Below are 56,683 nucleotides of genomic sequence, written 5' to 3'. Positions count from 1 at the left end.
AGACCGGCCTCGTCGAGGGCTGCGAGGAGGATCACGAACGCTTCGCGACTGACACAGTGCACCGCGACGGCACGACCGGCCGCGTGAACGCGGCGAATGGAGCAGACGAGGTCGTCGATGTCGGGGAGAGCCGAGTCGGCGATGACGATCTTGTACGGACCGACAGTGCAGTGCGGTTCGCTGGGACGGAAGCCGCTGGGGGCGCCGAGCAGGTGCAGACGTTGGGGAATCGCGCGGGTGGCGTGCGCATCCATCAGGGCCTCGACCGTGCTCGGTGGGAGATCGGGTGTCGCGTCGGTGACACCGGTGATGCCGTATCGCGCGAGTTCCGCACCGATCGAGTCCAATTCGGGTGCAGTGGTCGCGGGGAGACGTTCGCGCAGCCACGTGTCGGCTCGCCATATCCGTCCGGTGGGGTGGCCGGCGTCGTTGCGTTCGACGCCGGGATGATCGGCCGTGTCGAGTCGCGCGAGTCGAGCGGCCACGGAATTCAGTATCCACAGGGCGCCACTGCGATGCTGGATGCGCACGGGCCGCGTGCTCTGCAGACGATCCAGGATCTCGGAATCGAGCATTCCGGCGACGGATTCGAAGTATCCGACGCCGCGGATCCACCCATCGCCCGGAGCAGAGGCGAGGGTGCGCGCGAGGTCGTCGGACGAGGTGACGTCGGGCGGTCCGCAGCGCACAGAGACGCGATCGGCGGCCAGGGCATGCAGGTGGATGTGATGATCGTGGAGGCCGGGGATCAGTGCGCACCCGTTGCCGTCGACGATCTCGCACCGCTCGGATGCCTCCAGTTCCTTTCCGACCTGCGCGACCGCACCTGCGCGCAGGAGCACGTCGAGTCCGGTACGACCGTCGATCTCGACGTTGCGCAGGATGAGATCGGTCATCGTATACCCAACTCGGACAGTACCTTCGACGTATCTCGGCCGGATTCGGCGATCTCACCCACCGGTTCACGACGTTCCGGTTCCGTCAGCGCGACCGTGCCGGACGGTGCATCGACCCACCAACGCCCGGCCCGCTCGTACACAGGTGGACGCGGGTCGCTGCCGAGCGTGGACGACACCAGCGCCGACATCGAGATGTCCCACAGCACTCCACTGCTGTCAGCGGGATGCGACAACGCGAGCGCTGCGGCGTGGAGGCCGGTGAGGGGGTCGGCCAGGGCGTCGCCGACGAACATGGGGCCGTGCGCGTCGTGAGCGATCAACCCCGCTGAGGCCGCGATGTCGTCGCCGAAACCTATGCGGAAACAATCGCGGCCGTGCGCGGTGATCGACGCCCACGTGCCGCCGTTCGCGACGAAACGGTGGGCGTCGAGGCCGAATCCCGCGAGTGCCCGCGGCCGGGACGCTTCGATGACGATGTCGGCTGCCGCCACCAGGTTCGTGAGTTCCCGGCGCTGGGTTGCGTCGTCGGGGTCGAGCACCACCGACTCGTGACCACCGTGCAGCAGGCGGTAGAACTCGGCGTTGCCGAAGCGCGCTCCGTCCGGCCGTGTCGGAGTCTCGACCTTGATCACGCGGGCACCGGCAAGGCCGAGAATGTGTGCACACAGCGGACCTGCCCACAGTGAGCTGAAATCGACGACCAGCAACCCGTCGACCGAACGCGGAACGAGGGGCCGCGGTGTTGTCGTGGGAACCGCAGAGACCGGTCCTGCAGCGATGCCGAGCGGTTCCGCCAGTTCGAGAAGGTCGTGGCCGGTGTGCTCTGCCAGCCACTCGGTGACCGCGGGCCAGGGATCCTCGCCCACGTCGGTACCGACCAGTGCGCCGAGGAGCAGCGGATCGTCGGGGCGTGCGCAGGAGATTGCGGCCCAACCGTCGGCGGTGGGCAGCAATCTGCACGAGCCGCCGACCGAGATCGCACCTGCCCGCCGGTGTCCGGTGAACGCGGCCCGCTCGGACAACAGCCGCGCTCCGTCGAGCTGTACCGCTCCGCCGGTCGCAGACCGGATCCGAGCCGACAGTTCGTGGGCGACGGTTGCGGCACGTCCGGGTGGGATCAGCGGGGGGCCGTCGGGCCTGCCGGTCAGGCAAGCGATTCCGCTTTCTGCCCAGTCGCGTACCGAGTCCGCGGACGGGGATTCGAACACGCCCGTGATGCTACATTGCCGGAATGAGCAGGCGGCGAGCACGAGGGCAGAACTGATGGGCGCGAACACGATTTCTGCCGTGGAGCTTGCAGACGGGATCGCCGATACGCCGATTCTCGGTGATGGTGGCGCGGTCGCTCACCCGCTCCTGGTGGTCGATCTGGACGACGTGCCCGACTCGGTGATCGAGCGTGCTGCTGAGCAGGCGTGGAGGAGCGAACACCTACTCGTCGGCAGATTCACGGGTGGTTCGATCGATGACACGGCATTGGCGCCCCTACTCGAGTCCCTCGATCTGACCTATTCGGTGGGGCCCGATCCGCGGTCGTCGACTGTCGTCGGCACGGATGATCTCGGCGCGAGCCTGTCGGCGTTCGACACCGCTGTCGCGCAGAATCCGCACGCTTCGCTGGTCGTGCGGCATGTGCTCCGAGCCGCCGACACCGTGGGGGTGGCTGCCGCGATCGACGTCGAGTCGCTCGGGTACTCGACGTTGCAGGGTGGCCCCGAGTTCCTGCGGTGGCTCGACGAGCGTGGACCGCGCCCACTTCCGCCGCCGGCCCCCGCAGATCCGGTCCTCGTCGCGCGCGTCGGCGACACACTGCGGATCACGCTCAACCGGCCCGAGCGTCGCAACGCCTACGGGACCCAGTTGCGTGACGCGCTCGTCGAGGCGTTGCGCCTCGCCGAGCTCGACGACAGCATCGAGCGTGTCGTGGTGGACGGTGCGGGCCCGTCGTTCTGCGCAGGGGGAGACCTCGACGAATTCGGACGCACTCCTGACACCGCCACCGCACATCTGATCCGCACTCGCGGTGGTGCGGGACGCTTGGTCGCGCGGCTTGCGGATCGGATCGAAGTGCGGGTGCACGGGCACTGTGTCGGTGCGGGGATCGAGATCCCGGCTTTCGCGAGCCGGGTGGTTGCGGCTCGGGGAACGGTGTTCCGCCTTCCCGAGGTGTCGATGGGTCTGATCCCGGGAGCCGGGGGGACGGCGAGCATTCCACGACGGATCGGCAGGTGGAGAGCAATGCACCTGTTCGTCACCGCGTGTGCTCTCGATGCCGGGCGCGCGCTCGCATGGGGATTGATCGACGAGGTCTCGGAGCTCGGATGATGTCGATGCAATGGATGAATGCTCAAGAAATCGTTGTCATCGATCGCTTATAGTGTAAAGATTGTCATAGATTTTATCTGGGGTACTCGGACCGGGAACCCGGGGGAGTTCTGACGGCGGAGGTTCATCGATGGGACGGGCAGGGCTACGGCCGCAGAAAACGGCGATGCTGGTGGCGCAGCGGATCGTTCAGGATATCAATCGGCGAGGGAACAAGGTCGGTGATCGACTGCCGCCGGAGCGCGTCATGCTCGATGAATACGACGTCGGCCGGGGCACCCTGCGCGAGTCCCTGCGGTTTCTCGAGTTGCAGGGTGTGATTGCACTGAAACCGGGGCCGGGAGGTGGGCCGATCGTCCAGCAACCGGACAGTGAAGGTCTTGCGACCTCGATCACGCTCCTGTTGCAGTTCGAGAACGCGCCGTTCCGAACCATCGTCGAGGCGCGGACGGCGCTGGAGCCGATGATGGCCAAGCTCGCCGCCGAGCGGATCAACGAGCAGCAGTTGGCCGATCTGAAGTACTCGGTCGAGCACATGCGCGAAAACCTCGACGACGGTGAGATCTTCCTCGAGATGAGCCGCGTGTTCCACGACACCGTGGCGAAGGGGTCGGGAAATGCCCTGTTCGGCTATCTCATTCACGCATTGCTCGACATGCTGGACGGATCGGCGATGGGGATGGAGTACTCGGAACGGCACCGCCGCGCCACACTCGACATCCACGAGAAGATCTACCATGCTGTCGCCGACCGCGACCCGGAGGCCGCGCTCATTGCGATGGAAGAGCACATTGCAGGCATCTGGCGTTACGAGGAGAAGCACTACCCGGATGCACTCGAAACACCGATAGCGTGGGGTGCCGTCACCTGACGGGCCCACATCCCTGACCCGACCCGTAGCGGCGAGGCGACCACGGTTGCCTCGCCGCTGCTGTCGTTCCGTGAGTCGCGGTGTCCAGTGACCTGGGTCATGAACAAGTGTTGACAATGGAACTAATCATGCGCATGATAGTCGTGATTTGCATCACCGATGCGTGAGCGTGCTACGCACCCCAAGAGACGGAGCAGCGCATGACCCCTTTCCGCACCACTCGCTCGAGGACGCTCTGCGGCTCGACCGCCGCCCTGGCACTCGCCGCAACGCTTGTTGCGGGATGCGCCGAATCGGCCTCGGCCTCCGGTGGCGGAGGCGGCGACGGCGTCGAATACGGCGCCACCAAAGACGACTACATCGCGGCGTTCGAGGATGTCGATCCGATCCAGCTCTACACTCAATCCCCCGCCCCGAAGGACTCGGCGACCGGCGTACCGGTCGAGAAATACCTCGACCGGATCACCGAGTGGTCCGGCGGCAAGATCACCTTCGACGTCGCCTACTCGAATGCAGTCGCACCTCCCGCAGAGATCGACAATGCGCTGATGGACGGCCGGCTCGACCTCGGACACGTGATCCCGCAGTACGAACCGTCGGAGTATCCCGCGACGGCCGCCCTGATCGACTCGAGCTTCGTCTCGCTCCAGACGCCGGTGCTCGGACCGCTGCAATCGAATGCCTGGGCCAACGAAGTGGCATTCGAGACTCCGGAACTCGTCGCGGAGTACGAGGACAAAGGCATGAAGCTGCTGCTGCCAGCGTACAATTCCGGTTCCAACGGGCTGTTCTGTGCCACCGAGCGGCGAGATCTCGCGTCCACCAGGGGCGCTCAGGTCACCGCTTCCGGTCTTTCGATCAATGCCGAAGTCGCGTCGCTCGGCGCAACGCCGGTGTCGATCGCATACACCGAACTGTTCGAGGCGCTCGAACGCGGCATCGCCGACTGCTCAGTCACCTCCTTCACCGTCGGAATGCTCGGCGGCTTCCTCGGACAGACGCCGCAGGTGGTGATCGATCCGGAGGCAGGCGTCGCGGTCGGCTGGGGTGGTATAGCCATGAGTGCCGAAGCGTGGGAAGAGCTTCCGCTTGTCGCGCAGCAGCTGATCTGGGACAGCCTCATCGTGTACGTCGAGTCGAACATCGAAGACAAGATTCTGCCCAACACGGCAGACGGGATGAAAGCGGTCCTCGCCGCAAACGGTACCGTCGGCCCCTACGCCGAAGACGCCCGTGCCGCACTCGCAGCCGAGAACGAGCGGCTCCTCGGCGCGCAGCGGACCAACGCGGCATTCGAGGACGGCGACGCGTTCGTCGACCGCATCGAGTCGTCGGCCGACAAGTGGGCATCCACGCTGGCCGATCTGTACGACGATGTCCCCTACGACGAGTTCGCTACGTGGTACAGCCCGGAGGTGCTCGATCTCGAGGACTACAGCGCGAAGGTCTACGAGGAGATCTTCCTGCCACACCGCCCGTCCTGACCACAACCGGAGGAAATGAATGACGCACGCAACGGGCTGCCCCGTCAGCCACACCGACTACACTAAAGAGTCCGAAATCTACGGCCACTACGCAACTCTCGACGCAGAGCGTGAGGCCGCACGGTTCCACTTCAACGACACCACCGAACGTGGTTTCTGGATGCTCACGCGCTACGAGGATGTTCTCGCGGGTTTCCAGAATCACAGGAACTGGACGACTGCGGTTCGTACGGCGTTGTTCCCCGAGAGCAGGATTCCGTTGCTTCCCCAGGACCTCAACGGGGAAGAGCACCAGAAGTTTCGTCGCATCATCAATCCGTTCTTCGCGCCCGCTGCGGTTCGACGTATGGAGGAACTGGCGCATACCCGCTGTGTGGAACTGCTCGAGGAGCTCGCCCCCAAGGGGCACTGCAACTTCGTGGCAGAGTTTGCCATCCGGTACCCGACCGATCTCTTCCTGGTGCTGATGGGCCTGCCGGTCGAAGACGGCGACTTCTTCCTGCCGTGGACCGAAGAGATGTTCAACTGCATGCTCCAGGGCGATCTCGACGGTGCCGAGGTTCCGAGGCAGAAGATCCTGGACTACTTCACCGTGGCCATCGAGCAGCGACGCAAGAATCCGCGGGATCCCGCCGAGGATATGGTCACCCGCCTGGTCCAAGCCGAGCTCGATGGTGAACTCCTCTCGCACGACACAATTCTCACCACCTGTATGTCCATCATGCTTGCCGGCCTCGACACCACCCGGTCGGCACTCGGATACATCTTCACGCACCTTGCGACCCACGAAGACGATCGCCGGATACTGGTCGAGGAACCTGAGTCGACGCGCGACGCGGTCGAGGAGTTCATCCGGTTGTATCCGCTGGTGATCCAGGCAGGGCGCGAGGTGCAGGAGAGCTGCGAATTCGAGGGCATCGACATGGCAGCGAAGGACGTGATCTGGCTCGGAATCGGCTCGGCGAACAGAGATCCCCGAAAGTATGACGACCCGGACACCTTCGTCCTCGGTAGGCCGGGGATCAACCAGCACCTCGCATTCGGTGCGGGGCCGCACCGCTGCCTCGGAATGCACTTGGCACGTCTCGAACTCGCTGTCGTGCTCGAGGAGTGGCACAAGTTGATCCCGGAGTATCGAATCAAGGACGGTGCCGAGTTGGTCGAACGTGGGTCCCAATTGACCCTGAAGGAACTCGAACTGGAATGGGAGGTCTGACATGGCGGCGATATCCGGACCGGCGATGTCGATCACGCGTGAGAAGTGCATGGGACACGGGCGTTGCTACTCTGTCGCACCCGATCTGCTGAGTGATGACGAAGAGGGTTTCGTCGCGCAGGCAGGCGACGAGTTCTCCGTCCCGGAGGAGCTGGCCGGTCAGGCCGAGGCGTCGGTGGACGCGTGCCCGGAGCACGCGATCACCTTCACCCGCTGAGTATTTCGTCTAGTGTTCGCGCGGCCAGCCGCGGGCGAGATCGGTACCGACATGGACATCGATCGCCAGCGACTCGAATCGCGCGTCACCCACCTCGGTCCGGATCACGGCGGAGTACGTTCCCCAGCCGAGACCGGACCCGTGGGCGGCGCGTGCTGTGTACCCGAAGTAGCAGTCGAGTTGGACAAGACCCGTCGAGATGGAGCGGACTTCCGGCTGACACACGAAATGCCGCTTCTCGGAGGGATCGGTGCCGCCGGCCGTCCGGAAGAAGCCTCCGATCTCGTCGTGGCCACGGAACGTACCGAGACGCGTGACGAGCGCACCGTCGTCGGCGAAAAGCAATGCCAGCTTCTCCGGCGCCGGAGCGTCGAGCTGCGCAGCATAGCGGTGCATCAAACCGGCTGCGGCGCGTTCGGATTCGAGTGCTGCCACTCGGCCGGCGAGCTGCTCGATGGTGGCCTGCAGATGGGATTCGGTGGACACGGGTTCTCTCCTCCTGATCGATGGTGGCTCGACTATAGGGTGTGCCGGACGAATCCGTGAGCAATGAAATATGTTGGGTACGAAGAGAACGGATGCGACGGTTGACGGAATCGACGAACATCGGAAGGTTCGAGGGCCGGGTCGCGGTCGTAACCGGCGGAGCGAGCGGGATCGGTGAAGCCGTGGTGCAGGCGCTGCACTCGGAGGGTGCCTGCGTCATCGTGGCCGATGTGCAGGAAGCCGGCCGTGCCCTTGCGGCGGAGCTCGGTGAGCGTGCCCGGTTCGTGCGCACCGACGTCACCGTCGAGTCGGATGTCGCGGCAGCCGTGGATCTCGCCGTCGAGCACTTCGGCCGACTCGACGTGATGTTCAACAACGCGGGTGTGATGGGCGCACTGGGACCGATCGACCGGACGCCGATGGACGCGGCCGACGTCACGCTCGCGGTGAACCTTCGCGGAGTGCTGTGTGGATTCAAACATGCTGCGCGCGTGATGAAACCGCAGGGATCGGGTGTCATCATCTCGACATCGAGCCCCGCCGGAGTTCTCGGAGGCGTCGGACCACACGTGTACAGCGCGGCGAAAGCTGCCGTCGTGGGTCTGTCGAAGTCGGTGGCAGCTGAGTTGCGGCCGTTCGGAATACGGGTCAACACCGTGATTCCCGGAGCCGTGGTCTCGCCAATGACCGCTGCCGTCGTGGCAGACGGCGCCGACGACCTCGCAGGTGCCGACACGGCACTCGGCAGCAACGCCCTGATGGACCGCGCGCTCACACCGGAGGACGTCGCTGCCGGCGTGCTCTTCCTGGCGAGTGACGAGGCCGCTTACGTCACCGGAGTGACGTTCCCGGTCGATGCCGGGATGACGGGTATCGCGGGCCGTTCGCCGTACACCAGTGGCCGGTATGAGCAACCCGTGACGTTGCTGGAAGCCGGACGTACCGCGTAGCGGAGGCCCGGCCCTGATGGAGATGCCGTCGACGCAGGTCGATGCAGTCGACAGCGAGACGTAGCCGGCAGGAACCACAGCCGGCAGAGAAGGGAAGAAGTACATGCTGACAGGTAAGCGGACGCTGGTCACCGGAGCAGCCCAGGGCATGGGCCGCGACATCGCGCTGGAGTACGCCAGGCGCGGCGCCGAGTTCGTCGGTGTCGCCGACCTCAACGGTGACGGCGCGAAGGATGTCGCCGCCGAAATCGAAGCGATGGGTGTCGCAGCCGTTGCGATCACGGTGGACCTTGCGGACAGTTCCGCCATCTCCGGCATGATCGACACCGTCGTGTCCGCGGCCGGCGGTCTCGACACACTCGTGAACAACGCCGGTGTCATGGAGAATGCCTTCACCGAGAACACGGCCTTCGAAGAGCTACCCGAGGACGTCTGGGACAAGGTCTACGCGATCAACGTCAAATCGGTCTGGCTGGCAACGAAATGCGCGGCACCGCACCTACGCGCTTCGGGTCGCGGGCCGTCGGTGATCAATGCCGCATCCGTCGCCGGAATGGTCGGTTACGTCAGCACCGCGTACCCGTCGAGCAAGGCCGCGGTCATCCAGCTCACCCGCACCTCCGCCATCGCACTGTCTCCGGAGGTCCGCGTCAACGCCTTCGCACCGGGTTCCATCGAGACCCCGATGAGCCGTGCCTTCCTCGACGCTGCAGAATCCGACGAGGCCCGCGAAACCAGGAAACGGGGGATGGTCGGAGCCCACCTCATCCCCCGTTTCGGCACCGGCGACGAGATCGCAAAGGTCGCCGCATTCCTCGCATCCGACGATTCGTCGTTCCTCACCGGGATCGTCGTCCCCGTCGACGGCGGTACGACGGCCTGGCGTGGACTGCGCGGATGAACGCGACAGCTTCTGCCGCGGCGATCGTGGGGGCCGGTGAATCGCAGTTCGGCCGGTCCCTGGACCGTCCCATCGCGAAACTCGTCCTCGACGCGTGCCGCAATGCGCTCGACGATGCGGGGCTGACCGCCTCGGACATCGACGGGGTGGTCGCGGCAGGTGCGTACCCCGGGCCCGATGAAGTGTCGGTCGCGCTCGGCGTCGAACGCAGGTACACGGCAGCTCCCGGAATTCCCGCGGGGGCAGGACCCCTTGCCGCAGTCGAGACCGCGCGTGCAGCAGTGGAATCGGGGCGTTCGAACACCGTCCTCGTCTACTACGGTTACGCAGGGTCGAAGCCCGGAGGCCCCTACGGCTTCCACGCGCAGGACCCGGTGAAGGCGAGCCTGGAAATGCCCTTCGGCTGGTATGGGCAACCGGTGTATTTCGCTGCGTGGGCACAACGCTACTGCCACACATACGGGATCGAACAGGACGCGCTCGGATCGATTGCCGTCTCGAACCGCGTCTGGGCGACGATGACGCCGAACGCGCAGCGTCCGAAGCCGCTCAGTGAGGATGATTATCTGGCCTCACCCATGATCGCGTCGCCGCTGCGGGCCGCAGATTGTTGTCTGATCTCCGACGGTGCCGGTGCACTCGTCGTCACGACGAACGAACGAGCACGCGACCTCGAGGGGACACCCGTCGTCGTGGCGGGATCGTCGACGGTGGCGGTGGGCCCGTCGATGACCTCGTATTTCACCCAGGCGGCGGACATGTGCTCGTTCGGTTCTGCCGTGTCCGGACCACGGGCATTCGCGGATGCCGGACTCACCCCCGCAGATATCGATGTCGCCGAGATCTACGACTGCTTCTCCATCTCGCAAGCCATCCAGATGGAGGACCTCGGACTCTGCGGTCGTGGCGAAGCGGTGGAGTTCCACCGTGCCGGGCACACGCGGCCTGGCGGCTCGCTCCCGGTCAACACCCACGGCGGCCACCTCGCGTACGCCTACATCCCCGGGATCGTCCACGTGATCGAGGCCGTACGCCAGGTGCGGGGCGTGCGCGGGCAGGCGCAGGTGCCCGATGTCGCGACCGCACTGGTCGCTGCGCTGGCAGGCGGCGAACACACGACGTTGATCTTGACGAAGGACCGGTGAGGAACGTGACCGAGAATGAACCTTCCACCGACACGTCCGGGATCGTCACAGCATCGGTACCGGATTTCGCACCACTGACCGATGTTCCCGAACTGGCACCGTTCTGGGACGGAGTGAGCCGCGGAGAACTCGTGTTTCCGCGGTGTCGCGCATGCCGGCGCTGGCATTGGTACCCCGGACCGGGCTGCCCGTGCGGTCACGACGACGAATTCGAGTGGTCGGGTGTCGCGGGCAGAGGAGTGATCTACTCGTTCACCACCGTGCACCGCGCGTTCCTGCCGTCGGGATCCACCGCGCCGTACACCGTGGCACTCGTGGAGTTCGAGGACGCGCCAGGTGTACGCCTCGTGACCGACCTCATCGGAGACGGCGCGGACACACCACGGATCGGTGACCGGGTGGTCCTGTCTCCGACGGTCTTCGATACCCACACCTTGCCGACCTTCGCGCTCGAGCGTGACCGGCCGGAACGAGAAAGGCACTCGCGATGAGACTCTCACTGCGCTATGACATGCGAGCACCGGCGATCGGCGCTCCGGCCGTCGACCTCTACCAGGCCGCGGTCGAGCAGGCCGGCTGGGCTGATTCGCTCGGGTTCGAGACCGTGTACATCGCTGAGCACCACGGCGCCGAAGACGGCTACTGTGCCTCCCCGATGATCCTGGGCGCCGCGATGCTCGGGCGCACCGAGCGGATCCACGTCCATTTCTCGGCGCTCGTGGCGGTGTTGCATCATCCGTTGCGGCTCGCCGAGGACCTCGCGACCCTCGACCTCGTCGGTGGCGGCGGTCGCGTCGAGATGACGATGGGGATCGGCTACCGGCCCGACGAATTCGAGATGTTCGACGTGCCGATGAAGCGACGTGTCCGCATTCTCGAAGAGGTCGTCGAGACCCTCGACAAAGCCTGGACCGGTGAACAATTCGAGTTCCGCGGGAAGACGGTACGGGTGCGTCCCACGCCCGTCGGCCCATCACGCCCCCCGATCTACATCGGCGGCTCGGCCGATGCGTCCGCGGCGCGTGCAGCGCGTCTCGGCGACAACTACATGCCAGCCGGGTCGGAGAAGGAGCGGCTGTACGAGTTGTACGACACCGAGCGGACGAAGCTGGGACTTCCGATTCCACCGCGTCCCGCGCCGGCCGGCCCGTTGTTCCTGCACGTGACCAACGATCCCGACGGCGATTGGGAACTGCTCGCACCGCACCTGATGTACACGACCAACATGAATGCGCAGTGGGCGAAGGAGCGCGGTGTCGGGACGACCGGGTACACACACGTCGAGACCGTGGAAGACCTGAAGAAGCAGCCGCAGTTCGTGGTGCTCACCCCCGAGCAGTGCGTGGAGTTCGCACGGGAACGGGGCGATGATTCGGAACTCATGTTTCAGCCGCTGATGGGTGGACTCCCACCCGAAATCGGTTGGCGGAGCCTCGAACTGTTTGCCTCCGAGGTCCTTCCCGAACTCGAGAAGTCAGGCCTCCGGGGCTCGGCCGAGTCGCGGCTGGGCCCGATCTCGGAACAATCGGCGGGAACGATCAGGAAATGAGGGAGTCGATCATGAGGTTTCGATCGGTTGCGTGTGCGGTCGCGGGTATCACCGCGAGCGCAACGGTATTGACGGCCTGTGCCGAATCGGGTGGTGCCGGCGGGCAGGGCGGTGGTGCCGGTGTCGAGTACGGGGCGAGTATCGAGGAGTATCAGGAGGCGTTCGAATCTGTCGACCCGATCGTGATCCACACCCAGTCTCCCGCGGCGAAGGGCGCATCGGGCGGTCAGCATATCGAGAAGTACGCCGAAGCCGTGTCCGAATGGTCGGGCGGCAAGATCACATTCGACATGGTCTATTCGAACGGTGTGGCCTCGCCGACCGAAGCGGACAACGCGGTGCAGGACGGCCGGCTCGACCTGGCCCAGGTCATGGGTGCGTATGAACCGCAGGAGTACCCGGTCACCTTCGCCCTCAACAACGCGAGTGTCCTGTCGGACAACAGCGTGGTCGTGGGGAGCCTGTCATCGAACGCGTGGCCGGTCGATGTGGCCTTCTCGACACCGGAGTTCATCTCCGAATACGAGGAACAGGACCTGAAACTTCTCATACCGTCGTTCAACTCGGGTTCGATCGCACTGATCTGCGCGCAGGCCCGAAATGATCTGGCCGAGTTGAAAGGTCAGTCGATTGCGTCCGGCTCGGCGACGCTCGGTACCCAGGTCTCCGCGCTCGGAGGCAACCCTGTGTCGATCGGATATACCGAGTACTACGAGAGTTTGCAGCGCGGGGTCGCGGCGTGCGCGGCCACCACCCTCACCGCGGGCATGATCGCGGGCATCATGGAGGTTGCGCCGCACATCACGATCGATCCCGAGGCGGGATTCGTGAACACCTCGGGTGCGCTGGCGATGAACGCCGATGTGTGGGAGGACCTTCCGCTGGTCGCGCAGCAACTGATGTGGGATCGTCTCGACGTCTTCGTCGAGGGCAGTATGAACAAGATCTGGGAAGGTACGGTCGACGCATCTGCGACCATCGCTCAATTCGGAGGGGCGGCCGAGCCGTTCGCTGATGATGCCCGTGACGCGTTGACCGCGAAGAACGAAGAGATCGTGGACGGGCTCGCGGAGACGGCCCCGGGCGGCGACGAGTTTGTTCGGCGAGTGCGGGATTCTGCTGCGGAGTGGAAGACGACAGTGACTGATCTGGGTTACGAGAACACCGTGGACTACACCGGATTTGCCGAGTGGTACAGCCCCGAGAAGCTCGACACGACGGCATTCGTCGACGAGCTCTTCGCCGAGGTGTTGCTCGAGCATCGCCCTTCCTGAACAGCACGCAATGAGCCGTGAACGACATGTTTGCAACAATTAGTTGACAACATGACGTTCACGGCTCACGCTGTATGTATGACAGAGAATGAATTCACTCCACCGAACCCCGGTCGGGAACGTGCCCACCGCGAGTACGCCGGTCTGTTCCGAATCGCCGAACGCCACGGGGTCACAGCGGAACAGCGTGCACGCCAGTCTCATCCGGAGATGCTCGACCCGCTGGGCGCGATCCGCATCGTCGCCGCGCTCGCCGGCGGCGTCCACCAGCCGGGTCCTGAAGAACCCGACGTGGACGCCGCCGACGTCACGGCTGCTCTCGGTCTGATCCCGAAGGCCAGAGCGGAGATGGACCAGCTGGAGGCGCTGGTCCTCCGAATTGCCCGTGAACGCGGGATGACCTGGCAGGACATCGCGTTCGGGCTCGGCCTTGGAAGTACCCAGGCTGCCCGTCAGCGTTACGAACGACTGCTGAAGCGCACTGACTCCTGACCGGGCGATCAGGGGGTGTAGGGATCCGCGCGCCTGATCGGGGGCGCGGTCTTCCAGTCGGGCATTCCTAGCTCCGGAGTCCCCACGACGGCCTTGCCACCCGACAAGTGGGTCCACTGGGCGTGGTTGAGCTGATGAATCGTGAAGCAGGCGTCGAGTGCGTTGGAGAAGCCCATCGCATCCTGGCTCTGGTTGACCGACTCCTTCACGAGCAACGCCGCCATCGTGGGCACCTGGGCGATGCGACGGGCGAACTCCAGGGTCCGCTCCGTCAGGTCGTCCGCCGGGAACACCTTGCTTACCATGCCGAGAGCGCGGGCGTCCTCCGCGTCGAGGCTGTCGCCGGTGAGGAGCAGTTCCTTGGCCTTGCGCGGGCCGAATTCCCAAGGATGACCGAAGTATTCGACCCCGCACATGCCGAGTCGTGTGGCAACGACGTCGGCGAATTGGGTGCCTTCCGCTGCGACGATGAGATCGCAGGCCCACGTGAGCATCAGCGCCGCGGAAAAGACGTTTCCGTGCACCTCGGCGATGGTGATCTTGCGGAGATCGCGCCAGCGACGGGTGTTCTCGTAGAAGTAGTGCCATTCCTGATGGAAGCGCGACTCGACGGCGTCCTTGGTGCCGCCTGTGCAAGTGTACGACCAGTGCTGGTCGGGGCCGGGGTTGCGTTCGGCCTGGTAGTCCGGGCTGCCGAGATCGTGCCCGGAGGAGAAGACCGGGCCGTTGCCGGCGAGGATCACCACGCGCACGTCGTCGTCGGCCTCGGCCCGCAGGAATGCGGCGGTGAGTTCGACGAGGAGCCCGCGGTTCTGGGCGTTGCGGTATTTGACGCGGTCGAGCACGATGCGGACGATGGTGCCGTCGTCGTGGGTCTCGTACTGCAGGTATTTGTATTCGGTGGTGGCCCGGGGGTCAGTGGTCACGGGGGAGAGTCCTTCCTGGAACAGGCTCAGACGGCCTGCGGTGATGTGGAGACGAGTGCGCGTGCCTGGTCGAGCAGGGCCTGGGACACGCTGTGGAAGTGCTTCCCGAGTGCCTCGTCGACCTTGCCTGCACATGCGCGGGCATGTGTGCCCTCGAGGATGATGGCGAGGCGGTAGCAGGCCAGTACCTGATACCAGTCGAATCCGGTCATGTCGCGGCCGCTCTCCTCGCCGTATCGTGCGATGAGCTCGTTGCGGGACGGCAGGCCGTCGAGCCGGCGGGCCAGCCCCTTCGTGCGAGGCTCGTTCGGGTCGGGCCAGGTGGCCAGCAGGTGTCCGAGATCGAGCAGCGGATCGCCGATCGCGGCGAGCTCCCAGTCGACGACCGCGGCGACGTCGGGACTGTCGTGCCGGAACATGACGTTGCCGAAGTGGAAGTCGCCGTGAATGACGCCCTTGTTCCACTCGGTGGGGCGGTGCGCGTCGAGCCATGCGCCGAGTTCGTCGATTCCGTCGAGATCGGGTCCGGGCCAGCCGTCGAGTTCGTGGTACGAATCGAGTTGCTTGCGCCAGCGTCCGACCTGCCGGTCGATCCAGCCGTCGGCGCGATCGACCTGCGTCTGCCCAAGCGCTGTGGGATCGACGCGGCCGAGCGCGGCGGCGGCGTCGACCATGGCCAGCCCCATCGCGTGCTGTAGGTCCGCCGACGACGCGTGTGGCTCGGGCACCTCGGTGGTGGCGGTGAAGCCGCTGATCGCGTCCATGACGAAGAAGGTGAAACCCATGATCTCGGGGTGGTCGCATGCCGCAACGAGGCGCGGGTGGGGGACGTCGGTGTCTGCGAGTGCGGTGAGGATCCGCGCTTCCCGGCGCATGGTCTCGTCGCTGTTGCTGCGTTTGTGCAGCGGCGGCCTGCGGAACACGTACTCGTGGCCGTCCCTGACGAAGCGGACCAGGATGTTCTGGGTTCCGCCGGTCAGTGCGACGACATCGGTGATCGGTCCGGTGCCGACACCTTTGCTGTCGAGCCAGGACGTCAATGCCGCGATATCCACCATGTCGGTGTCCGCCGTCTCGCCGTCCACCATGTCCCGATCGCTCATCGGGTTCACCTCGTGTCTTCGATCGTGTTCCCCGGGCGGTGCCTGTTGTACTTCGAACGTGCCATGGGTCCGCCCGCGGAATCGGATGTACTTGTGGGTGACCGGGGCCACTCTCACGGCACTCTACACATTCGTGCAAACCATTGTCATGATTAGCTTCACATTCAGGCGCATGATTGTTAGAGTCCGAGGACGGCGCCCGGTTGCTGCGACAGCGGACCGGTTGGCAGCGAATCGTTCTCCTTCAGGTGGTGCAATGGGTATCGAAATGGTTCTCGACATGGCGACCTCGGTCGTTCCGGACCGCGTGGCGATCGGCCGCCGCGAGTCGGGGCTGACCTACGCCAGGCTTGACGAAATCGCATCGGGTGGCGCGACGGTCCTGAAGGAACGCGGGGCAGCGCACCTGGTGTTCGTGGGAGTCAACGGGCCCATCCTGCCCGTCCTCACGTTCGCGTCGGCGAAGGCGGGCATCCCGATCGCGCCCCTGAACTACCGGCTCGCGACCGAACAGCTTCGCGACCTCGTCGCACAGCTCGAAAGGCCGTTGATCGTCGCCGATCCGGCCTACAAGGACAAGCTCGAAGGCGCAGCGGGGCACCTGCTGACCACCGACGAGTTCTTCGACGCCGCACGGGCCGCCGGGCCATCCGATCACCTGCCGGCCGACGACGACGCCACCGCGGTCGTCCTGTTCACCTCCGGCACCACCTCCGCCCCCAAAGGTGTGTTGCTCCGCCACCACCACCTGACGTCGTATCTGTTCAACACCGTCGAATTCGGCTCTGCCGGTGAGGAACAGGCAACACTGATCAGTACACCGCCCTACCACATCGCCGGGATGGGCGCGGTGCTGAGCAACATCTACGCCGGGCGTCGCATGGTGTACCTGCCCGATTTCACCCCGCAGCACTGGCTCGATCTCGTCCGCGAGGAGGCGGTCACGAGCGCGATGGTGGTGCCCACGATGCTCGCCCGCGTCGTCGACCACCTCGGCGGGGAATCCGCGGGCGCTCCGAAGCTGGCGTCGCTCGCATACGGTGGAGCGCGGATGGCGCAGCCCGTTCTCGAACGCGCCCTCGTTGCTTTCCCGGACACCGGTTTCGTCAACGCCTACGGCCTCACCGAGACCAGTTCGACGATCGCGGTGCTCGGACCCGATGACCACCGCGAGGCACTCGCAGATCCCGCACTGCGCCATCGGCTGTCCTCCGTCGGGCGGATCGTGCCCGGCATGGAGGCGCAGATCCGTGCGGAAGACGACACCACAGTGCTCGCCGACGGCGACACCGGGCTGCTGTGGGTCCGCGGGGCGCAGGTCAGCGGCGAATACATGGGCAAGGGCTCGGTGCTCGACGCCGACGGCTGGTTCCCCACCCGCGACCGTGCCCGGATCGAGGACGAGTTCCTGTTCATCGGCGGTCGCGCAGACGACACGATCATCCGCGGTGGCGAGAACATCGCTCCTGCCGAGATCGAAGACGTCCTGGTTCGCCATGACGACGTCCGCGAGGTCGCCGTGATCGGCGTCCCGGACGACGAATGGGGCGAACGCATCTGCGCCGTCATCGTGCCCGTCGACGACACCCATGCCGAGCCGGAAGCGGTGCGCGCCTGGTGCCGCGAGCGACTGCGCGGATCCCGCACACCGGACGACGTCGTGTTCGTCGATGAACTGCCCAAGACCGCCACCGGCAAGCTCGTGCGTCGTGATCTGGTCACACAGGTCACTGCCGAATCCGCCTGAGAGCGAGGGTCCGTGTCTTCCATCCCCAGCCGCCAGTGGGTGCTCCGATCCCGGCCGACGGGCCGCCCGAGCGCATCCGATGTCGAACTCGTCGACGTCGCCGTAGGCTCGCCCGAGCCGGGTTTCGTCCGAGTGCAGAATCTCGTGATGTCGGTCGAGCCGTACATGCGCGGCAGGATCGGCGGTGAGGCCACCTATGCCGAGCCGTATCCGCTGGACGAGCCGATGCTCGCCCCCACGATCGGTCGCGTCACCGCGTCGGCCGACGAGTCGATCCCCGCCGGCACCCTCGTGAAGCACGAGTACGGTTGGCGCGAGCACGCATTGGTGCCGGCGAGTGAATGCACCGTGCTTTTGCACGACGACCTCGCGCCCGCCGACCATCTCGGCCCCATGGGCATCCCCGGAATGACGGCGTGGGTGGGGTGCGAGCGAATCGCCCGCATCGAGTCGGGCGACGTGGTGTTCGTGTCGTCGGCGGCCGGTGCAGTCGGGTCCACCGTGGTGCAGATCGCAAAACTGCGGGGTGCCACGGTGATCGGTAGCGCGGGTAGCCCGGAGAAGGTCGAGTTGGTCCGCAGGCTCGGCGCCGATGCCGCATTCGACTACCACGACGGTTCGGTCAAGGACCTGCTCCGCGCCGCGATGGCAGAGGTGGGAGCGACCGGACTCGACGTCTACTTCGACAACGTCGGAGGCGAGCACCTCGAGGCTGCTGTCCGGGTGATCAACGACCACGCGCGGATCGCGCTGTGCGGGATGATCAGCATCTACAACTCCGCGACCCCGCAGCCGGGCCCGAACAACCTCATCAAACTCGTCTGGCGCCGCGCCCGGATGGAGGGATTCCTGCTCCGCGACCACCTCGACGCGCGGGAAGAATTCGAGAACCGGATGGCCGAGTGGCTTCACATCGGCGCGGTCCGCCCCGTGCAGACGGAGTTCGGGGGCGGTATCGAGGGCGCGTGGGACGCGTTTCTCGGCATGCTCGACGGCACCGCGACCGGCAAAGCCGTCGTGCCGCTCACTGGCAATCACGTCGAGAAAGACTGCAAGACCAGCGAATCCGGCGGGACGATCTCGCCCGACAAGGAGGCAACACGATGACCGACCAGACACTGCCGTCGGCTGCTCAGGCACTGCCACTGCAAGGCAAGGTCGCGCTCGTCACCGGCGGAAGCCGCGGCCTCGGCCGGGAAATGGTGCTCGCATTCGCGAAAGCCGGCGCAGACACCGTCATCGTCAGCCGCAAGATCGACAGCTGCGAGAAGCTCGCCTCCGAAGTTGCCGAAACCACCGGACGCAAGGCACTTCCGGTCGCATGCCATGTCGGCGACTGGGACGCACAGGAAGCCCTCGTCGAGCAGGTGTACGCGGAATTCGGCCGCGTCGACATCCTCGTCAACAACGCGGGCATGTCGCCACTCTACGATTCGCTCGGCAGCATCACGGAAGCGTTGTTCGACAAGGTCTTCGACGTCAATCTCAAGGGAGCATTCCGGCTGACGACGCTGATCGCCCCGCGCATGGTCGAGGCCGGCGGCGGTTCGGTGATCAATATCAGTTCCATCGCCTCGGAGCGGCCCACGCCGAGCGACCTCCCGTACGCGGCGGCGAAGGCCGGACTGAACATCATCACCAAGGGCTTCGCGCAGGAGTACGGGCCGACGGTGCGCGTCAACGCGATCATGGCAGGACCGTTCCTGACCGATATCAGCAAGTCGTGGGACATGGACGTCGTGGCGGAGAAGTTCAAGACACTTCCGCTTCAGCGCGCCGGTAACCCCGACGAGATCATCGGCGCCGCGCTCTACCTCGCGGGTCCCGGCTCCACGTACACCAGCGGCGCGATCATCCCGGTCGACGGCGGCCGCACCGCGATGCGCTGAGCCGTACACGCCGAATACTTTTCGAGAAAGGAACGTGCATGAGCTGGGGTTTCGAGACAGATCCCGAGTACCAGAAGGTCCTCGACTGGGCCGAGGACTTCGTGAAGAACGAGGTCGAGCCCATCGACAAGGTCATCACCCACGCGTGGGACCTGAAGGACCCGCTGCGTCAGAAACTGATCCCGCCGCTGCAGGACAAGGTGCGGGAGAAGGGCCTGTGGGCGACGCACCTCGGACCGGATCTCGGCGGCCAGGGATTCGGGCAGCTCAAACTTGCTCTGCTCAACGAGATCGTCGGGCGCACCCACTCGGGCCCCATCGTGTTCGGTGCGCAGGCACCGGACTCGGGCAACACCGAGATCCTCGCCCACTACGGGACACCCGAACTCAAAGAGCGGTATCTCGAGCCGCTGATCAACAACGAGATCGTCTCGTGCTACGCGATGACCGAACCTCAGGGCGGGTCGAATCCCGTCGAGTTCGAGACCACGGCCGTCCTCGACGGTGACGAATGGGTCATCAACGGCGAGAAGTGGTTCGGCAGCAACGCGCGCTTCGCGTCGTTCTACATCATCATGGCGGTCACCGACCCCGACGCCGAGCCGCACAAGCGCCTGTCGCAGTTCATCGTGCCGGCCGACACCCCTGGGCTCGAGATCGTCCGGAACACCGGGGTGTGGGGTCACGATTACGAGGTCGGCACCCACGCCTACACACGGTGGACCGATGTCCGGATCCCGAAGGACCACATCCTCGGTGGGGTCGGGCAGGGGTTCGAGGTCGCGCAGACCCGTCTCGGCGGCGGTCGCATCCACCACGCGATGCGCACGGTCGGACTGGTGCAGGCGTCGCTCGACATGATGCTCGAGCGCGCCGTGTCGCGTACGACGCGCGGCAAGCGTCTCGGCGATCAGCAGATGGTGCAGGAGATGATCGCCGATTCGTGGCTGCAGATCGAGCAGTTCCGCCTGCTGGTGCTGCGCACCGCATGGCGGATCGATCACTACAAGGAATACAAGAAGGTCATCAAGGACATCGCCGCGGTCAAGGCCGCGATGCCGAAGGTGTTGCTCGACGTCACCTCCCGCGCGGTCCAGCTGCACGGTTCGCTGGGTGTGTCGAAGGAACTTCCGTTGGGTAAGTGGCTGTTCGAGAGCTACCACATGGGTCTGGCCGACGGCGCCACCGAGATCCACAAGGTGGGTCTTGCCCGTCAGTTGCTGCGCGACGCCACGCCGCATGACGGTCTGTTCCCCAGCTACCACCTGCCCGGGCTCGAGGAACACGCGCGGCGCAAGTTCGCGGCGCAACTGGCGGGTCTCGAAGACTGAAGCAGTGGTTCGAGCAAGGGGACCGGGACCCGTGGTTCCGGCCCCCTGCTCGTGTGCTCTGTCAGTGGTCTGCCGAGATGACGAACGCGGTCGACCCTGCCAGTCCGTTGGACACGGTGACGACGGACCGCTTCGCGTCGGGAATCTGACGCTCTCCGGCCCGGCCGGTCACCTGATAGGCCGCTTCGGTGAGCTGTGTCATGCCGTGCAGCCGACCCTCGGCCAGGCACCCGCCGCCGGTGTTGAGCGGCAGCGTCCCGGTGGGGCGGGCATTCCCCTCGTCGATGAAGGACGCGGCTTCTCCTCGTCCACAGAATCCCAGACCTTCGAGCCAGGTGTACGTGAAAATCGAGAATCCGTCGTACAACTGGGCGATGTCGATGTCGTCGCGGTTGATCCCGGCAGCGGTCCAGAGTCGCTCACCCGTCGTTTCCGACCCGGCGATGATGTCTTCGTAAGTCATGGGTACACCGGTGACGCCGATGTGGTTGCTCGCGGCGTAGCCCGAGATCAACGCGGGAGGATTGCGTAGGTCGCGGGCGCGGTCGGCGCGGGTGAGGACCATGGCGACGGCGCCGTCGACGGGTAGGTCGCAGTCCAGCATGGTGATGGGATCGGCGATCATGCGTGACGACAGGTACTCGTCCGTCGTCAGGGTCTTGCCTCGGAAGAACGCATTCGGGTTCAGGTGTGCGCGTTCGCGATTGTCGACAATGAAGCGCGCGAACGATTCTCGTGTCGCACCGGCGAGGTCGAGGTAGCGGCGCGCGACGGTCGCAGCCCAGCCCGCAGGCATCGAGAAGCCGTACGGCGCGAAGAACTGGTCTTTGCCGCCGGCTCGCGCGGACGTGAAGTTCGAGTACCGTCCCTGCGGCATGTGCAGTGCGCGATAGAGGACGACGTGCGTGCAGGTGCCTGCGACGAGTGCGTTGATCGCGTCGATGGCGGCGTGGGTGACCATCGGCATGGTGTTGCCGAGCCATGAGAGGTTGTCGCGGATTCTCAGCGCTCCGGCGAGGTGTCCCGGAGTGACGACATCGATGCCGTCCTGGTTACCCTTGTCGCCACCGTACACCGGCATTGTCGGGGTGGTCGCGAGGCCGTCGACGTCGGCTCGGGTCAGACCGGCATCGGTGAGTGCTGCGTCCGTGGCCTCGACCGTCAGCGACAACAGGTTGCGCGGGTTGCGTCGAATGAGTTCGGTGTAGCCGATTCCGGCTATCGCGACCTGATCGCGGTACTCCCACATGATCAGCTGCTCCTGTGTCGGGTCTCGGGCGAGACACGGAATTGCGGCACGACATCGCCGGGCGCCAGTTCTTCGAAGGTCACTTCCAGAGGGAGCCCGATCGACAGATCGGCAGGGTCGGCGTCCACAAGATTGGTGGTGATCAGCAGGTTCTCCTGCTCCTCGAGTTCTGCGACGGCGACGATGTACGGCAAGTGTCCGGCGAAGCCGGGTGCCGGTGCGTCGTGCATGACGGTGTAGGAGTAGAGCTTCGCTCGGCCCGATACGTCTTTCCAGGACAGCTCGGCGGTGCCGCATACGGGGCAGAAGCCCAGCGGGAGGTGCTGGTAGCGGGCGCACGAATCGCAACGCTGCACCGTCAGGCGGTGTTCTCGCGCGGCGTCCCAGAAAGGGGCTGTGGTCTCGTCTGCCAGAGGTAACGGCCTGCGTGGGGTTTCGGCTGCAGCGTCAGTTGGGGGCATCGGTCCTCGCTCGACATTGACATCTATTGCGAATAATGGTGATCATCTATTGTGATTCTGTGACGCCGGTCTCGGCCTCGTCAAGTTTCACCCTCTGCGAGGAGGGATAGGCCGTCGCTAACAGGATTTTAGGCAAATCATTCGCATGAAAGCTTGACTCTCCCGCAATCTAGGCGAATGATATGACCCGAGAGTGATGTAGGTCACGACAGGCAGGCGAAAATCATGGCGCACCGCAGTGTTGAGTCCGACGTCAGGGTCGACGATGTCGACTCCGGACGAGTCGGCGACGCACTCGCCGCGCTTGTCCAGCTACTCACCACATGACCTTCGGGCGTCACTTCACGCCGCCCCACCCCCTCATACCAGCGGAGTTGACATGAGCGCATCCCCGAGCGCTTCCAGCAAGCCGAGCAGTCGGTTACTGCTGCTCATCGAGATACCTGCAGTCATCGTGCTTTTCGTGATGATGATCCATGTGACGGCGAACGCGCTCATGCGAGCGTTCGCGTCGTCGCCCATCCCGAACACGCTCGAGATCACCCAGTACATCTACGTCCCGATCATCGCCCTGCTCGGCTTCATGGCGGCGCAGGCCAGGGGGGAGCACATCGTCGCGGACCTCGTGGCTCACTACTTCCCCACGCGGGTCAGACGAGCGGTGCTGTTCTTCGGGTACATGCTCGGTGTCGTGGTGTTCTTCGGATTCGCATGGTTCGGCCTCGAAGAAGCTCTCCACTCGCGAGACATCGGAAAGACCGCGGGCGTGTCGACCGTCGTGGCATGGCCCGTGTACTTCCTCGTTCCCATCGCCTTCGGCGTCCTGTGTGTGCAGTTCGCCTTCGCGGGCGTGCGTGCCCTCCGCGGCGGGGAGGATTCGGTCGACGCGACCGACGCCGAGGTAGCCCGCATCACCGACGAGATCGATGAAGAAAACGGTGTGTCCGCCACTGCCGCAACTGCGCCGAATTCGGAGAGCAAATGACTACCACTACCACCGCAGAAGTTCGGGACCCGAATCCCACCCCGCCGGTTGTCGGCCCCAGCAACAAGTTTTCGACCCGTTCATGGGTGTTGTTCGGTGCCTTGATGGTGCTGCTACTGGGGTCGACTGCCGCGATATTCATGCCGCTGACGCCGGTCGCGATCGGCTGCGCGTCGATCGTGATGATGATTACGCTGCTGTGCCTGCGGGTTCCGGTGGCATTGACCATGATCGTCCCGTCGTTCGCAGGGCTCTACGCGATGCGTGGCGAGCGGACGGTGACGAGTGCGCTCACGTCACTTCCCTACGACGAGGTGGCGAGCTGGACCCTCAGCGTCGTGCCGATGTTCGTGCTCATGGGTCTGTTGCTGTGGCGCTCCGGCATGACCGATTCGCTCTATACCGCTGCCCGACAGTGGTTGGGCTGGCTTCCGGGCGGCCTGGCGGTCGGCACGAACATCGCCGGCTCCGGACTGGCTGCGGTCAGTGGGTCCACGACCGGGACGACCTATGCTCTCGGCCGCATCGGAATCCCCGAGATGCTCAAGGCCGGATACGACCGACGACTTGCGGTCGGTGCGGTGTTGGTCGCCGGTCTGCCCGGCCAGCTGATCCCGCCGAGTATCCTGCTCGTCCTGTACGCGGGCATCGCCGAGGTTCCGGTCGGTAAGGCGCTGCTCGCCGGTATCGGCCCCGGAATCCTCGTCTCGATCATGTTCACGGTGGCGATCATCCTGATTGCCGTCTTCGCCAAGGACGTTGCGGGGACGAAGGAAAGCCGCATCGAGGCGTCGAGCGTCTCATGGAGTACCCGGTTCAAGAGCCTCGTGTCCATCTGGCCGATTCCGGTCCTGGTGGCGGTGATCATCGGTGGAATGTTCTCGGGCCTCTTCACCGCCACCGAGGCCGGCGCGGTCGCCGCACTCTGCTCGGTCGGCGTGGTCTTCATCTGGAGGCGCAAGACCGGCGGCGCGAGTCGCGCGCTCCTCGACGGTTCCATCGGTACCGTCTCGACGGTCGGTGCGGTCTTCCTCCTGCTGGTCGGTGTCGAGGCGCTCTCCCGGATGATGACGTTGACCGGCATCAGCAACGGGTTCGCCGATCTGATCACCGATATGAACCTCGGGCGGGTCGAGTTCCTCCTGCTGATGATGGTGGTCTACCTGATCCTCGGCGCCTTTATGGATCCGCTGCCGATGATGGTGCTCACCGTGCCGATCCTGATCCCGACGCTCGAGAGTCTCGACATCTCGATGCTGTGGTTCGGTGCCTTCGTCGTGTTCATGGGTGAGCTCGCGATCCTCTCGCCGCCGGTCGGCATCCTGGCGATGATCGTCCACTCGATCGTCAAGGATCCGAAGGTGAACCTGGGCAAGGATATTCCGCTCAAGGACGTATTCGTCGCCGCTGCGTGGTTCCTGCCGATGGCCATCGTGGTCGTCCTGATCCTGATCTTCTTCCCGGAGATCTCGACGTTCCTGCCCGACCGTTCCAGCGGCGGCTGAGGGCAGTCGTAACACTGGGTGTGTCGACGCCCTCGCATACGGTGGCCTCGAGGGGCGCCGTCGCGGGGGCGTCGTCATCGGGTTCTGAGCCGGGTCATCGGGTTCTGAGTCGGTTCGGAAAGCGCGACCCGAGAACGCTTGCCCTAATCTATGAACATCATTATAGTGAACTAAGTAACGTTCACCCGGGGCGTAGGCGCATACTCGTCTCCCCGAACCCATCACACGGCGAAGGAGTGGACATGAGTGCACAGAACACCGAGGGAACCGAAGCCTCGAACGGCAACCGTCTGCGTTGCAACAACTGCGGCTCAGAAGCAATTGTCACCAAGGCCGGTGGCTCGTCGCTGAACTGCTGCGGCGCACCCCTCGAGGTCACGTTCGGTCGATAGCCGACCGGACCACGTTGCCATCACCACATCCCAGGAGTTCACATGAACGAGGTCGGTAAGCGCTACACGTGCGCCACCTGCGAAACCCAGATCATCTGCGTCAAGAAGGGCGAGGGGCAATTCGCCTGCCACGGCGCTCCCATGGAGCTCGTCACGGCGAAGCCTCTGCCCTCGTCCGACTAGGACTACTCGATCCTGTCTGTTCGGCGGACACCGACGTCCAATGGACACCGACGAAACCCTGGCTGCGTACGGCGCGGCATCGTGTGAGAAGAAGGAGCGCGCAATGGCTGGTCCACTCGACGGACTCGTAGTGATCGATGCGAGCTGGGGCATGCCGGCTGCCGTTTCGACGATGATGCTGGCAGACTACGGTGCCCGCGTCATCAAGGTCGAGCGTCCGGGCGGGGGTCCCGACGCTGGAGCGAACATCCGCAAGTCGACCGACCGCGGCAAGTGGAGTGTCGAGGCGGATCCGCACACCGACGAGGGACGCGCGATCATCCGCGGTCTCGTGGCGAACGCCGATGTGCTCGTCGAGTCGTTCGGTGTGGGTAAAGCCGACGCACTGGGGCTCGGCTACGACGAGCTGCACGCGCAGTTCCCCGAACTCGTCTACGTGTCGGTGACCGGATACGGCAACGTCGGTCCCCACGCCGAGCGGCCCGGCTACGAGGCTCTGCTCAATGCCCGTCTCGGGCAGATGGCCGAGCAGGAGGGTCACCGCGACGGGCCCATCTTCATGGGTCACCCGACCGTCTCCTACGGCACCGCGTTCATCACCACGATCGGCATCCTGTCGGCGTTGCGCGCGCGGAAGATCAACGGCGCCGGCCAGAAACTTGACACCTCCCTGCTCGATGGCATGCTCGCGATCGCGTCGATGAACTGGTGGTGGAACGAGAAGGACATCTCCTACCTCGCTCGCAGCGGCACCCAGAAGGGCTTCGGCAACAAGCGTCTGATCACCGATCCCTTCCAGTGCGCCGACGGCAAGTGGCTCGTCGTCCATACCGGGGGCCCCGGTGCATACAAGCGGACGATGGACATCCTCGGGTTCGGTGACCGCACACAGACGATCGACGGTCCCGAAATGGCCGTACCGCTCGACGAGGTCGAACTCGACATCGCGCGCAACCAGGTTCCCCAGGCATTCAAGCAGCGCAACAGGGACGAATGGCTCGAAATGCTGCACGCGGACGACATCGCTGCGCTGCCACTCAACCATCCCGAAGACATCTTTGCCGACGACCAGGTTCAGTTCGCGGGCGTGCCGATCGAACTGCCCGACGAGGACTACGGCACGATCCAGCAGGTCGGCCCGGTGATCCGCTTCGAGAAATCGAAGCCTGCGACCCCGGTGCCCGCGCCGAAGGTCGGTGAGCACAACTCCCGCACGGACGAGATCGCTCGCTCCGATGTCTGGGCACCCCTGCCGGACAACTCCGAGAAGGTGACGCGCCCGCTGCAGGGTGTGAAGATCCTCGACTTCAGCTCCTACTTCGCCACCGGATTCGGTGCACGTCTGCTGTCCGACCTCGGTGCCGAGGTCATCAAGATCGAGCCGCTCATCGGCGATCAGATGCGCCCGCTCGGCGACCTGTTCGAAGGCGCCAACCGCGGCAAGCGCAACATTGCCTTGGATCTGCGGAAGCCCGAGGGACAGGAGATCGCGCACCGTCTCGTTGCAGAAGCCGACGTGGTGATGCACAACTACCGACCCGGTAAAGCAGAGAAGATCGGCCTCGGCTACGAGACGCTGAAGGCGATCAATCCCGACGTCATCTACGCGTACCTTCCCGGATTCGGTTCGGCCGGACCGAAGTCGAGCCTCAAGTCGTTCGCGCCGATGGTGTCCGGCATGGTCGGCCTCAACTTCGAAGGATCGGGCAGGGGCAATCTTCCGATCCGCCGTGTCATCGGCAACGAAGATCTGTACAACGGATTCCTCGGCGCAGTCACGGTATTGTTGGCCCTCAATCACCGCCTCAACACAGGGGAGACGCAATCCGTCGAGAGCCCGCAGCTGCACTCGAGCTTGTTCGTCGTCAGTGAGCACTCCGCGACACTCGACGGGAAAGCGATTCCCGCACACGAACTCGATGCAGACCAGACCGGATGGTCGCCGCTCTACCGGTTGTACCGCACGAATGACGGGTGGATCGCGATCGCAGTGTTCGGCAACGCGGCTTTCGTGCGCCTCGTCGAGGCGCTCGGCCGCCCGGAACTGGCCACGGACGCGCGTTTCACGACGCATACCGACCGCTCGGCGAATGCCGATGCGCTCGCGGAGACCCTGACCGATCTGTTCGCCGGCCTGGACAGCGAGAGCGCCTTCAAACTCCTCGACAACAACTCGGTGCCCGTCGAGATCCCCCTCGACTACCCGATCATGCCCGAACTGCTCTGGGAGGAATGGGCTCTCGACTCGAATCGGGTCGTCGAGCATCATCACCCCGAGTACGGCTGGTGCCGTGAGGTCGGCATGGTCATGCACCTGTCCGACACCCCCGGCGCGTTCAAGGGGGGTGCGCCGGCGCTCGGTGAGCACTCGCGCGAGATCCTCACCGAGCTCGGCTACACCTCCGACGAGGTGACCTCACTCATGGCGTCCGTGTGTGCACTGCCGTCCGATCAAGCACTGCCCACGGCAGCAGCGAAGGAAGACTGACCATGGACATCACGTATCCGCCGGAAGCGGAGCAGTACCGCGCATCGCTCCGTGAACTTCTCGAATCGAATCTGCCGGACGACTGGAAGGGGATCGGCGCCCTCCCCGGAGTCGAGCAGGAGGAGTTCCTGAAGTCGTGGCGCAAAGTCCTGTCCGACAACGATCTGCTCGCGGTGTCCCTGCCCCGTGAATACGGCGGCGGCGGACTGTCCGACATCGAGCAGGTCGTGCTCAACGAGGAATTGATGCGCCTCGGAGTTCCGGAAGGCACCGAGAACGACACGCTCGGTATCAAGCTGCTGTGCAACACACTGGCTGTGCTCGGCACCGAGGAGCAGAAGGAATACTTCATTCCGAAGACCCTCTCCGGCGAAATCAGCTGGTGCCAAGGGTATTCGGAGCCTGAGGCAGGATCCGATCTGGCGGGCATGCGAACGCGTGCCGTGCTCGACGGCGACGAATGGGTCATCAACGGCCAGAAGACGTGGACCTCCGCGGGCAGCAGCGCGAACTGGATCTTCGCGATCTGCCGTACAGATCCGACGGCCGTCAAGCACAAGGGCCTGTCGTTCTTGCTGGTCCCGATGGACCAACCCGGCGTCGAGGTACGACCGATCCTCAACGCCGCAGGTTATGTCGCGTTCAACGAGGTGTTCTTCACTGACGCACGCACAGACGCGGCAAATGTGCTCGGCGAGGTCAACGGAGGCTGGCACACGGCCAACACGCTCCTCGGATTCGAACGTGGAGTGCGCGCGACGACCGACGCGGTGCGTTTCGGACGCGAGGTCGACCGGCTCATCGAACTCGCCCGCGAGCGAGGACTCACCACCGATCCACACATCCGTCAGGAACTCACGTGGTGCTGGCAGCGGGTGCAGACGATGCGCTTCCGCGGTTACCGTGCGCTTACGAAGCTGCTCGAAGGCGGGCGCCCCGGTACTGACGGCTCGTTCTCCAAGATCTACTGGGCCGAGTTCTTCCAGCGCTACACCGAGGTCGGACTCGAAATCCTGGGACTCGAAGCGTTGACACCGGAAGGGCAGGGGAACAACGGCATTCTGGTCACCCCTGCGCCCGGAACCGAGAACTCCTCGCGCTGCTGGAACGACATCGCTCTCTACGCGCGCGCGGCGACGATCTACGGCGGTAGCTCGCAGATTCAGCGCAACATCATCGGCGAGCAACTGCTGGGTCTCCCCAAGGAGCCGAGGCTCGACAGCGGCCCGTTCCAGGACATCGGGCGACGCAAGACTGCCTGATCCGAGATCTCCGCCGATCTACGGCAGAACGGAACTATCGTGTACTTCGAATTCAACGAGGACCAAGAAGAATTCCGCGGGTCCTTGCGCAAACTCCTGTCGGAACGTGCACCGCTCACCAGGGTGCGCCAGGTGGCCGAAACCCGCGGATACGATTCGTCGACCTGGCAGTTGCTCGCCTCCGATATGGGGGTGCCGGGTATCCACGTCCCCGAAGAGCTGGGAGGGAGCGGCTTCAGTCTTCTCGAAACATGCGTGGTGGTACAAGAACTCGGACGCGCACTGACACCGGTACCCGTGATCACGACGATCGGTGCAATGGAGGCCATCCGGGGGCTGGGTTCCGCGGCGCAGCAGGAGGAGCTGGTTCCGGGGCTGGCGTCCGGCGAGACCATCGGCACGTTGGCGTTGTCGAGCAACCGCGACCTCGAGGTGGACGGTGCGGCCGTGCGCGCGTCGGCCGAAGGCGATACGCACACACTCACAGGGCGTGTGGACTATGTGGCATTCGGGCACACCGCTGATCTGCTGGTCGTGCCTGCAGTGACCCCGTCCGGCAACGAGATCGGGTTGTACGTGGTGGCCGCTACTGCGTCCGGTGTGACGATCGAATCGCGTGAGACTCTCGACCTGACGCGCCCCCTCGCGTCCGTGCAACTCGCCGGTGCCCCCGCTCGATTGCTGGGCTCCGATCACGCGGCAATCGTCCGTGTCGTCGACCTCGTTCGAATCCTGCTGGCCAACGAGGCCATCGGGTCTTCGAAGGCCATCCTCGACATGGCGGTCGACTACGCGAAGCAGCGCGTGCAGTTCAATCGGCCCATCGGATCGTTCCAGGCGATCAAACACAAGTGCGCCGACATGGCGATCGCGATCGACTCGGCGGAGGCCACGGTCATGTTCGCGTCGATGTCCGCGGCGGGCGAGTCGAAAGACTTCAGGCTCGCCGCGCTGATGGCGAAGGCGCAGGGTTCGGAGTGCCTCACACTGTGTGCATCCCAGAACATTCAGGTCCACGGTGGCATCGGATTCACGTGGGAAGCCGATCCGCATCTGTACTTCCGTCGAGCGAAATCGATCGAGCCGCTGTTCGGAAGCAAGGTGCACCACAACGACATGCTGGCCGATCTGGTCGGAATCTGAGGGGAGCGGGAGATGACCACAACGATACCGACCACAACGATGCGCCGCCTCGAAGGCGACGTTGCGCTGGTGACGGGGGGCGGTTCCGGAATCGGGGCGGCCTCGGCGATCCGGCTCGCGCAGGAAGGTGCCGCGATCGCGGTCGTCGACGTCAATGTCGACAATGCGGAGGTCACTGCCTCGCAGATTCGTGAGGCGGGCGGTACGGCCGTCGCGTTTGCCGCGGACGTCCGTGACGACAAGGCGATGGACGAGATCGTGGCGGCCGTCGTGTCACAGCTCGGGGAGATCAGCGTGGTCTTCACCGCGGCAGGCGTCAGCGGTGCGCGTCTGGACAGTCATGAAGTCACACGTGACGATTGGTACGGGGTTCTCGACATCAATCTGTCCGGCACGTTCTTCACCGTTCGCAGTGCGCTGCCCTCGCTGCTGCGCCGGGGCGGTGGCTCCGTTGTGACCTGCGGGTCGACGTCGTCGTTCATCGCGACGCAAGGCGGCCTCGCGCCGTATCGCGCGTCGAAGGGCGGGGTGAAGATGCTGACGCAGACGCTCGCTGTCGAGTACGCGCCGCAGGGTATCCGGGTGAACAGCGTCTGCCCCGGGGCTGTCCGTACCAACCTCAGTGCCAATACCGCGGCCATCGTGCCGACGACCGGCACGGTGAAGAATCCTTCGAAGCCGCTGAGCGTTCCTCTCGGACGGTACGGCGAGGCTGAGGAAATCGCTTCGGTAGTAGCGTTTCTCGCGTCACCGGATGCGTCGTACGTGACGGGTCAGGCCATTCTCGTCGACGGCGGGGTCACGGCAGAATGAGGCCTTGACATCTCCTTAATTCAGTCGCATGATTAACACCATAACCGTGAGGGTGATCACTCCGAGTGGAGTATCCGAGAAGGTCGGTATCACCGGATCTTGCGGTCGATCCTGACGAAGGAGTTCCGAAGTGGTCACATTCTCCCGGGCACGCCTGCTGCCTCGCGCCGGCGTCCTCGTGACGGCAGGAGCGTTGCTGCTCGCCGGGTGCGCTGAAACCTCATCCGGTGGCGGTGACACCAACGGAGGCGGTGAGGGTGTCGCGTTCGGTGCGACGATGGAGGAATACCAGGCGGCATTCGCAGACGTGGACCCCATTGTGTTGCACACACAGTCGCCCAGCACGCAGGGATCCACCGGCGGCGCGTTCATCGACGCCTACACCTCGGCCGTCGAGGAATGGTCAGACGGCAAGATCACATTCGACATTGCCTACTCCGACGCGATCGCCAAGTCCACCGAGATCGACAACGCCATCGTCGACGGCCGACTCGATATCGGACAGGTCCTCGCTGTGTACGAACCGCAGGAGTTCCCGGCGACATCTGCTCTGCTCGACGCCAGCGTGCTGTCCGACCAGAGCGTTGTCACCGGCGTTCTCCAGTCGAATGCGTGGCCGGCGGACGTCGCCCTGAACACCCCCGAGATCGTCTCCGAGTTCGAAGACAAGGGCATGAAGCTGATGCTTCCCGCCTATAACGCCGGTATGAACGCGCTGTTCTGCTCCGACAAGCGCGTCGCGCTTCCCGATTACCAGGGTCGCAGCATTTCTGTCGGCAGCACCGCAGGTAACCAGCAGGTCTCCGCTCTCGGTGCGACCCCGACGTCCGTTGCCTACACCGAGGCTTACGAGGCATTGCAGCGCGGTGTCATCGACTGCTCGATGCTCAGCCCCGCGGCTGCCCAGATCGGCGGCATCCTCGAAGTTGCACCGCAGACGGTGATCGACCCGGAAGCCGGCCTCGCAGTGCCGAGCGGCAACATGGCGATGAACCTCGATGTGTGGGAATCGCTTCCGCTCGTGGCGCAGCAGCTCATGTGGGATCGCCTCGACGCGTTCATGACCGGCAGCATCGAGGGCAAGATCTGGCCCGTCACCGTCGATTCCGTCAAGGACATCCAGCAGTACGGCGGATCCATCGAGCCGTTCGCCGACGACGCGCGTACCGCGGTGCAGGATGCGAACAACAAGATCGTCGACGCGATCGCGGGTAACAGCGGTCTGAGTGACGGCGCCGGATTCGTCACGTCGGTGCGTGAGAGCGCCGACAAGTGGAGCCAGACCATCACTGAGCTCGGCTACACCAACGAAACCGACTACAACGGCTTCGCCACCTGGTACACGCCAGGCAAGATCGACATCGCCCCGTACATCGAGCGGGTCTACGAGGAGATCTACCTGCCTCATCGCCCGTCCTGACATTCGCCGACCACGTTCCGGAGGAGTTGCCCCCCTGCGCCTCCTCCGGAACGTTTCTGCATCAAGGGATACACCATGACCGAACGTCATTCCGGCACGGCCGCAATCGCACTCGACGGTGCGATCGACATGCACTGCCATTTCGGTCCGGAGCCGCTCGTGGAGATGGCAGCCAAGACGCCGCACAGCGTCGACCCGGTCGAGGCAGCGCGAGAGGCCGCCGACCACGGTATGCGAGCGCTCGTGTTGAAAGCACATGAATTTCCGTCGACGGTCGCTGCACATCTCGCCAATGTGGCCGTCCCCGAAGTCCGGTCGATCGGAGGAATCTGCCTCGATCATCCTGTCGGAGGCCTGAACCCGCACGCCGTCGAATGCGCGTTGCGTGCGGGCGCGCAGGTCGTCTGGCTACCCACGCTGTCGTCGGAGCAGGATGCACCGGCGAAGGTGAAGGCCTTCTTCGGTGAGAAGGAAGAGGGGATCCGGGTGATCGACGCCGACGGGGCGATCGTTCCCGAGGTGCGCACGATCCTCGACCTGATCACCCAGTATGACGCTGTCCTCGCGACCGGACACGTATCGACCGCCGAACATTTCGCCGTCGCACGAGAATGCGCGTCGAAGGGACGCGTTCTCGTCACCCACGCGATGCATGCGACGACCGGCCCGCGTCTCACCGAGCGGGAGGTGATCGAACTGGCCGACCTCGGCGCCAGTATCGAATTCGCAGCCCACACCTGCATGGGCGAGCCGTCGACGTTCGCGAGCGTCGTGTCGGCGCTGAAACGACTCGACCCCGCCCGGGTGGTGCTCGCGACCGACTACGGATGGACGACGAAGATTCCGCACCCCGCGGCCGGTTTGCATTCGTATGTCAATGCACTGTGGGACGAGGGCATCGACGAAGCGGACCTGAAGGTCATGACCTGTGACAACCCGGCACGCCTGCTGGGCATGGACTGACGGCAGGGCGTGAAACAAGTGGCAACTACGATTTCGAAGGACAGAGTAATGACCGACACTCAGGGACGGGTGGCCGGGAAGGTCGCCTTCATCACCGGCGCTGCCCGCGGGCAGGGGCGGTCGCACGCGTTGCGGCTCGCGCAGGAGGGTGCCGACATCTATGCCACCGACGCATGCGAGGACATCGCCTCGCTGACCTACGGTATGGCGTCGGAGGAAGACCTCGCCGAAACCGCGCGACTCGTGGAGAAGACCGGACGCCGGATCATCACGCGCAAGGTCGACGTCAGGGACCAGGCCGGACTCGACGCCGCAGCGGCCGACTGCGTCGAGCAGTTCGGCCGGATCGACATCGTCAGTGCCAACGCGGGTGTCTGCGGCTGCCGCCCCACCGTCGAACTGACGGAGGACGAGTGGCAGGACATGATCGACATCAACCTCACCGGTGTGTGGAAGACGTCGAAGGCCGTGATTCCGCAGATGCTCCGGACCGGTGGCGGTTCGATCGTGCTGACCAGCTCGGTCGTCACATACAACGGCTCGCGCAACGTCGCTCACTACAACGCATCGAAGCACGGCGTGGTCGGTCTGATGCAGACTCTCGCAGCCGAGTACGGCGGCCAGGGAATCCGCGTGAACGCGGTCCATCCGGGCAACGTCGGGACCGACATGCTCTTCAGTGAATCGACGTTGCGGGTGTTCTGCCCGGACCTCGAGAACCCGACCATCGAGGATCTGCGCGCACGTGCACGCGGGCGCAACGTCATGGACATGGCGTGGGTGGAGCCCGAGGACATCACCAATGCCGTGCTGTGGCTGGCATCCGAAGAGGCCCGGTACGTCACCGGTGTCTCGATCCCTGTCGACTGCGGTCTCCGCATCAGCTGAGAGGTAACGGGAATGACTGAAGGACGCAACGTAGGACGCAAGGTTCTCATCACCGGTGGCGCAGGCGGTATCGGCGCCGCCGCCGCTCGACGACTCGTGCAGGAGGGCGCTGCGGTTGCAGTGCTCGATCTCGATGCGGCAGCGGCCGAAGCGCTCGCCGCCGAACTGCGTGGTGTGGGCGGTACAGGCGCGACGGCCGTCGCAGTGAGCGCGGACGTGTCCGATCCCGACTCAGTGGGACCGGCCATCGACGACGCTGCGACTCGGCTCGGCGGACTGGACGGGATCGTCACGTGCGCGGGCATCGCGAAATCTGCCCTGGTACACGAAATGTCGGTCGAGGACTGGCATGACGTGGTCGGTATCAACCTCACCGGCTCGTTCCTGTCGGTGCGGGCGGCGCTGCACCACATGCTGAAAGAACGGCGCTCGTCCGTCGTGACCATCGGATCGGTGGCCTCGCTGATCTCCGCGAACACCAATACATGCAGCTACGACGCGTCGAAATCCGGTGTGCTGGGCCTGACCCGGTCCATCGCGGTCGGATACGCCGATCGGGGCGTGCGCGCCAACACGCTGTGCCCCGGTGTCGTGGACACCCCGCTCGCGCAGCGGGCGCGGGAAGCGGGCGGTGTCACCAGCACGGCGCTGGCCCAGACACCCCTGGGACGCCGCGCAGAGGTCGACGAAATGGCGTCGATCATCGCGTTCCTCATCTCCGACGAGTCGTCCTACATGACGGGCTCGACCGTCACCGCGGACGGTGGACTCACCGCACAATAAGCAGGATCGTCTCGTCGGACAGAATCGTCTCGTCGGACATGTTCGGCGACGTATCACCCGAGAACCGAAAGGCACACTCATGGCTTCGACCGGACGCCTCGCCGGTAAGACAGCACTCATCACCGGTGCAGGATCCGGCCTCGGACGGGCGACCGCGCTCCGCTTCGGGGCAGAAGGCGCTGCCGTCTCCGTGGTCGATCGCGACCTCGCCGCGGCCGAGCAGGTCGCCGACGAAATCCGTGCGTCGGGCGGACGCGCACTGGCAGTGGCCGCAGATGTCACCTCCGATGCCGATTCCCAGCGCATGATCGCCGAGACGCTCGCAGAGTTCGACATCCTCGATGTCGTGTTCGCCAACGCCGGAATCAATGGTGCAGGCAACGCCGCGGACACGACGGAAGCCGAGTGGGACAAGGTGATCGGTGTGAACCTCAAAGGGGTGTGGCTGACATCGAAATACGCGCTGCCGCACATGATCGAGCGACGTACCGGGTCGATCATCAACCAGGCGAGCATGGGTGGCCTGATCGGCCTGCCCGGAATCTTCCCCTATACCGCAGCCAAGGGCGGTGTCATCGCCATGACCAAGCAGATGGCGGTGACCTACGGGCCGGACAACGTGCGAGTGAACGCAATCTGCCCGGGCACGATCCCCACACCGTTGGTGTACCGGTCTCGTGTCGACCGTGGTGCGGCCGACGCCGATGCCGACCAGACCGCGATCGACGCCGAGGTCGCGAATCGATTCCCGCTTCGCCGCCTCGGTACGCCGGACGATCTCGCTTCGGTGGCATTGTTCCTCGCGAGCGACGAAGCCGATTGGGTGACAGGCGGCATCTACACCGTCGACGGTGGTCGTAGCGCGTTCTGAGTGGTATGGACAGCGAAGGGCGGACCGGAATCCTGGTCCGCCCTTTCGTCATTCCATGCGCTGTCAGGCCATGAGTCCCGTGAATCGCCAATCGAGCACCGGCGCAGGCTCCGCGCCCGCGCGGTGCGCATAGACGAGCGAGCGCAGGTTCAGCACGCCCCCGCCCCCCGCGAGGGGTTGTGCGGACTCGACATGCAGATCGCTGGTGAGGGTATCGCCCTCATGGACGGGGCCGGTGTGATCGCACGACTTCCAGCCGAGCACCGTCACGAGATTCGGCAGCGCCCGTGACGCCTGGGACAGCGCCAGACCGATGGTGTGCCCGCCGTACACCAGCCGCCCCGCCGCACCGACGCGCTCGTCGTGATGGGTCGCGGCGATGTTGAGGCTCAGCCGAGCGAGCTCCGGTGCGCTCGAGACGACGTCGCCGCTCGACTTGAGGACGGAGCCGGCCAGCGAGGCATCGAAATGCGCGCCCGGCACCGAGGACCGGTACTCGTCGAGGTTCCATCCCTCGGGGGAGGTCCACTGCGGCTCGTCCTGCGGTCCGATCGCCGACAGGTCGTCGGCATGCACGATCCTGTTCTCGTCGGGGTTCTCGCTCAGCGGCAGCATGGCACATCGGTAGAAGTCGAGGACGGTATTGCCGTCCTGGTCGACGGTGTTCATCCGCAGAGCGGCGAGACCGGTGGGCTTGCGACCGGGCTTCGCCGAGTTCTCCTTCAGTCCCACTACCTCGGTTGTGGTGTACAGGGTGTCGCCGATGTAGGGGAACCGGCGGAAGCGCAGACCCCGGTAGAACAGGTTGGCCTTGACGTGGTGCGTGACCAGAGTCGACTGGCCGATCGCGATGTCGGTGACGAAACCTGCGTGCGCGACCGGGCCTTTCGCGACACGAGTGGCGAGGTGCTTGTCGAGGGGCAGGCGGAAGCGGTCACCGAGGATGCTCTGATGGGCGGCAGCGAGACCGTCGGTGAGGGTCACGGCGGGGGCGGTGTCGAAGACCTGGCCGACGGTGAGCTCGTCGAAGTAGGGCCCGCCGACGTAGGAGGGGGTGGTGGCCATGCTCAGGCTCCGATCTTGGTGAGGGTGCGGCGGGCAGCGACGGCGACAGCTTCGTCGAGCATCTGGCCGTCCAACTGCGCTGCTCCGGCGCCGCGTGCTTCGGCTTCTTCGAGTGCTGCGAGAACTTTGCGGGCGGCCTCGACCTGCTCGCCGGTGGGAGTGAATGCTGCCGTGGCGGAATCGATCTGCGCGGGGTGAATGACCCACTTGCCGTCGAATCCGAGGTCGGAAACCCACCGTGCGGAGTGCTGGAACGCCGCGTCGTCGGCGATACCGAGGAACGGGCCGTCGATGGCCTGCACGCCTGCTGATCGCGCCGCATGCAGGACGCGGTCTTGCACATACAACCAGTGTTCGGGCGCTGCGGTGCGTGCGCGTCCGAGAGCGGCACCGAGGTCGGCGTAGCCGATGATCACGCCTGCGACGCGTGGGCCCACGACGATCTCGTCGATGTTCTGGACACCGGCGGGCGTTTCGATGAGCGCTTGGATCCCGACGGGGGAGTCCTTGCCCAGGATGCGGTCGGCATCGACGAGATCGTCGGCGCTCTCGACTTTGGGGAACACGATCGACGCGAGCGCGTCGCCGAGTTCGGCGCACGCGCGCAGGTCGTCCTCGAACCACTCGGTGCCGCGTCCGTTGATGCGCACAGACACTGTGCGTCCGGCGCCGTACGTACGGACCAGGGGGGCGATGAGGTCGCGCGAAGCGGACTTCCAGTCGGGAGTGACAGCGTCCTCGAGATCGAGAACGACCTCGTCGGCGACGGATGCAAGGGCCTTGCCGGCCTTACGTTCATCGGAGCCGGGGGCGACGAGCACCGCTCGCCGGCGAAGATGTTGCTCGGAAGTCACGGGGAACCTCATGGAATTCGACGGTAGGGAACGTGGTCAAATGTACGGCCATTGTGCCGTGATGCGCTACTTCTATAGGTATCGGTAGCGGCACCGATCACTGATATCACTGGTTCGAAGTGTTGATTCGGCAGGGTGCGCGATTGACAAGCCTCGGCAATGGTCCTCAAAATGGCCGTACAAAGTGTGCGTCCCCGCGGCCGGGACCACGACGAGCCTAAGGACTTCCGTGAGCCATCTGAACGACGAAGAAACATTCCTGGTCAAGACCGTCCGCGACTTCATCGACCGCGAGGTCAAGCCGTCGGTGCAGGAAGTCGAGCACGCGAACGAGTACCCCGAGAAGTGGATCGAGCAGATGAAGCAGATCGGCATCTACGGGCTCGCGGTGCCCGAGGAGTACGGCGGATCGCCGGTGTCTATGCCGTGCTACGTGCAGGTCACCGAGGAACTCGCGCGCGGGTGGATGTCGCTCTCGGGTGCGATGGGCGGACATACCGTGGTCGCGAAGCTGCTGGCGTTGTTCGGTACCGAGGAGCAGAAGCGTAGGTACTTGCCCAAGCTCGCGACCGGTGAGATCCGGGCGACGATGGCGCTCACGGAGCCCGGTGGTGGTTCGGATCTGCAGGCGATGACCACGACCGCCAAGCGTGACGGCGACGACCTGGTGATCAACGGGGCGAAGACGTGGATCACCAACGCGCGTCGTGCGGGTCTGATCGCACTGCTGTGCAAGACCGATCCGCAGGCCACTCCGCGTCACAAGGGCATCTCGGTGGTGCTCGTCGAGCACGGTCCCGGCCTGACGGTCTCGCGGGATCTGCCCAAGCTCGGATACAAGGGTGTCGAATCGTGTGAACTGAGCTTCGACAATTACCGGATCTCGGCGGACGCGATTCTCGGTGGTGAGCCCGGCAAGGGGTTCGGGCACATGATGAAGGGCCTCGAGACGGGCCGGTTGCAGGTCGCGTCGCGGGCGCTGGGTGTGGCTGCGGCGGCGCTGGAGGATTCGTTGGCGTACGCGCAGCAGCGGGAGAGTTTCGGGCAGCCGATCTGGAAGCATCAGTCGATCGGTAATTATCTCGCCGAGATGGCGACGAAGCTGACGGCGGCGCGTCAGTTGACGCGGTATGCGGCGGAGAAGTTCGACAGCGGTGAGCGTTGCGATATGGAAGCGGGGATGGCGAAGCTGTACTGCTCGGAGATCGCGATGGAGATCGCGCTCAATGCGGTGCGGATCCACGGTGGGTACGGGTATTCGACGGAGTACGACGTGGAGCGGTATTTCCGTGATGCGCCGTTGATGATCGTCGGTGAGGGGACCAATGAGATTCAGCGCAATGTGATCGCGTCGCAGCTCGTGGCGCGCGGCGGACTCTGAGCGCCGCCCACTAGGATCTTCTCCGTCATGGACAGCAGAACACGCGAGACGACGGAACCCGCATACGCGCAACTCGCGCGTCAGTTGCGCGACGCTGTCGACGCCGGTCGGTACAACGACGGTGTGCGTCTGCCGACGGAGGCAGAGCTTGCGGAGCAGCACGGAGTGAGCAGACAGACCGTGCGCAGGGCATTCCAGGACCTGGTTGCCGACGGAATCGTCTATCGCGTGCCCGGTCGGGGTACGTTCGCGAACGAGTCGGGGCGGCGTTACCGTCGGCAGCTCGGCTCGATCGAAGATTTGCTCGCGTTGTCGGCGGACACGGTCATGGAGATCGTCTCGCCGCTGAAGCGCGGCGTCGATATCGATGCAGCGAGTCGATTGCGCCTCGACACCGATCTGCTGTACTCGGTCGTCCTGCGACGAGTACACGATGGGATACCGTTCGTGCACACCACAATCCATCTACCGGATGAGATTGCGGCGGATGTACTGGACGAACCTGCGCTGCAGCTCGGTGCATCCAGCCGCAACACCGTGATCGGGTTGCTCGAGCCGTATCTCGCCAGCCCGATCGTCGAAGCCGCACAATCGATCACCGTCGCACCTGCATCCGAGCAGGTCGCCGAGGTTCTGAACTGTGCTGTCGGGCACCCGCTGCTGCGGGTCGACCGTCTGTACTCGAACGAGGCAGGAATACCCACCGAACTGTCGGTGAGTTACTTCCTGCCCGAGCACTACACCTATCGCGTCACTCTCCGGCGTTCCGGGCACTGACGCCACATACCAACTACAGGAGGCGAACATGCGGGTCTTCAACGGAATCGACGAGATCGAGAAGGCGGTCGGCGAGACCATCGGCCAGAGCGACTGGCTCGAGATCACTCAGGAACGGGTGAACCTCTTCGCTGATGCGACCGGCGACCACCAGTGGATCCACGTCGATCCCGAGCGGGCTGCGAGCGGTCCGTTCGGTGCGACGATCGCCCACGGTTACCTCACGCTGTCGCTGCTTCCGGTCCTCGGCACACAGATCTTCTCGCTCGACGGCCTGAAGATGAAGGTCAACTACGGCGCCAACAAAGTGCGGTTTCCCGCGCCGGTCCCGGTGGGTTCAAAGGTTCGCGCCTCTGCCGAGTTCAAGTCGCTCGAGCGCACCGCGAAGGGCGCCAATCTCGTCGTGGGCTACACTATCGAGATCGAAGGCGGTAGCAAGCCGGCACTCGTCGCCGAGACGATCGTCGTGCTTGTTCCCTGATCTGTCAGGGATTTTCGAGACTGGGATTCTCGATACGGAGGATGCGGTCGTCGTCATCTGTGGGTTCCCCGCGGCCGTCGCGGTTCGACGTGGTCAACCACAGTGAGCCATCGGGTGCGGTGACGACGGTTCGCATCCTCCCGTATTCACCCGTGAAGAACTCGGTTGTGCTGAAATCGGCGATACCTGAATCCGCGATACCGATGCGCCACAGGCGTTCTCCCCGCAGCGAGGCCATCCACAGGTTGTCGTCGTCGTAGGCGATCCCGGACGGTGACGCCTGAGCGACCGGCCATGTCACGACGGGGTCGATGTATTCATCCCTGCCACTGCTGCCCTCGACCTCGGGCCAGCCGTAATTGCCGCCGGCTACGATCTCGTTGAGCTCGTCCACATCGTTCTGCCCGAATTCGGACGCCCACAATCTGCCGTCGTCATCGAACGCCAGTCCCTGCACATTGCGGTGACCGAGCGAATACACCGGCGAGACCGGGTCGGGATTACCCGGCGCAGGCTCACCGTCCATGGTCATCCGCAGGATCTTCCCGCCGAGCGATGCCGGATCCTGTGCAAGAGGGGGATTGCCTGCTTCGCCGGTCGCGGCGTACAGCATGCCGTCGGGTCCGAACTGCAGCCGGCCGCCATCATGGACTCGTGCGGCAGGGATGCCGTCGCGTATCACCTGATGGCCGGTGAGAGTCGTTCCGTCGTACGTGACACGCAAAATCTGATTTCCGGAAGAGGTTGTGACGTAGAGGAATACGAACCGGTCGGTGTCGAATGTGGGTGACACCGCAATGCCGAGCAGGCCGGATTCCCCCTGCGCGACCGTACCGGCGATCCTCGCAATCTCTCGAACCTGCTTGTCTGCGCCGATCTCGAGGACGCGACCCGAGTCGCGTTCTGTGACGAGAGCTGCTCCGTCGGGAAGAAACGCGACACCCCACGGTGTGTCGAGACCGGATGCGACGGTGTCCGTGACCTGCGGTGTGGGGGCTGTGATCGCGGGAGTGGGTGTCGCGGGCACATCCTCCGAAGACGAACACGCGATGAGCGGAACCGTCAGGGCGAAGAGGGCGACGCGGCGCAACCATACGGATGTCACGTGGTACATCCTCGTGCAGCGACCCGCCATCGGTCCATCACCGCATCGGCGTGGCGTCCGTCCACCACTATCAGCTCGTCCGCGAGATTGACCGCGTTGCAAACGTGATTCGGAATCACCCGCACCCTTTGCCCGAGGTCGGGCCGGGTGCCGGCATTCGGCCACTGCACGGTGGCGTGATGCTCCGAAAGGGCAGTGATCCGCGCGTCGGGTTCGCCGAGAATACGGCCGTATCCGGTGGCCCACGGTGCACGGTCGGCGCCGAGTGTCTTGCTTCCGGAGTCGAGCACCACCACCTCGCCCCGGGCCGACACCACCGTCGCCAACGCGGTGAGTGCGATATCGGATTCGGTCACCGCATCGAGTTCGAGTTGCTGAGCGTCCCCGAACACGTACACCCCCGGGCGTAGCTCGGTCGAGACGGTGGGTGTCTCGATGAGGGCGGTAGGCGACGAGCCGCCGCTGATCACCACGGGATCGATACCGGCGTCGCGCAATGCCGCGGCCGCGACGGCGAGTGACTCGGTCTCCTCGGCACCGGCGACGTGAGGCAGGCCCGGACCGTACGAATGCCCGGGAAAAGTGAACACGCCCAGCACATTCAGCTCCAGCCTGCGCGCCCGCCCCGCGACCTCGCCCGCCTGTTCGGGTGCAACACCTGTCCGATGGTGTCCGCTGTCGATCTCGACCAGTACCCCGATCGACGTGTCGCAGTGCTCGGCAAGTGCGCGAGCTCCGGCCGCGGAGTCGATTCCGACAGTCAGTTGCACGGTCTCGGACAGGGCTTGCAATCGTGCGCCGCGCGCGGCGTCGACCCAGAGCGGATAGGCGATGAAGATGTCGTCGAACCCGGCTCGAGCGAAGACTTCCGCTTCGGCCACCGTCGCGACGGTAAGTCCCCGCGCGCCTGCGGCGAGTTGGAGATGGGCGATCTCGATGCACTTGTGGGTCTTGGCGTGCGGTCGTACATCGAGACCGCGTTCGCGCGCCGATGCTGCCATGCGTGCGATGTTGCCGTCGAGGACGGCGCGGTCGACGAGGAGTGCGGGGGTGACGTCGATGGAAGGAAAGGCGATCATCATCTCGACCGTAGTCGCACGCGGAAGCGTGGGTGTGCTACCTGGCTCCGCGTCGCCCGGTCCGCTGCGTTCCGCCCCTGGGTGTGATCACGCGAGGAGACACCGTTCGTGTCATCGAGCGCTGCTGGTGGATCCGGGTCGGGTAGGTGCTGTGCTGCTTTCGCATTGGGATACTGCCTTTCGGGATGTGGGGCGGCCGGGTAGCCGGACTTTTCGGTGAGGGCGCGTCGATTCAGGCGCGGTCGAGCCACGTGAGCTGCATGCCGTTGCTGAATTCCCGGCGCGCAGTGACGGTGAACCGCGTCGGGCTGAAGTTCCCGGACAGCGCCGGGAGTCCGCCTCCTGCGATCACGGGGTAGCTCTTGAACATCAGTCGGTCGATCTCGTGGATGAGCTGACCTGCGAGGTTTCCACCTCCGCACAGCCAGATGTCGAGCCCCTCCTGCTCCTTGAGTGTGCGGACCAGTTCGACCGGATCGGTGTCGACGATCTTCACCTGCGGGTTGTCCACCGGTTCGAGTGTGCGAGAGACGACGTACTGCATCATGTGGTCGTATGGGCTGGTCATGCCGCCGGCCTCGTAGGTGTGGCGACCCATCACCACGGTGTCCCATTGCAGATTCGGTGTATCGGCCGGCATGTCGACGAGTTCGCGCAGCGGGGTCGGGACCGATTCCGGGTATCGCTCGTTGATCCACGACATGTCGTCGGCTACCGGGTAGAAGTCGAATTCTCCTTCGGGGCCCGCGATGTAGCCATCGAGAGTGACCGCCGCGTAGTAGACAAGCCTTCGCATAATTACCGGACCTTTCGTAGTACTATGCTTGAAGTGGTTTGAACGTAGTACTACAGATGGAGTGGTGTCAAGTGGTTCGGACGAATCCTGAGCGGCGACAGGCCTTGCTGGATGCATCGATCGAGGTCCTGGCCCGAGAAGGTGCGCGGGGATTGACATTTCGGGCGGTGGACAAGGAGGCTGCGGTGCCTGCCGGTACCGCGTCGAACTACTTCTCCAACCGCGACGACCTGCTCGTTCAAGTGGGGCACCGCTACTACGAGCGACTAGTCCCCAGTGGCGAGAGGATGGAGCAGTCCCAGCAACTGCAGACGCGCGAGTCCATGACCGAATTGATGACCGAGGTGGTCGAGCGGGTTTCCGGATTCCGCACGGGCTATCTCGCGATCCTCGAACTCCGGCTCGAGGCGACCCGGCGGCCCGAATTGCAGGCTCTGCTCACCGACCGGGTGCGCGCTGATCTGGAGTTCAATATCAGCAACTATCGACTGTCCGGATTGCCCGGCGGCGAGGATGCCGTCGTTCTCTTGTATCTCACCTTGAACTGGCTCATCCTGGACCGCCTTACGCTCCCGGGGATCTTCGACGAGAAGCGCGCCGCAGATCTGGTGCGAACGGCGGTCGACCGCGCTATTCCGGCCGAGGGCTGACGTTCCGTCCGAACCCTTGTCTCATTGCGCCTACTCGAAAGGCGTGTTTCGGTAACAATCGAATAACGGTATCCACTTCGAGAGTGGACGTCCGCTTTCTGTGAATACGCTCTGCGCATGACCAGTGGTGTGGATCACGAAACGGGCTACGACCTCGTCGTGCGTGGCGGGCTGTGGTTCGACGGAAGCGGCGCGCCAGGCGTCGTGCGCAATCTCGGCATCCGCGACGGCGTCGTCGAGGTTGCGTCCACTGACGAACTGCTCGTCGGGCCCGATACCGAGGTCGTCGACGCGCACGGTAAGTGGGTGCTACCCGGCTTCATCGACACCCACACTCATTACGATGCGGAAGTGCTTGTCGGGCCCGGGTTGTCCGAGTCGGTACGGCACGGTGTCACCACTGTGCTCATGGGTAACTGCTCGCTCTCGACCGTCTATGTCAACGCACTCGACGGCGCGGACCTGTTCAGTCGCGTCGAGGCGTTGCCCCGCGACCACGTGCTGCGCGCGCTGGACTCGATGAGAACGTGGTCGTCGCCGCGGGAGTACATCGATGCCCTCGACAACTTGCCGCTGGGACCCAATGTAGCTGCGTTCATCGGGCACTCGGATGTGCGGGCGTCGGTGATGGGACTCGGCCGATCCACCGAGCCCGCTGTTGCACCGTCCCGCTCCGAACTCGCAGCCATCGACGACAAGGTGAACGAGGCGCTCGACGCCGGATTCCTCGGAGTCTCCACGATGACCAACCCGTGGGACAAGATGGACGGCGACCGCTACCGCTCTCGTACGCTCCCGTCGACGCACGCGTCGTGGTCGGAATTCCGTCGGCTGCATCGTATTCTGCGGCGCCGCGGCCGCGTGCTCCAGGCGGTGCCGAATCTCAACACCAAGTACGATGTCGCCTTCTTCGCTCTGGCGAGCACGGGCCTCGGCCGACGCCCGATGAAGGCATCGGTACTGGCTGCCGCCGACACCAAGGCCGAGCGGTGGGTCAACCGGATCTTCGGCCCCATCGCCTACGCTGCCAACCGCATCGGTAAGGGTATGTTCCGCTGGCAGCATCTACCCACCACCTTCGAAGTGCACTCCGACGGCATCGATCTCGTGGTGTTCGAGGAATTCGGATCGGGCCGTGCCGCACTTCATCTGAAGGAAGAGCTGGGGCGCAACGACCTACTGAAGGATGAGGGGTACCGGCGGTGGTTCCGCGAGGACTTCGAGAAGAAGTTCTCTCCGCGGGTGTGGCACCGCGACTTCGACGACACCCGGATCACGGAATGCCCCGATGAGTCACTCGTGGGCCGTTCCATCGGCGAGGTCGCCCGCGACAAGAACCTCCACCCCGTCGACACCTTCCTCGACCTCGTCGTCGAACACGGACGGAAGTTCAGGTGGCACACCGTGATCGCGAACGATCGGGAGAAGGTTGCGAATCGATTGATCCGGACCCCGGGTGTCACGGTCGGATTCTCGGACGCGGGCGCGCACCTGCGCAATATGGCCTTCTACAACTTCGGGATCTGCTTGCTGCGCCGAATCCATGACAACGAGAAGCGGGGCACCCCTGTGATGCCGCTCGGGGAAGTGGTCCACAAGCTCACCGGTGAACTCGGCGACTTCTACGGGATCGACGCGGGACATCTGCGAGTCGGCGACCGTGCCGACTTCGTGGTGATCGACCCGACGGGTCTGAACGACGACGTGGACGCGTACCACGAAGCAGCAATGGACGAGTTCGGTGGACTCAGCCGGATGGTCAACCGCAACGACGACGCCGTCACCGCAACCGCGGTGGCCGGGAAAGTGGTGTTCCGCGAGGGCGGTTTCGTGCCGGGGTACGGGACCAGTATCGGGACCGGGCGGTTCCTGCGCGCGGGTGTCGAGGAGCGCGGACCGGCGCCGGTGCGGGGAACGACTGTGGCACATCCGCTGTGAGTGTCCCGGCGCGTACTCGCCGTACTCAGCAACAGCGGCGGCAGGAAACGATCGGGCGCATCATCGACTCGACCATCGAGTCTCTTGCCGAACTCGGCTATGCCGCTACCACGATCGGTGAGATCTGTTCGAGATCCGGGGTGTCCTCGGGCGGCGTATTCCGGCACTTTCCGACGCGCCTGGACCTGATGGTCGCGGCTGCTGACGAGGTCAGCGTTCGGCAGCTCGCGAACTTCCGGACGGGGCTCGAACAGCTCGGCGAGCCCGACGCCGGCATCGAATCGGTGCGCGCGTGCCTGCAGTTGCTTCGCGACGCGACACGAGCTCCCATCAACGCGGCCTGGTACGAACTGCTCAGCGCTGCCCGCACCGATTCGAAGTTGCGCGAGCATCTCGTCCCGATGGGGGCGCGCTATCACGCTGCGATCGCCGAGTTCGCGCGTGCGCTGCCCGTCGCCGAACGTTTCGGGGCCGCTGAGTTCGACATGATTCTGTTCTCCCTCGTCCACCTGTTCGACGGTGAAGCGCTCGTCGCAACCGTGCATCCGCAGCCCGAGCAGGAAGAGCCCAGGATCGAATTCCTGGCCCAATTGTTGGTGAGCGTCACACTTCGCATAGGTTCGGGTAATGAGCAATGAGAACGGTCCTGCTCCGCAGTGGTTCGTGGATGCCCTTGCCGCGCCCGTCGAGACTGGAACCTACACGGTGTCGGGTGCGAGGATCGCCTACCGCGCGTGGGGTGAAGCGGGCTCACCCGGCGTAGTGCTCGTCCACGGCGGTATGGCACATTCGCGCTGGTGGGACCACATCGGTCCACAGCTGGCGAGCGGTCGTCGCGTTGTCGCACTCGATATGAGCGGACACGGCGACAGCGACCACCGCGAGATCTACAGCCTCGACCATTGGGCCGATGAAGTCCTCGGTGCTGCCGAACACGGCGGTATCTGCGGGCCACCCGTCCTGGTCGGCCACAGTATGGGCGGAATCGTCTCGTTCGTGGCGTCGGCACTGTACGGTGATCGGCTTACCGGTGTCGTCATTCTCGACTCCCCGATTCGGGACATGACCCCCGAGGAGGTCGAGATGCGTGCCAAGATGGTCGCGGACGCCGGGCCGCTGCGGGTGTACCCCTCTGTTGATGCCGCTGTTGCGCGGTTCCGGCTCGTACCTCCGCAGGAGGAAGCAGAGCCGTTCGTGTTCGACCACATCGCCCGCACATCGCTGAAGGAGGTCGATGGGGGCTGGTCGTGGAAATTCGACAACCTGCGCATGGGCCGGGAGGCGCGCCGCAGTCTCGAAGCCTTGCATCAAGGTTGCCCCCTCACGTATTACCGATGCGAGAACGGCATCGTCCGCGAACCGTTGTTGTCGCAGATCCGGGAGCAGCTGGGGCACGAGGCGACGATGGTGGAACTGCCCGTCGCCGGACACCACCCGATGTTCGATCAACCCCTTGCCCTGGTCACGGCGATCCGAACAGTGCTCGCAGGTTGGGGTCGCTGAACCTGTGAACCCGCTTCGCCGGCTGGCGATCCACCTGGGCGCTCGACCGTGGCTGCCGCGACATGCCCGCGTCATCGTCGGGGTGGACCGCGCCATCCAGTGGCTGACGCGGGGCAGGCTCACGTTGCTGACGGCTTCCGGGCTACCCGAACTGATGCTCACGGTCGTCGGACGGAAGACCGGTGTGCCCCGGACGACGCCCCTGCTCTGCGTGCCGTACGACGGAGGTTGGCTGGTCGCGGGATCCAACTGGGGCAACCCCGAGCCGCCCGCGTGGGTGCACAACCTGAATGCAGTGAATGAGGCTACCGTGCGCTTTCGTGGCACCGTCACCGCCGTCTCGGTACGGATCGCCGAAGGCGCCGAGCGGGAGGCAGCGTGGGCCGCGCTGGTGGCGACATGGCCGAACTACGACTTGTACGCCGAACGGATCGAGCGTGAGATACCGGTGTTCATCCTGATGCCGACATAGGTGCTCACGCCGGTTGGTGCGCGTCGGCGTCCTCCATCCGAATCGGCGTGCGGCGCTCGCGGAGCAGGTGACGCGCCGCCCAGTCGAGCCAGAATCCGAGGAAGCCGATCACGACGATCACTGCCATGACCTGGTCGTAGGCGAGCTGGTCACGCGCGTTGAGGATTTGATAGCCGAGCCCCGAACGCACACCGAGCATCTCGGCCGGGACCAGCACGACCCATGCGATACCGAGCCCCACGCGCAGACCCGTCTGTACCTGAGAGCGGATCGAGGGAAGCACGACCGTCGTGAGCAGTTCGACACGTGTCGCGCCGAAGGACCGGGCGACCATGAGGTGTCCGGGGTCGATGGCGTGTACCCCGGCTGCGGTGTTGATGACGATCGGCCATATCGCCGCTGCGGCAATGAGGAAGAACACCGGTTGGTGCCCGATTCCGAACAGTGCCACTGCAATCGGAGCCCATGACAACGGCGAGATCATCCGCAGGAACTGCATGACCGGCATGGTCGCCTGCTCGACCACCGGGTTGAGTCCGATCAGCAGCCCGAGCGGGATGCCGAGTGTCGCGGCGATCAGCAATCCGACCAGAAGCCGCCACAGGCTTGCGAGCATGTCGGGTAGCAGCACTCCGCGGGCGAACAGATCCACGATGGCCGGACCGACATACTGCGGCGCGAATTCGCGCACGAGTGAATCCGGTCCGGCGACAACGGTGGTGACCAGCCACCACAGCGCCACGGCGATGACGATCGCGATGGTCTGGGGCAGAAGCGGAAGACTCCGGGCGGACCGGGCCGTGGTGCTCACGTGGGGTCGACCTCCTCGATGCGGGTGAGATCTGCGGGTAAGCCGAAGGCGTCGGTGCCGGGTATCCGGGTCAGTGACGTGCGGACGAATCGGTCGTCGACGAGTTCGTGGTGCACGGTGGCAGGGTCGATCCGTGACAGGAAGTCGGTATTGCCGTCGACGACCGTGCCGTGCATCGCCTCGACCAGTGCGGTGGTGAAACTGGGGAAGGGGAAGGGCTGGTAGCCGATCTGCTGAGGCATCCACTGGGGGTGCCGGGTGCCTGCGTCGCGCCCCGGATAGGTCAGTGCCGTCGTGATCGCGGGCAGCGGTTGCGGCAGATAGCGGTCGGAGAGCATCGCTGCGGCAGCCGGACGATCGGCGTCGATCTGCAGCTGTGCGGATACCACCGAATCGGTCAGGGACTGCACCGCCGCGGGATTCTCTTCGATGACGTCCTCGTGGACGAGCAACGCGCAGCAGGCGTGATCACGCCACAGGTCGCCGAGGAAGCGGTGGATCCGGCCCACGCTGCGGAGTTCGGCGGCAGCGTTGAATGGATCTGCGACAGTGAATCCTGCGATCGAGCCGTTGGCCAGGGCTGGAATCATGTCGGACGGGCCCATCACGACAAGCCCGACGGTACCTGCGGATCTCGACGGCGCCTGCCGCACGACGGGTGTCAGCCCGCGTTCGCGCAGCATCTGCTGAACGACGATGTTGTGGATCGACCACCAGAATGGGATTGCGATGGTCTCGCCCGCAAGCTGCCCGAGGTCGGTGATGTGCGGAGCTACGGTGAGCGCGGAACCGTTGGTGTGGGTCCAGCCGAGAATGCGAGCGGAACTTCCCAGTCCGTAACGTAATTGGACCGCGAGCGGCATCAGCAGGTGCACCACGTCGACCTGCCTGCTGACGAATGCCTCTGCGAGCGACGCCCAGCTGCGGAACAGCACGGGTTGCGCGCCGTCGACGACGCCACGCGGATACAGTCCGGCGCCGTGTGCGACGAGCAGCGGCGCCGCATCGGTGATCGGAAGATAGCCGATGCGGAGTTGTCCCGTCGTGTTGGTGCGGTCTGTTGCGGCGGTGCGCACCAGATCGGCTGCGCCGAGCACGCCACCGGCAGCGGCGAGTCCGAGCGCTCCCTGTATCAGGGTTCGCCGTGTCAGCTTCCCATTCACGACGGAGTCAGCGACGAATCGCGGTAGTGCTCGAGGATCTCCGTGCGCAGAGGTGCCCGTTCGTCCTGGTTGACATCGGCGATGCGCCACTGCTGGCGCACTGTTCCACCTCGGCCGAACAGGGCGATCCGGTCGGCGAGGCGAAGCGCTTCGTCGATGTCGTGCGTGACCAGCACCGTCGTGAAGGCGAGTTCGCGGGCGAGTTCGCCGAGCCACGACTGTAGGTCCGAGCGTGTCGCGGGGTCGAGTGCACTGAACGGTTCGTCGAGCAACAGCAGACGTGGACGCACCGCGACCGCACGGATCACCGCGATGCGCTGGGCCTGCCCGCCCGACAGCTGATCAGGGTAGTACCCGGCGAGGCCGGACAATCCGAATCGGGCGAGTAGTTCATCGGCGTACGCGATGTCGAATCGCTCTCGGTGGTTCTTGAAACGTCCGCCCAAAGCGATGTTCTCGCGGACGGTGAGCCATGGCATGAGGTAGGGCTGCTGGAACACGACACCCGTGTGGGGGCGGGCGTCACCGTCGGCGCTCGGCCACTCGATCTCTCCGCGATCGAGATGGTCGAGACCGGCGATGATCCGCAGGAGCGTCGACTTCCCGCTGCCACTGCTGCCGAGCAGGACGAGGAACTCCCCGGTGGGGACGTCGAGATCGAGTCCCTGGAGAACCGGCTCGCGTCGACCCGCGAAGCTCTTGTATGCGCCCGCTACTCGAACTTCGAGAGTTCCCATCGCAACTGTCCTTCCGAGGGAGATTGGATGGGGAGGAATGCGGCCTCGCGGAAACGCCTGTTCGTCGCGCTCGCGGAGGCATATCCGGCGCCGCCGCGGAGTGTCGCTTCGAGGCGCGTCGCGGCGACTGCGACGACCGAGCCGTCGAGACGAAGGCGGACCAGATCGGCCCCCGACACGGTGGACGGCGCGGTGGCGAATCGGTAGAGGCGCTCCCGGAGCGAGTCGTATTGCTCTGCAAGGACTTCATACTCGTCGCTGAACTGCTCGCCGAGACCGTACAGGCGCGACGACGCCTCCTCGAGGGACGCTCGGGCAATGCCCGAGCAGAACGAGGTTTGCAGCAGCAGGAAGGTCGGGCGAATGGCACCGCAGAACTCGGTGAGGTCTTCGGAAATGATGTCCGAAGCCGGGATTCGGACGTCTTCGAAGGTGAGTGAGGTCGACGAGGTGGCGCCGAGTGCGAGGAGTTCGGGTGACGCGTTGATGCGGATGCCGGGTGCATCGGCATGCACTGCGGCGATCACGTGTCCGCCGTCGGCGGTGCGGGCGGGAAACACGATGAGCGATTCCGGAAAGACGTTGGAAGCCCAGTGGATCGGGCCGGAAACGGTGAGTCCGCTGTCGGTGCGTTCTGCGAGAAGCGGAAGGTCGCCGAGTCCGGCGAGGTATTTGAGCGCGGCCGCCATGGCGGTGACGCCGATCCGCCGACCCGATGCGAGCTCGTCGCGGTACCGTTCGCGTAGGTATTCCGGTGCGCGGTCGAGATATTCGAGTGTCATGCGCTGAGCCCACAGCGAGAACCCGACGGTGAGGGACTCCGCGGCGATCCCGTCGATGACCGCGACCATGTGATCGAGACATATTCCGCCGAGCCCGTTCTCGAGCAGGCCGAGCTCGCCGATGCGCGCGAGGTCGGTGCGGATATCGGTCTCACCGCGATCGAGAGCGGCGGCACGGTCGCGCACGAATTCGGCGATCGTGTCGAGCTGCTCGTTCGGGTTCTGAATGGCCGCGGTCATCGGATACCTATCCTTCGAGGGAGTGGATGCGGTCGATCGGGGTGCTGACGGCCTCGCGAGCGCGGACGACGGCGTCCTCGTCGGGGGCGTTGTAGAAGCACAGGCACTTGTCCATGTCCTCGCGGACGTAGGTGCGCAGGAAGCTCACCTCGGGCACATTGGCGTACTTCGGCGAGTTGGCCTTCTTGCGCGCGAGGTAGGTCTCCATGTCGATGGTGTCGGGGATGTCCCACTCGACGAGGTAACCGGCTTCGGGTCGTGCAGCCTTGATCTGGTCGAGCTCGGCACCGACGAGTCGAACCTCGTTGGGGCCTACCACTTCTGCGACGTCCAACGTGGTTGCCTCGAGCTGGGCTGCGCGGCATGCATCGAACTCGGCGACAGCGAAGATGCGGGTGCCGCCAGCGGTCACCTGCGACTCGATCAATTCGCCCCCGCCTGCGACGACCGCGGTGTCGAATGCCTTGATGGCGGCTTCGGCCTGACCTTCGGTGGGTACGAGTTCGTAGAGATACAGCGACATGGGTCACCTTCCGAGTAGAGCTGGGTGGACATGCTGACGGCAGGTGTGAGCGCAGGCGTACGTCAGGAATCGACGGGCGAGGCGAGACGGGGGCCGGTCAGCGCATGAAACGACAACACGCAGCACCGGTCACCCGCACGAGATCCACGTGCAGGCGACGGGTCAGAAGACAGCGTGTCACGGGTGCCACGATACATCTGGATAGAACGATCTGTCTATCGGGTCGATCCGTTAGGCTTTTCTGCGTGCACACCACAGTCGAAACCCTCGCCAAGCGACCGCCCGCGGAACGACTCCTCGACACGGCAAGCGCACTGTTCGCCGAGTTCGGGATCCGTGCGGTGGGTGTCGATCGGATCCTCGCCGATGCAGGTGTCGCACGTGCAAGCCTGTACTCGTCCTACGGCTCGAAGGACGGCCTCGTCCATGCCTACCTGGACCGACTCGACCATCGCGATCGCACCCGATGGAACGATGCTGTTGCGGGCATCGACGATCCCGTGCGCCGAATCCTGACCTTCTTCGACCTTGCGCTGGCCTCGGCGCCCGGCAGGAACTTCCGGGGATGCCAGTACGCGAATGCGGCCACGGAGTTCCCGGAGGAGCGGATGGAGCCGGTGCTTGCACATCGTGAGTGGCTACTCGACACTCTCGTGGGACTGCTCGACCAGGCAGGTGTCGCCGATCCGGAACACATGGCCGAACGCGTCCGGTTGATCTACGACGGGGCGCTCGCCGGTTCGAAGTTCGAGCACTCGACCGGGCCGATCCGTGGTGGCCGAGACCTCGCTGCGGAACTCATCGAGGCAGCTCGAGACGCGCGGCGGACTCGCGTCGACGGGTGAGTCCACGGAATCCGGCGCCTGCGACCGCGAGGGTGATGAGTACACCGATCGCGCCGGCCGCTCCGGTCGACCCCTGCTGACCGCCGACGGTGTAGTCGGCAAGGGGGCTGCCCGCAAGCCGATGTTCGTGAACGGAGCGGGCCATGCAGTCGCCGGTCCGTGACGGATGAAGGGTGTCGTCGGGCGTCGTGGCGCTCGGTGTCGCGTTACTCGGTGTCGCATCGCACCCTCGCAGAGTTGCGGCTTCCAGCGCGTCGGGTGTGTTCGCGGCGAAGGCGGACAGGGCGAAGGTGGAGAGGATGCAAGCGATACCGAAAGCAGCCGCGCCGAGCGCAGTCACCAGACGGGTGTGCGTCGCGCCCGCCGAGGCAACGAGGACAGCCCCGGTGACAAGACCTTCGAGGAGAGCGACGGGTGCGTGGGCGCCGTACAGATACGCAAGCGTCGACAAAGTCATGGGTGAAGCGCCGGAGATCGCGTAGACGACCACGAATCCGGTGACCGCGGCGAACACCGACGCGCAGCCTGCAGTGAATGCGATGGTGAACGTTCGTGCGGTCGGGGACAGCGTGTCGCGGTGAGTGAGGAATGTGCGAAGGGCGACGGCGGTTCCGTACCCGCCGGCGACCCCTGCGAGGGCCATGACGGTGGTGTTCGCTCCGAGTACGGTGAGGCCTCCGTCGGCGAAGACGAATGCCTGGATGGCGAGCACGAATGCCAAGCACAGCGCGGCGCCGAACGGGCCGATGAGCAGCACTGCCACAGCGCCGCCGAGGACATGGCCGCTCACCCCGGGGAGGACCGGGACGTCGATCATCTGCATGGCGAACACGAGGGCGGTCACGAGTGCCGCGGTCGCGGCGGACTTTTCGGACAGCTCGGCCCGGGCCCTCCATGCGGCGAGCGCGAGGCCGAGCACGGCGACAACATAGAACAACGCTGATGCACGCGGGGTGATCAGCCCGTCGCTCATGTGCATGGCCACGGTCTCCACGGTCAGGTTCTCCACGATCACGGTGCCCCCATCTCACGCTCGTGGGCGCAACGCTAGTGCCGGGTACGCAGTTCCCGAGCGACATTCGTCAGGCCGGTTTCCGTGTCGACCGTATACACGAATAGGAACATGTTCTATATTTCGTTCATGTACGAGTGGTCCGACACAGACCTCATGTTCCGCGACGCGCTGCGCGGATTCATCGAGAAGGAAATCCGCCCCCACATCGACGAGCTCGAGTCCGGTGAGCTCCCGCCGTTCGACATCATCCGCAAGATGTATGCCGCGTTCGGGATCGACGAGATGGCCCGCGAGTCTCTCGACCGGGCTCTCGCCAAAGAGGAGAAGGGCGAGACCTCGTCCGGCGGTACAGGGGGAATGGGCGGGTCGCCGGGTATGGCGGCGCTGCTCAACATCGAGATCGCCGGCGTGAGCCTCGGGCTCGTCGCATCGATGGGTGTGAGCCTCGGGCTCACCGCAGGCACGATTCGCAGCCGCGGGACCCTCGCGCAGAAGAAGCGCTGGCTGCCCGAACTGGTGACCTTCGAAAAGGTCGGTGCCTGGGCCATCACCGAACCGGACTCGGGATCCGACGCTTTCGGCGGCATGAAGACCACCGTCCGTCGCGACGGTGACGATTACATCCTCAACGGACAGAAGACCTTCATCACCAATGGGCCTTATGCCGACGTCATCATCGTCTACGCCAAGCTCGACGACGGCGATGCGACGGTCGACCGACGCGACCGCAAGGTTCTCGCGTTCGTGCTGGACAAGGGGATGGAAGGTCTCACCCAGAGTCCGCCGTTCAAGAAGATGGGTATGAACTCCTCGCCCACCGGCGAACTGTTCTTCGACAATGTGCGCATCACCCGCGATCGCCTCCTCGGGGAAACCGAGGACGGCGGGAGTAGTGATGGGAAGAGCAGTGCGAAGGAATCGTTCGCGGCCGAGCGAATCGGGATCGCGTACCTGTCGCTCGGCATCATCGAGCAGTGCCTGACGCTGTGCACCGAGTACGCGAAGTCGCGCAAATTGTGGGGTACTGCGATTTCCCAGTTCCAGCTCATCCAGCTCAAGCTTGCCGAAATGGAGATCGCCCGGGTCAACGTGCGGAACATGGTGTTCAGCGCGATCGAGCGTGCGCAGGCGGGGAAGCCGGTGAACCTGGCGGAGGCGTCGGCGATGAAGCTGTACTCGTCACGCGCTGCCACCGAGGTCGCGATGGAAGCGGTGCAGTTGTTCGGTGGCAACGGGTACATGGCCGAGTACCGCGTCGAGCAACTGGCCCGTGATGCGAAGTCGCTGATGATCTATGCGGGGAGCAACGAGATCCAGGTGACTCATATTGCGAAGGGGCTCCTGGCAGATTGACCGAAATGACTGTTTTGCGGTGAAATTTCCCGGTCGCAGGCTCGATCGGTAATACCAAACCGTGCCGATGGACACCGGGTAGTGGTAATTGCCCGGTGTCTTCGCATATCTTGACACGTGGACCTACAGGTCAGGACTAGTTATCTGCAACTGGCGATAACCATAAATTGATGTGCACAAGTATCGGGGAGGATCACGATGCACGGGGGAGAGAATGGGCCGCGAGACCGGCCGATAATCCGGTTCGACGACCGGCCGACCACGCCGATCAACATCGATGGGCGGTCGGCACGCGCCGAACGCACGCGCCAGGCGGTCATCGATGCGCATATCGCATTGATACGTGACGGCGAGCTCAAGCCGACAGGCGCACAGATCGCTGAACGAGCGCGGGTATCGCTGCGATCGCTGTGGGGGCATTTCGGCGACCTGGAGACACTGTTCTCGGCGACCGGGGCCGAATTGATGCGTCGACAGGACGACGCACACGAGCCGGTGGATCCGAGCCTGCCGCTCGCGGAACGTATCGACCGGTACTGCCGTCAGCGTGCCGAGGCGCTCGAGTACATCGCGCCCTTCTCACGATCGGCAGAGGTTCGGGCGCCGTTCTCGGAAGACCTGCAACGCAACCGGCACCGCTACCTCGAGCGAGCGGAAATCGAAGTGCGGATGCTGTTCGCTCGGGAGTTCACCAGAGCCGACGACACGGCGCGTGTTCAGATCGTCCAGGCGATCGCGATCGCGTCGACGTGGCCCACCTGGGTCTCGCTGCGCGACGTCGTGGGTCTGTCCGTTCCGGACTCGACCGAAGTGATGAAGCGAATGATCGGTGCCCTGGTGGAATCGGTCAGGTCACCGACAGCGCACCCGCTGGCGGTCTGACCGCAATCCGGTCTGTCCCG

Annotated in this window: 59 protein-coding genes (1 of these 59 cut by a window edge); 40 read left to right on the top strand and 19 right to left on the bottom strand. The window is 64.8% G+C overall.

Annotated elements, in window-relative coordinates:
* On the bottom strand, nt 1-896 hold the 5' portion of the coding sequence (locus MWU77_RS08065) for an amidohydrolase family protein (protein ID WP_247273376.1). The gene continues 505 nt to the left of window position 1, outside the view; only the first 896 of its 1,401 coding nucleotides appear in the window; its start codon is at nt 894-896; its stop codon lies beyond the left edge, outside the window.
* Entirely contained in the window at nt 893-2,107 is a 1,215-nt protein-coding gene (locus tag MWU77_RS08060) for a CoA transferase (RefSeq protein ID WP_247273375.1), read from the bottom strand. The genes MWU77_RS08065 and MWU77_RS08060 overlap by 4 nt, the downstream gene beginning before the upstream one ends.
* Nucleotides 2,108-2,162: 55 nt before the next feature.
* Here MWU77_RS08060 and MWU77_RS08055 point away from each other — a divergent pair, with 55 nt between their 5' ends.
* The 5 genes from MWU77_RS08055 to MWU77_RS08035 all read left to right on the top strand — a co-directional run bounded on the left by MWU77_RS08055 (nt 2,163) and on the right by MWU77_RS08035 (nt 7,012).
* Nucleotides 2,163-3,224, top strand: a complete 1,062-nt coding sequence (locus MWU77_RS08055; RefSeq protein WP_247273374.1) for an enoyl-CoA hydratase/isomerase family protein — start codon at nt 2,163-2,165, stop codon at nt 3,222-3,224.
* Between the two features lie 130 nt (nt 3,225-3,354).
* A complete protein-coding gene (locus tag MWU77_RS08050) occupies nt 3,355-4,095 on the top strand; it encodes a FadR/GntR family transcriptional regulator (protein WP_169687346.1) in 741 nt (246 codons plus the stop codon).
* Between the two features lie 200 nt (nt 4,096-4,295).
* Complete coding sequence (locus MWU77_RS08045) at nt 4,296-5,579, top strand: C4-dicarboxylate ABC transporter substrate-binding protein (RefSeq protein ID WP_169687345.1); 1,284 nt, start codon at nt 4,296-4,298, stop codon at nt 5,577-5,579.
* A 19-nt stretch (nt 5,580-5,598) separates the two neighbouring features.
* Nucleotides 5,599-6,795 carry a cytochrome P450 gene (locus MWU77_RS08040; protein ID WP_169687344.1) on the top strand — a complete coding sequence of 399 codons (1,197 nt, stop codon included), beginning with the start codon at nt 5,599-5,601 and terminating at the stop codon, nt 6,793-6,795.
* A 1-nt stretch (nt 6,796) separates the two neighbouring features.
* A complete protein-coding gene (locus MWU77_RS08035; RefSeq protein WP_206039686.1) occupies nt 6,797-7,012 on the top strand; it encodes a ferredoxin in 216 nt (71 codons plus the stop codon).
* Nucleotides 7,013-7,021: 9 nt separating this feature from the next.
* Here MWU77_RS08035 and MWU77_RS08030 read toward each other — a convergent pair whose 3' ends face one another.
* The gene (locus MWU77_RS08030) at nt 7,022-7,498 is read right to left on the bottom strand and encodes a nuclear transport factor 2 family protein (RefSeq protein ID WP_169687343.1); all 477 of its coding nucleotides are present in this window, start codon (nt 7,496-7,498) and stop codon (nt 7,022-7,024) included.
* A gap of 101 nt (nt 7,499-7,599) precedes the next feature.
* Here MWU77_RS08030 and MWU77_RS08025 point away from each other — a divergent pair, with 101 nt between their 5' ends.
* The 7 genes from MWU77_RS08025 to MWU77_RS07995 all read left to right on the top strand — a co-directional run bounded on the left by MWU77_RS08025 (nt 7,600) and on the right by MWU77_RS07995 (nt 13,809).
* Nucleotides 7,600-8,448 (top strand): SDR family oxidoreductase, encoded by an 849-nt coding sequence (locus tag MWU77_RS08025; RefSeq protein ID WP_247273373.1) that lies wholly within the window; start codon nt 7,600-7,602, stop codon nt 8,446-8,448.
* Between the two features lie 103 nt (nt 8,449-8,551).
* On the top strand, nt 8,552-9,349 hold the full coding sequence (locus MWU77_RS08020; protein WP_169687341.1) for an SDR family NAD(P)-dependent oxidoreductase: 798 nt from the start codon (nt 8,552-8,554) through the stop codon (nt 9,347-9,349).
* Nucleotides 9,346-10,494, top strand: coding sequence for a thiolase family protein (locus MWU77_RS08015; RefSeq protein ID WP_247273372.1), 1,149 nt, complete (start codon nt 9,346-9,348; stop codon nt 10,492-10,494). Before MWU77_RS08020 ends, MWU77_RS08015 begins: the two co-directional genes overlap by 4 nt.
* A gap of 5 nt (nt 10,495-10,499) precedes the next feature.
* The gene (locus tag MWU77_RS08010; RefSeq protein ID WP_247273371.1) at nt 10,500-10,985 is read left to right on the top strand and encodes a Zn-ribbon domain-containing OB-fold protein; all 486 of its coding nucleotides are present in this window, start codon (nt 10,500-10,502) and stop codon (nt 10,983-10,985) included.
* Nucleotides 10,982-12,043 carry an LLM class flavin-dependent oxidoreductase gene (locus tag MWU77_RS08005; protein ID WP_169687338.1) on the top strand — a complete coding sequence of 354 codons (1,062 nt, stop codon included), beginning with the start codon at nt 10,982-10,984 and terminating at the stop codon, nt 12,041-12,043. Before MWU77_RS08010 ends, MWU77_RS08005 begins: the two co-directional genes overlap by 4 nt.
* A gap of 11 nt (nt 12,044-12,054) precedes the next feature.
* Nucleotides 12,055-13,317, top strand: a complete 1,263-nt coding sequence (locus MWU77_RS08000) for a C4-dicarboxylate ABC transporter substrate-binding protein (protein WP_247273370.1) — start codon at nt 12,055-12,057, stop codon at nt 13,315-13,317.
* A gap of 78 nt (nt 13,318-13,395) precedes the next feature.
* Entirely contained in the window at nt 13,396-13,809 is a 414-nt protein-coding gene (locus MWU77_RS07995) for a DNA-binding protein (protein WP_169687336.1), read from the top strand.
* A gap of 8 nt (nt 13,810-13,817) precedes the next feature.
* Here the strand turns inward: MWU77_RS07995 and MWU77_RS07990 are convergent, their stop codons facing one another.
* Complete coding sequence (locus tag MWU77_RS07990; protein ID WP_374229829.1) at nt 13,818-14,735, bottom strand: enoyl-CoA hydratase; 918 nt, start codon at nt 14,733-14,735, stop codon at nt 13,818-13,820.
* A gap of 26 nt (nt 14,736-14,761) precedes the next feature.
* Complete coding sequence (locus MWU77_RS07985; RefSeq protein WP_374229828.1) at nt 14,762-15,838, bottom strand: phosphotransferase family protein; 1,077 nt, start codon at nt 15,836-15,838, stop codon at nt 14,762-14,764.
* Nucleotides 15,839-16,094: 256 nt separating this feature from the next.
* On the opposite strand from MWU77_RS07985, the gene MWU77_RS07980 reads away from it, so the two are divergent.
* The 4 genes from MWU77_RS07980 to MWU77_RS07965 are packed head-to-tail and all read left to right on the top strand — an operon-like array spanning nt 16,095 to nt 20,805.
* Entirely contained in the window at nt 16,095-17,585 is a 1,491-nt protein-coding gene (locus MWU77_RS07980; protein WP_247273369.1) for a class I adenylate-forming enzyme family protein, read from the top strand.
* Nucleotides 17,586-17,597: 12 nt separating this feature from the next.
* Complete coding sequence (locus MWU77_RS24945) at nt 17,598-18,692, top strand: zinc-binding dehydrogenase (protein ID WP_169687332.1); 1,095 nt, start codon at nt 17,598-17,600, stop codon at nt 18,690-18,692.
* Nucleotides 18,689-19,474 carry an SDR family NAD(P)-dependent oxidoreductase gene (locus tag MWU77_RS07970; protein ID WP_247273368.1) on the top strand — a complete coding sequence of 262 codons (786 nt, stop codon included), beginning with the start codon at nt 18,689-18,691 and terminating at the stop codon, nt 19,472-19,474. Before MWU77_RS24945 ends, MWU77_RS07970 begins: the two co-directional genes overlap by 4 nt.
* A 38-nt stretch (nt 19,475-19,512) precedes the next feature.
* On the top strand, nt 19,513-20,805 hold the full coding sequence (locus MWU77_RS07965; protein ID WP_247273367.1) for an acyl-CoA dehydrogenase family protein: 1,293 nt from the start codon (nt 19,513-19,515) through the stop codon (nt 20,803-20,805).
* A 61-nt stretch (nt 20,806-20,866) separates the two neighbouring features.
* Here the strand turns inward: MWU77_RS07965 and MWU77_RS07960 are convergent, their stop codons facing one another.
* Complete coding sequence (locus tag MWU77_RS07960) at nt 20,867-22,054, bottom strand: hypothetical protein (protein ID WP_247273366.1); 1,188 nt, start codon at nt 22,052-22,054, stop codon at nt 20,867-20,869.
* Between the two features lie 2 nt (nt 22,055-22,056).
* Nucleotides 22,057-22,515, bottom strand: a complete 459-nt coding sequence (locus MWU77_RS07955; protein WP_247273365.1) for a Zn-ribbon domain-containing OB-fold protein — start codon at nt 22,513-22,515, stop codon at nt 22,057-22,059.
* A gap of 379 nt (nt 22,516-22,894) precedes the next feature.
* On the opposite strand from MWU77_RS07955, the gene MWU77_RS07950 reads away from it, so the two are divergent.
* The 13 genes from MWU77_RS07950 (at nt 22,895) to MWU77_RS07890 (ending at nt 36,211) form a co-directional block, all read left to right on the top strand.
* Entirely contained in the window at nt 22,895-23,500 is a 606-nt protein-coding gene (locus MWU77_RS07950; RefSeq protein ID WP_247273364.1) for a TRAP transporter small permease, read from the top strand.
* A complete protein-coding gene (locus MWU77_RS07945) occupies nt 23,497-25,005 on the top strand; it encodes a TRAP transporter large permease (protein WP_169687327.1) in 1,509 nt (502 codons plus the stop codon). The genes MWU77_RS07950 and MWU77_RS07945 overlap by 4 nt, the downstream gene beginning before the upstream one ends.
* 242 nt (nt 25,006-25,247) lie before the next feature.
* Nucleotides 25,248-25,397 (top strand): desulforedoxin, encoded by a 150-nt coding sequence (locus tag MWU77_RS07940; RefSeq protein ID WP_169687326.1) that lies wholly within the window; start codon nt 25,248-25,250, stop codon nt 25,395-25,397.
* 42 nt (nt 25,398-25,439) lie between these two features.
* On the top strand, nt 25,440-25,580 hold the full coding sequence (locus MWU77_RS07935; RefSeq protein ID WP_169687325.1) for a hypothetical protein: 141 nt from the start codon (nt 25,440-25,442) through the stop codon (nt 25,578-25,580).
* Nucleotides 25,581-25,620: 40 nt separating this feature from the next.
* Nucleotides 25,621-28,068 (top strand): CaiB/BaiF CoA-transferase family protein, encoded by a 2,448-nt coding sequence (locus MWU77_RS07930; RefSeq protein WP_247273363.1) that lies wholly within the window; start codon nt 25,621-25,623, stop codon nt 28,066-28,068.
* Between the two features lie 2 nt (nt 28,069-28,070).
* Nucleotides 28,071-29,330: an acyl-CoA dehydrogenase family protein gene (locus MWU77_RS07925; protein WP_169687323.1), complete on the top strand. Its 1,260-nt coding sequence runs from the start codon at nt 28,071-28,073 to the stop codon at nt 29,328-29,330.
* A 39-nt stretch (nt 29,331-29,369) separates the two neighbouring features.
* Nucleotides 29,370-30,473, top strand: coding sequence for an acyl-CoA dehydrogenase family protein (locus MWU77_RS07920; protein ID WP_169687322.1), 1,104 nt, complete (start codon nt 29,370-29,372; stop codon nt 30,471-30,473).
* A gap of 12 nt (nt 30,474-30,485) precedes the next feature.
* Nucleotides 30,486-31,286 (top strand): SDR family NAD(P)-dependent oxidoreductase, encoded by an 801-nt coding sequence (locus tag MWU77_RS07915; protein WP_169687321.1) that lies wholly within the window; start codon nt 30,486-30,488, stop codon nt 31,284-31,286.
* A gap of 130 nt (nt 31,287-31,416) precedes the next feature.
* A complete protein-coding gene (locus MWU77_RS07910; RefSeq protein WP_247273362.1) occupies nt 31,417-32,706 on the top strand; it encodes a C4-dicarboxylate ABC transporter substrate-binding protein in 1,290 nt (429 codons plus the stop codon).
* Between the two features lie 75 nt (nt 32,707-32,781).
* Nucleotides 32,782-33,669, top strand: coding sequence for a DUF6282 family protein (locus MWU77_RS07905; RefSeq protein ID WP_247273361.1), 888 nt, complete (start codon nt 32,782-32,784; stop codon nt 33,667-33,669).
* A gap of 48 nt (nt 33,670-33,717) precedes the next feature.
* Nucleotides 33,718-34,557, top strand: a complete 840-nt coding sequence (locus tag MWU77_RS07900) for a mycofactocin-coupled SDR family oxidoreductase (RefSeq protein WP_169687318.1) — start codon at nt 33,718-33,720, stop codon at nt 34,555-34,557.
* Between the two features lie 12 nt (nt 34,558-34,569).
* Complete coding sequence (locus MWU77_RS07895; RefSeq protein ID WP_169687317.1) at nt 34,570-35,340, top strand: SDR family NAD(P)-dependent oxidoreductase; 771 nt, start codon at nt 34,570-34,572, stop codon at nt 35,338-35,340.
* 79 nt (nt 35,341-35,419) lie between these two features.
* Nucleotides 35,420-36,211 (top strand): SDR family NAD(P)-dependent oxidoreductase, encoded by a 792-nt coding sequence (locus MWU77_RS07890; RefSeq protein WP_169687316.1) that lies wholly within the window; start codon nt 35,420-35,422, stop codon nt 36,209-36,211.
* A 63-nt stretch (nt 36,212-36,274) separates the two neighbouring features.
* Here the strand turns inward: MWU77_RS07890 and MWU77_RS07885 are convergent, their stop codons facing one another.
* Nucleotides 36,275-37,276 (bottom strand): MaoC family dehydratase, encoded by a 1,002-nt coding sequence (locus MWU77_RS07885; protein WP_247273360.1) that lies wholly within the window; start codon nt 37,274-37,276, stop codon nt 36,275-36,277.
* A 2-nt stretch (nt 37,277-37,278) separates the two neighbouring features.
* Entirely contained in the window at nt 37,279-38,142 is an 864-nt protein-coding gene (locus MWU77_RS07880; RefSeq protein WP_247273359.1) for a CoA ester lyase, read from the bottom strand.
* Between the two features lie 217 nt (nt 38,143-38,359).
* Between MWU77_RS07880 and MWU77_RS07875 the strand changes: the two genes are divergently transcribed.
* The 3 genes from MWU77_RS07875 to MWU77_RS07865 are packed head-to-tail and all read left to right on the top strand — an operon-like array spanning nt 38,360 to nt 40,769.
* Nucleotides 38,360-39,511: an acyl-CoA dehydrogenase family protein gene (locus MWU77_RS07875; RefSeq protein WP_169687313.1), complete on the top strand. Its 1,152-nt coding sequence runs from the start codon at nt 38,360-38,362 to the stop codon at nt 39,509-39,511.
* Between the two features lie 27 nt (nt 39,512-39,538).
* A complete protein-coding gene (locus MWU77_RS07870) occupies nt 39,539-40,288 on the top strand; it encodes a GntR family transcriptional regulator (RefSeq protein WP_169687312.1) in 750 nt (249 codons plus the stop codon).
* 28 nt (nt 40,289-40,316) lie between these two features.
* Nucleotides 40,317-40,769 carry a MaoC family dehydratase gene (locus MWU77_RS07865; RefSeq protein WP_169687311.1) on the top strand — a complete coding sequence of 151 codons (453 nt, stop codon included), beginning with the start codon at nt 40,317-40,319 and terminating at the stop codon, nt 40,767-40,769.
* A gap of 4 nt (nt 40,770-40,773) precedes the next feature.
* On the opposite strand, the gene MWU77_RS07860 is transcribed toward MWU77_RS07865, so the two are convergent.
* The 3 genes from MWU77_RS07860 to MWU77_RS07850 all read right to left on the bottom strand — a co-directional run bounded on the left by MWU77_RS07860 (nt 40,774) and on the right by MWU77_RS07850 (nt 43,749).
* Entirely contained in the window at nt 40,774-41,883 is a 1,110-nt protein-coding gene (locus MWU77_RS07860; RefSeq protein WP_374229826.1) for a sorbosone dehydrogenase family protein, read from the bottom strand.
* Entirely contained in the window at nt 41,871-42,953 is a 1,083-nt protein-coding gene (locus MWU77_RS07855) for an alanine racemase (protein WP_169687309.1), read from the bottom strand. The genes MWU77_RS07860 and MWU77_RS07855 overlap by 13 nt, the downstream gene beginning before the upstream one ends.
* Before the next feature lie 232 nt (nt 42,954-43,185).
* Nucleotides 43,186-43,749, bottom strand: a complete 564-nt coding sequence (locus tag MWU77_RS07850) for a dihydrofolate reductase family protein (protein WP_169687308.1) — start codon at nt 43,747-43,749, stop codon at nt 43,186-43,188.
* Nucleotides 43,750-43,820: 71 nt separating this feature from the next.
* On the opposite strand from MWU77_RS07850, the gene MWU77_RS07845 reads away from it, so the two are divergent.
* The 5 genes from MWU77_RS07845 (at nt 43,821) to MWU77_RS07825 (ending at nt 48,312) form a co-directional block, all read left to right on the top strand.
* On the top strand, nt 43,821-44,399 hold the full coding sequence (locus tag MWU77_RS07845) for a TetR/AcrR family transcriptional regulator (RefSeq protein ID WP_169687307.1): 579 nt from the start codon (nt 43,821-43,823) through the stop codon (nt 44,397-44,399).
* Nucleotides 44,400-44,516: 117 nt separating this feature from the next.
* Nucleotides 44,517-46,337 carry an amidohydrolase family protein gene (locus MWU77_RS07840; protein ID WP_247273357.1) on the top strand — a complete coding sequence of 607 codons (1,821 nt, stop codon included), beginning with the start codon at nt 44,517-44,519 and terminating at the stop codon, nt 46,335-46,337.
* Nucleotides 46,334-46,975: a TetR/AcrR family transcriptional regulator gene (locus tag MWU77_RS07835; protein ID WP_247273356.1), complete on the top strand. Its 642-nt coding sequence runs from the start codon at nt 46,334-46,336 to the stop codon at nt 46,973-46,975. Before MWU77_RS07840 ends, MWU77_RS07835 begins: the two co-directional genes overlap by 4 nt.
* On the top strand, nt 46,965-47,840 hold the full coding sequence (locus tag MWU77_RS07830) for an alpha/beta fold hydrolase (RefSeq protein ID WP_247273355.1): 876 nt from the start codon (nt 46,965-46,967) through the stop codon (nt 47,838-47,840). Before MWU77_RS07835 ends, MWU77_RS07830 begins: the two co-directional genes overlap by 11 nt.
* A gap of 4 nt (nt 47,841-47,844) precedes the next feature.
* Nucleotides 47,845-48,312, top strand: coding sequence for a nitroreductase family deazaflavin-dependent oxidoreductase (locus tag MWU77_RS07825; protein WP_247273354.1), 468 nt, complete (start codon nt 47,845-47,847; stop codon nt 48,310-48,312).
* A 4-nt stretch (nt 48,313-48,316) separates the two neighbouring features.
* Here MWU77_RS07825 and MWU77_RS07820 read toward each other — a convergent pair whose 3' ends face one another.
* The 6 genes from MWU77_RS07820 to MWU77_RS25105 all read right to left on the bottom strand — a co-directional run bounded on the left by MWU77_RS07820 (nt 48,317) and on the right by MWU77_RS25105 (nt 52,716).
* A complete protein-coding gene (locus MWU77_RS07820; RefSeq protein WP_247273353.1) occupies nt 48,317-49,123 on the bottom strand; it encodes an ABC transporter permease in 807 nt (268 codons plus the stop codon).
* Entirely contained in the window at nt 49,120-50,286 is a 1,167-nt protein-coding gene (locus MWU77_RS07815) for an ABC transporter substrate-binding protein (protein WP_247273352.1), read from the bottom strand. The genes MWU77_RS07820 and MWU77_RS07815 overlap by 4 nt, the downstream gene beginning before the upstream one ends.
* The gene (locus MWU77_RS07810) at nt 50,283-51,023 is read right to left on the bottom strand and encodes an ABC transporter ATP-binding protein (RefSeq protein ID WP_247273351.1); all 741 of its coding nucleotides are present in this window, start codon (nt 51,021-51,023) and stop codon (nt 50,283-50,285) included. The genes MWU77_RS07815 and MWU77_RS07810 overlap by 4 nt, the downstream gene beginning before the upstream one ends.
* Complete coding sequence (locus MWU77_RS07805; RefSeq protein ID WP_247273350.1) at nt 50,999-52,045, bottom strand: acyl-CoA dehydrogenase family protein; 1,047 nt, start codon at nt 52,043-52,045, stop codon at nt 50,999-51,001. Before MWU77_RS07805 ends, MWU77_RS07810 begins: the two co-directional genes overlap by 25 nt.
* Before the next feature lie 7 nt (nt 52,046-52,052).
* Nucleotides 52,053-52,568, bottom strand: a complete 516-nt coding sequence (locus tag MWU77_RS07800; RefSeq protein ID WP_169687298.1) for a DUF4242 domain-containing protein — start codon at nt 52,566-52,568, stop codon at nt 52,053-52,055.
* 97 nt (nt 52,569-52,665) lie between these two features.
* Nucleotides 52,666-52,716: a hypothetical protein gene (locus tag MWU77_RS25105; protein ID WP_374229836.1), complete on the bottom strand. Its 51-nt coding sequence runs from the start codon at nt 52,714-52,716 to the stop codon at nt 52,666-52,668.
* 97 nt (nt 52,717-52,813) lie between these two features.
* Here MWU77_RS25105 and MWU77_RS07795 point away from each other — a divergent pair, with 97 nt between their 5' ends.
* The gene (locus MWU77_RS07795) at nt 52,814-53,413 is read left to right on the top strand and encodes a TetR/AcrR family transcriptional regulator (RefSeq protein WP_247273349.1); all 600 of its coding nucleotides are present in this window, start codon (nt 52,814-52,816) and stop codon (nt 53,411-53,413) included.
* Here MWU77_RS07795 and MWU77_RS07790 read toward each other — a convergent pair.
* Nucleotides 53,367-54,428, bottom strand: a complete 1,062-nt coding sequence (locus MWU77_RS07790; protein ID WP_247273348.1) for an energy-coupling factor ABC transporter permease — start codon at nt 54,426-54,428, stop codon at nt 53,367-53,369. The two genes, MWU77_RS07795 and MWU77_RS07790, sit on opposite strands and share 47 nt — an antisense overlap.
* A gap of 126 nt (nt 54,429-54,554) precedes the next feature.
* Here MWU77_RS07790 and MWU77_RS07785 point away from each other — a divergent pair, with 126 nt between their 5' ends.
* Nucleotides 54,555-55,781 (top strand): acyl-CoA dehydrogenase family protein, encoded by a 1,227-nt coding sequence (locus tag MWU77_RS07785; protein WP_169687295.1) that lies wholly within the window; start codon nt 54,555-54,557, stop codon nt 55,779-55,781.
* Nucleotides 55,782-55,979: 198 nt separating this feature from the next.
* Nucleotides 55,980-56,663: a TetR/AcrR family transcriptional regulator gene (locus MWU77_RS07780; protein WP_247273347.1), complete on the top strand. Its 684-nt coding sequence runs from the start codon at nt 55,980-55,982 to the stop codon at nt 56,661-56,663.
* Nucleotides 56,664-56,683 lie beyond the last annotated feature (20 nt).

The sequence above is a fragment of the Rhodococcus sp. F64268 genome (assembly GCF_023015605.1).
GTDB lineage: Bacteria > Actinomycetota > Actinomycetes > Mycobacteriales > Mycobacteriaceae > Rhodococcus.
The sequence above is the reverse complement of the archived record's forward strand: the minus strand, read 5'-3'. Positions and strand labels throughout refer to the sequence as shown.

Bases quoted from the DNA above. Each gene is read 5' to 3' on its own strand.
- MWU77_RS08020 (WP_169687341.1), top strand. From the start codon at position 8,552: ATGCTGACAGGTAAGCGGACGCTGGTCACCGGAGCAGCCCAGGGCATG.
- MWU77_RS07895 (WP_169687317.1), top strand. From the start codon at position 34,570: ATGACTGAAGGACGCAACGTAGGACGCAAGGTTCTCATCACCGGTGGC.
- MWU77_RS07965 (WP_247273367.1), top strand. From the start codon at position 19,513: ATGAGCTGGGGTTTCGAGACAGATCCCGAGTACCAGAAGGTCCTCGAC.
- MWU77_RS07870 (WP_169687312.1), top strand. From the start codon at position 39,539: ATGGACAGCAGAACACGCGAGACGACGGAACCCGCATACGCGCAACTC.
- MWU77_RS07885 (WP_247273360.1), bottom strand. From the start codon at position 37,276: ATGGCCACCACCCCCTCCTACGTCGGCGGGCCCTACTTCGACGAGCTC.
- MWU77_RS07985 (WP_374229828.1), bottom strand. From the start codon at position 15,838: ATGAGCGATCGGGACATGGTGGACGGCGAGACGGCGGACACCGACATG.
- MWU77_RS07840 (WP_247273357.1), top strand. From the start codon at position 44,517: ATGACCAGTGGTGTGGATCACGAAACGGGCTACGACCTCGTCGTGCGT.
- MWU77_RS07955 (WP_247273365.1), bottom strand. From the start codon at position 22,515: ATGCCCCCAACTGACGCTGCAGCCGAAACCCCACGCAGGCCGTTACCT.
- MWU77_RS07855 (WP_169687309.1), bottom strand. From the start codon at position 42,953: ATGATCGCCTTTCCTTCCATCGACGTCACCCCCGCACTCCTCGTCGAC.
- MWU77_RS08005 (WP_169687338.1), top strand. From the start codon at position 10,982: ATGAGACTCTCACTGCGCTATGACATGCGAGCACCGGCGATCGGCGCT.
- MWU77_RS07865 (WP_169687311.1), top strand. From the start codon at position 40,317: ATGCGGGTCTTCAACGGAATCGACGAGATCGAGAAGGCGGTCGGCGAG.
- MWU77_RS07930 (WP_247273363.1), top strand. From the start codon at position 25,621: ATGGACACCGACGAAACCCTGGCTGCGTACGGCGCGGCATCGTGTGAG.
- MWU77_RS08050 (WP_169687346.1), top strand. From the start codon at position 3,355: ATGGGACGGGCAGGGCTACGGCCGCAGAAAACGGCGATGCTGGTGGCG.
- MWU77_RS07890 (WP_169687316.1), top strand. From the start codon at position 35,420: ATGGCTTCGACCGGACGCCTCGCCGGTAAGACAGCACTCATCACCGGT.
- MWU77_RS07800 (WP_169687298.1), bottom strand. From the start codon at position 52,568: ATGTCGCTGTATCTCTACGAACTCGTACCCACCGAAGGTCAGGCCGAA.
- MWU77_RS07905 (WP_247273361.1), top strand. From the start codon at position 32,782: ATGACCGAACGTCATTCCGGCACGGCCGCAATCGCACTCGACGGTGCG.
- MWU77_RS07925 (WP_169687323.1), top strand. From the start codon at position 28,071: ATGGACATCACGTATCCGCCGGAAGCGGAGCAGTACCGCGCATCGCTC.
- MWU77_RS08000 (WP_247273370.1), top strand. From the start codon at position 12,055: ATGAGGTTTCGATCGGTTGCGTGTGCGGTCGCGGGTATCACCGCGAGC.
- MWU77_RS07900 (WP_169687318.1), top strand. From the start codon at position 33,718: ATGACCGACACTCAGGGACGGGTGGCCGGGAAGGTCGCCTTCATCACC.
- MWU77_RS08055 (WP_247273374.1), top strand. From the start codon at position 2,163: ATGGGCGCGAACACGATTTCTGCCGTGGAGCTTGCAGACGGGATCGCC.
- MWU77_RS07860 (WP_374229826.1), bottom strand. From the start codon at position 41,883: ATGTACCACGTGACATCCGTATGGTTGCGCCGCGTCGCCCTCTTCGCC.
- MWU77_RS07830 (WP_247273355.1), top strand. From the start codon at position 46,965: ATGAGCAATGAGAACGGTCCTGCTCCGCAGTGGTTCGTGGATGCCCTT.
- MWU77_RS08040 (WP_169687344.1), top strand. From the start codon at position 5,599: ATGACGCACGCAACGGGCTGCCCCGTCAGCCACACCGACTACACTAAA.
- MWU77_RS07970 (WP_247273368.1), top strand. From the start codon at position 18,689: ATGACCGACCAGACACTGCCGTCGGCTGCTCAGGCACTGCCACTGCAA.
- MWU77_RS07880 (WP_247273359.1), bottom strand. From the start codon at position 38,142: ATGAGGTTCCCCGTGACTTCCGAGCAACATCTTCGCCGGCGAGCGGTG.
- MWU77_RS08045 (WP_169687345.1), top strand. From the start codon at position 4,296: ATGACCCCTTTCCGCACCACTCGCTCGAGGACGCTCTGCGGCTCGACC.
- MWU77_RS07935 (WP_169687325.1), top strand. From the start codon at position 25,440: ATGAACGAGGTCGGTAAGCGCTACACGTGCGCCACCTGCGAAACCCAG.
- MWU77_RS07915 (WP_169687321.1), top strand. From the start codon at position 30,486: ATGACCACAACGATACCGACCACAACGATGCGCCGCCTCGAAGGCGAC.
- MWU77_RS07950 (WP_247273364.1), top strand. From the start codon at position 22,895: ATGAGCGCATCCCCGAGCGCTTCCAGCAAGCCGAGCAGTCGGTTACTG.
- MWU77_RS07945 (WP_169687327.1), top strand. From the start codon at position 23,497: ATGACTACCACTACCACCGCAGAAGTTCGGGACCCGAATCCCACCCCG.
- MWU77_RS07785 (WP_169687295.1), top strand. From the start codon at position 54,555: ATGTACGAGTGGTCCGACACAGACCTCATGTTCCGCGACGCGCTGCGC.
- MWU77_RS07850 (WP_169687308.1), bottom strand. From the start codon at position 43,749: ATGCGAAGGCTTGTCTACTACGCGGCGGTCACTCTCGATGGCTACATC.
- MWU77_RS07780 (WP_247273347.1), top strand. From the start codon at position 55,980: ATGCACGGGGGAGAGAATGGGCCGCGAGACCGGCCGATAATCCGGTTC.
- MWU77_RS08035 (WP_206039686.1), top strand. From the start codon at position 6,797: ATGGCGGCGATATCCGGACCGGCGATGTCGATCACGCGTGAGAAGTGC.
- MWU77_RS07805 (WP_247273350.1), bottom strand. From the start codon at position 52,045: ATGACCGCGGCCATTCAGAACCCGAACGAGCAGCTCGACACGATCGCC.
- MWU77_RS08015 (WP_247273372.1), top strand. From the start codon at position 9,346: ATGAACGCGACAGCTTCTGCCGCGGCGATCGTGGGGGCCGGTGAATCG.
- MWU77_RS07810 (WP_247273351.1), bottom strand. From the start codon at position 51,023: ATGGGAACTCTCGAAGTTCGAGTAGCGGGCGCATACAAGAGCTTCGCG.
- MWU77_RS07980 (WP_247273369.1), top strand. From the start codon at position 16,095: ATGGGTATCGAAATGGTTCTCGACATGGCGACCTCGGTCGTTCCGGAC.
- MWU77_RS07960 (WP_247273366.1), bottom strand. From the start codon at position 22,054: ATGTGGGAGTACCGCGATCAGGTCGCGATAGCCGGAATCGGCTACACC.
- MWU77_RS07995 (WP_169687336.1), top strand. From the start codon at position 13,396: ATGACAGAGAATGAATTCACTCCACCGAACCCCGGTCGGGAACGTGCC.
- MWU77_RS07940 (WP_169687326.1), top strand. From the start codon at position 25,248: ATGAGTGCACAGAACACCGAGGGAACCGAAGCCTCGAACGGCAACCGT.